46 protein-coding genes, 5 tRNA genes and 1 pseudogene (1 of these 52 running past the window's edge) are annotated in these 57,299 nt (G+C 57.8%); 23 read left to right on the plus strand and 29 right to left on the minus strand.

Annotated features, from left to right (window positions below):
• Positions 1-1,092: 1,092 nt before the first annotated feature.
• Positions 1,093-1,320, minus strand: coding sequence for a helix-turn-helix domain-containing protein (locus AB5Z02_RS05725; RefSeq protein WP_081043428.1), 228 nt, complete (start codon positions 1,318-1,320; stop codon positions 1,093-1,095).
• A 110-nt stretch (positions 1,321-1,430) separates the two neighbouring features.
• Here AB5Z02_RS05725 and AB5Z02_RS05730 point away from each other — a divergent pair, with 110 nt between their 5' ends.
• Positions 1,431-1,670 (plus strand): hypothetical protein, encoded by a 240-nt coding sequence (locus AB5Z02_RS05730; RefSeq protein WP_058055950.1) that lies wholly within the window; start codon positions 1,431-1,433, stop codon positions 1,668-1,670.
• Positions 1,671-1,802: 132 nt separating this feature from the next.
• On the opposite strand, the pseudogene AB5Z02_RS05735 reads toward AB5Z02_RS05730, so the two are convergent.
• Positions 1,803-2,088, minus strand: a pseudogene (locus tag AB5Z02_RS05735) (hypothetical protein); the annotation flags it as partial.
• Positions 2,089-2,462: 374 nt separating this feature from the next.
• Here AB5Z02_RS05735 and AB5Z02_RS05740 point away from each other — a divergent pair.
• Both AB5Z02_RS05740 and repC read left to right on the plus strand, forming a co-directional pair.
• Positions 2,463-3,353 (plus strand): AAA family ATPase, encoded by an 891-nt coding sequence (locus AB5Z02_RS05740; RefSeq protein ID WP_005303807.1) that lies wholly within the window; start codon positions 2,463-2,465, stop codon positions 3,351-3,353.
• Positions 3,340-4,269 carry a replication protein C, IncQ-type gene (gene repC / locus AB5Z02_RS05745; protein ID WP_081043429.1) on the plus strand — a complete coding sequence of 310 codons (930 nt, stop codon included), beginning with the start codon at positions 3,340-3,342 and terminating at the stop codon, positions 4,267-4,269. The genes AB5Z02_RS05740 and repC overlap by 14 nt, the downstream gene beginning before the upstream one ends.
• Positions 4,270-4,968: 699 nt before the next feature.
• Here repC and AB5Z02_RS05750 read toward each other — a convergent pair.
• Both AB5Z02_RS05750 and AB5Z02_RS05755 read right to left on the minus strand, forming a co-directional pair.
• On the minus strand, positions 4,969-6,204 hold the full coding sequence (locus tag AB5Z02_RS05750; RefSeq protein WP_058055688.1) for a site-specific integrase: 1,236 nt from the start codon (positions 6,202-6,204) through the stop codon (positions 4,969-4,971).
• A 355-nt stretch (positions 6,205-6,559) separates the two neighbouring features.
• Positions 6,560-7,297 carry an EAL domain-containing protein gene (locus tag AB5Z02_RS05755; protein ID WP_368215544.1) on the minus strand — a complete coding sequence of 246 codons (738 nt, stop codon included), beginning with the start codon at positions 7,295-7,297 and terminating at the stop codon, positions 6,560-6,562.
• A gap of 274 nt (positions 7,298-7,571) precedes the next feature.
• Between AB5Z02_RS05755 and AB5Z02_RS05760 the strand changes: the two genes are divergently transcribed.
• From AB5Z02_RS05760 to AB5Z02_RS05775, 4 genes are all read left to right on the plus strand, one after another.
• Positions 7,572-8,276, plus strand: coding sequence for a hypothetical protein (locus AB5Z02_RS05760; RefSeq protein WP_139493524.1), 705 nt, complete (start codon positions 7,572-7,574; stop codon positions 8,274-8,276).
• Between the two features lie 46 nt (positions 8,277-8,322).
• On the plus strand, positions 8,323-8,820 hold the full coding sequence (locus AB5Z02_RS05765; RefSeq protein ID WP_113739741.1) for a CS1 type fimbrial major subunit: 498 nt from the start codon (positions 8,323-8,325) through the stop codon (positions 8,818-8,820).
• A gap of 64 nt (positions 8,821-8,884) precedes the next feature.
• A complete protein-coding gene (locus AB5Z02_RS05770) occupies positions 8,885-11,302 on the plus strand; it encodes a TcfC E-set like domain-containing protein (protein WP_113739752.1) in 2,418 nt (805 codons plus the stop codon).
• A complete protein-coding gene (locus tag AB5Z02_RS05775; protein ID WP_368215546.1) occupies positions 11,289-12,494 on the plus strand; it encodes a hypothetical protein in 1,206 nt (401 codons plus the stop codon). Before AB5Z02_RS05770 ends, AB5Z02_RS05775 begins: the two co-directional genes overlap by 14 nt.
• Here the strand turns inward: AB5Z02_RS05775 and AB5Z02_RS05780 are convergent.
• Complete coding sequence (locus tag AB5Z02_RS05780) at positions 12,491-13,129, minus strand: response regulator (RefSeq protein ID WP_113739742.1); 639 nt, start codon at positions 13,127-13,129, stop codon at positions 12,491-12,493. The genes AB5Z02_RS05775 and AB5Z02_RS05780 overlap by 4 nt on opposite strands.
• Before the next feature lie 248 nt (positions 13,130-13,377).
• On the opposite strand from AB5Z02_RS05780, the gene AB5Z02_RS05785 reads away from it, so the two are divergent.
• A complete protein-coding gene (locus tag AB5Z02_RS05785) occupies positions 13,378-16,692 on the plus strand; it encodes a transporter substrate-binding domain-containing protein (protein ID WP_368215548.1) in 3,315 nt (1,104 codons plus the stop codon).
• Here AB5Z02_RS05785 and AB5Z02_RS05790 read toward each other — a convergent pair.
• From AB5Z02_RS05790 to astB, 5 genes are all read right to left on the minus strand, one after another.
• The gene (locus AB5Z02_RS05790; protein WP_005353834.1) at positions 16,666-16,956 is read right to left on the minus strand and encodes a hypothetical protein; all 291 of its coding nucleotides are present in this window, start codon (positions 16,954-16,956) and stop codon (positions 16,666-16,668) included. The two genes, AB5Z02_RS05785 and AB5Z02_RS05790, sit on opposite strands and share 27 nt — an antisense overlap.
• 142 nt (positions 16,957-17,098) lie before the next feature.
• A tRNA-Tyr gene (locus tag AB5Z02_RS05795) sits at positions 17,099-17,183 on the minus strand.
• Between the two features lie 44 nt (positions 17,184-17,227).
• Positions 17,228-17,312, minus strand: a tRNA-Tyr gene (locus AB5Z02_RS05800).
• Positions 17,313-17,351: 39 nt separating this feature from the next.
• Positions 17,352-17,436, minus strand: a tRNA-Tyr gene (locus AB5Z02_RS05805).
• Positions 17,437-17,676: 240 nt separating this feature from the next.
• Positions 17,677-19,014 (minus strand): N-succinylarginine dihydrolase, encoded by a 1,338-nt coding sequence (gene astB / locus AB5Z02_RS05810; RefSeq protein WP_368215549.1) that lies wholly within the window; start codon positions 19,012-19,014, stop codon positions 17,677-17,679.
• A gap of 355 nt (positions 19,015-19,369) precedes the next feature.
• Here astB and topA point away from each other — a divergent pair, with 355 nt between their 5' ends.
• Entirely contained in the window at positions 19,370-21,991 is a 2,622-nt protein-coding gene (gene topA, locus AB5Z02_RS05815) for a type I DNA topoisomerase (RefSeq protein ID WP_100653220.1), read from the plus strand.
• 108 nt (positions 21,992-22,099) lie between these two features.
• Positions 22,100-22,264, plus strand: coding sequence for a hypothetical protein (locus tag AB5Z02_RS05820; protein ID WP_005334891.1), 165 nt, complete (start codon positions 22,100-22,102; stop codon positions 22,262-22,264).
• Positions 22,265-22,280: 16 nt separating this feature from the next.
• Here AB5Z02_RS05820 and AB5Z02_RS05825 read toward each other — a convergent pair whose 3' ends face one another.
• From AB5Z02_RS05825 to AB5Z02_RS05875, 11 genes are all read right to left on the minus strand, one after another.
• Positions 22,281-22,637 (minus strand): MGMT family protein, encoded by a 357-nt coding sequence (locus tag AB5Z02_RS05825; protein WP_019446729.1) that lies wholly within the window; start codon positions 22,635-22,637, stop codon positions 22,281-22,283.
• Between the two features lie 66 nt (positions 22,638-22,703).
• Entirely contained in the window at positions 22,704-24,257 is a 1,554-nt protein-coding gene (locus tag AB5Z02_RS05830) for a methyl-accepting chemotaxis protein (protein ID WP_368215551.1), read from the minus strand.
• A 212-nt stretch (positions 24,258-24,469) separates the two neighbouring features.
• Entirely contained in the window at positions 24,470-26,335 is a 1,866-nt protein-coding gene (locus AB5Z02_RS05835) for a beta-N-acetylhexosaminidase (RefSeq protein WP_368215552.1), read from the minus strand.
• Positions 26,320-27,192: a BadF/BadG/BcrA/BcrD ATPase family protein gene (locus tag AB5Z02_RS05840; RefSeq protein WP_111900522.1), complete on the minus strand. Its 873-nt coding sequence runs from the start codon at positions 27,190-27,192 to the stop codon at positions 26,320-26,322. The genes AB5Z02_RS05835 and AB5Z02_RS05840 overlap by 16 nt, the downstream gene beginning before the upstream one ends.
• Complete coding sequence (locus AB5Z02_RS05845) at positions 27,185-28,918, minus strand: glycoside hydrolase family 9 protein (protein WP_111900521.1); 1,734 nt, start codon at positions 28,916-28,918, stop codon at positions 27,185-27,187. Before AB5Z02_RS05845 ends, AB5Z02_RS05840 begins: the two co-directional genes overlap by 8 nt.
• 114 nt (positions 28,919-29,032) lie before the next feature.
• On the minus strand, positions 29,033-30,025 hold the full coding sequence (locus tag AB5Z02_RS05850) for an ABC transporter ATP-binding protein (protein ID WP_005353824.1): 993 nt from the start codon (positions 30,023-30,025) through the stop codon (positions 29,033-29,035).
• 11 nt (positions 30,026-30,036) lie between these two features.
• On the minus strand, positions 30,037-31,056 hold the full coding sequence (locus AB5Z02_RS05855; RefSeq protein WP_005334876.1) for an ABC transporter ATP-binding protein: 1,020 nt from the start codon (positions 31,054-31,056) through the stop codon (positions 30,037-30,039).
• The gene (locus tag AB5Z02_RS05860) at positions 31,053-31,973 is read right to left on the minus strand and encodes an ABC transporter permease (protein WP_076491356.1); all 921 of its coding nucleotides are present in this window, start codon (positions 31,971-31,973) and stop codon (positions 31,053-31,055) included. The genes AB5Z02_RS05855 and AB5Z02_RS05860 overlap by 4 nt, the downstream gene beginning before the upstream one ends.
• 1 nt (position 31,974) lies before the next feature.
• Positions 31,975-32,958 carry an ABC transporter permease gene (locus tag AB5Z02_RS05865; protein ID WP_005334871.1) on the minus strand — a complete coding sequence of 328 codons (984 nt, stop codon included), beginning with the start codon at positions 32,956-32,958 and terminating at the stop codon, positions 31,975-31,977.
• 118 nt (positions 32,959-33,076) lie between these two features.
• A complete protein-coding gene (locus tag AB5Z02_RS05870; RefSeq protein ID WP_005353816.1) occupies positions 33,077-34,762 on the minus strand; it encodes an ABC transporter substrate-binding protein in 1,686 nt (561 codons plus the stop codon).
• 415 nt (positions 34,763-35,177) lie between these two features.
• The gene (locus AB5Z02_RS05875; RefSeq protein ID WP_162632537.1) at positions 35,178-38,615 is read right to left on the minus strand and encodes an ATP-binding protein; all 3,438 of its coding nucleotides are present in this window, start codon (positions 38,613-38,615) and stop codon (positions 35,178-35,180) included.
• Between the two features lie 249 nt (positions 38,616-38,864).
• Between AB5Z02_RS05875 and AB5Z02_RS05880 the strand changes: the two genes are divergently transcribed.
• Positions 38,865-38,940: transfer RNA gene (locus AB5Z02_RS05880), tRNA-Gly, on the plus strand.
• Between the two features lie 57 nt (positions 38,941-38,997).
• Positions 38,998-39,071, plus strand: a tRNA-Cys gene (locus tag AB5Z02_RS05885).
• A 48-nt stretch (positions 39,072-39,119) separates the two neighbouring features.
• Here the strand turns inward: AB5Z02_RS05885 and AB5Z02_RS05890 are convergent.
• On the minus strand, positions 39,120-39,413 hold the full coding sequence (locus AB5Z02_RS05890) for a hypothetical protein (RefSeq protein WP_111900519.1): 294 nt from the start codon (positions 39,411-39,413) through the stop codon (positions 39,120-39,122).
• A 212-nt stretch (positions 39,414-39,625) separates the two neighbouring features.
• On the opposite strand from AB5Z02_RS05890, the gene AB5Z02_RS05895 reads away from it, so the two are divergent.
• From AB5Z02_RS05895 to AB5Z02_RS05935, 9 genes are all read left to right on the plus strand, one after another.
• Complete coding sequence (locus AB5Z02_RS05895; protein WP_005334863.1) at positions 39,626-39,826, plus strand: YbfA family protein; 201 nt, start codon at positions 39,626-39,628, stop codon at positions 39,824-39,826.
• A gap of 434 nt (positions 39,827-40,260) precedes the next feature.
• Positions 40,261-40,524, plus strand: a complete 264-nt coding sequence (locus AB5Z02_RS05900) for a DUF2282 domain-containing protein (protein WP_005334862.1) — start codon at positions 40,261-40,263, stop codon at positions 40,522-40,524.
• 72 nt (positions 40,525-40,596) lie between these two features.
• Entirely contained in the window at positions 40,597-41,445 is an 849-nt protein-coding gene (locus tag AB5Z02_RS05905; RefSeq protein ID WP_368215554.1) for a DUF692 domain-containing protein, read from the plus strand.
• Positions 41,438-42,190 (plus strand): DNA-binding domain-containing protein, encoded by a 753-nt coding sequence (locus AB5Z02_RS05910; RefSeq protein WP_019446718.1) that lies wholly within the window; start codon positions 41,438-41,440, stop codon positions 42,188-42,190. The genes AB5Z02_RS05905 and AB5Z02_RS05910 overlap by 8 nt, the downstream gene beginning before the upstream one ends.
• On the plus strand, positions 42,187-42,630 hold the full coding sequence (locus tag AB5Z02_RS05915; RefSeq protein ID WP_005362129.1) for a DoxX family protein: 444 nt from the start codon (positions 42,187-42,189) through the stop codon (positions 42,628-42,630). Before AB5Z02_RS05910 ends, AB5Z02_RS05915 begins: the two co-directional genes overlap by 4 nt.
• 97 nt (positions 42,631-42,727) lie before the next feature.
• Positions 42,728-43,210: a GNAT family N-acetyltransferase gene (locus AB5Z02_RS05920; RefSeq protein ID WP_019446716.1), complete on the plus strand. Its 483-nt coding sequence runs from the start codon at positions 42,728-42,730 to the stop codon at positions 43,208-43,210.
• A 179-nt stretch (positions 43,211-43,389) separates the two neighbouring features.
• Positions 43,390-44,685, plus strand: a complete 1,296-nt coding sequence (locus tag AB5Z02_RS05925; protein ID WP_019446715.1) for a PAS domain-containing methyl-accepting chemotaxis protein — start codon at positions 43,390-43,392, stop codon at positions 44,683-44,685.
• Between the two features lie 161 nt (positions 44,686-44,846).
• Positions 44,847-45,401 carry a DUF3332 domain-containing protein gene (locus tag AB5Z02_RS05930; RefSeq protein WP_076491369.1) on the plus strand — a complete coding sequence of 185 codons (555 nt, stop codon included), beginning with the start codon at positions 44,847-44,849 and terminating at the stop codon, positions 45,399-45,401.
• A gap of 87 nt (positions 45,402-45,488) precedes the next feature.
• The gene (locus AB5Z02_RS05935; RefSeq protein ID WP_368215557.1) at positions 45,489-46,862 is read left to right on the plus strand and encodes an HD-GYP domain-containing protein; all 1,374 of its coding nucleotides are present in this window, start codon (positions 45,489-45,491) and stop codon (positions 46,860-46,862) included.
• 77 nt (positions 46,863-46,939) lie between these two features.
• Here AB5Z02_RS05935 and AB5Z02_RS05940 read toward each other — a convergent pair whose 3' ends face one another.
• From AB5Z02_RS05940 to AB5Z02_RS05965, 6 genes are all read right to left on the minus strand, one after another.
• Complete coding sequence (locus AB5Z02_RS05940; protein WP_005362124.1) at positions 46,940-47,998, minus strand: FUSC family protein; 1,059 nt, start codon at positions 47,996-47,998, stop codon at positions 46,940-46,942.
• A gap of 62 nt (positions 47,999-48,060) precedes the next feature.
• Positions 48,061-49,806 carry a bifunctional molybdopterin-guanine dinucleotide biosynthesis adaptor protein MobB/molybdopterin molybdotransferase MoeA gene (locus AB5Z02_RS05945; protein WP_368215559.1) on the minus strand — a complete coding sequence of 582 codons (1,746 nt, stop codon included), beginning with the start codon at positions 49,804-49,806 and terminating at the stop codon, positions 48,061-48,063.
• Positions 49,803-50,447 (minus strand): molybdenum cofactor guanylyltransferase MobA, encoded by a 645-nt coding sequence (mobA, locus tag AB5Z02_RS05950; protein WP_236396741.1) that lies wholly within the window; start codon positions 50,445-50,447, stop codon positions 49,803-49,805. The genes AB5Z02_RS05945 and mobA overlap by 4 nt, the downstream gene beginning before the upstream one ends.
• On the minus strand, positions 50,419-51,114 hold the full coding sequence (locus AB5Z02_RS05955; RefSeq protein ID WP_005334830.1) for an energy-coupling factor ABC transporter ATP-binding protein: 696 nt from the start codon (positions 51,112-51,114) through the stop codon (positions 50,419-50,421). Before AB5Z02_RS05955 ends, mobA begins: the two co-directional genes overlap by 29 nt.
• Before the next feature lie 34 nt (positions 51,115-51,148).
• Positions 51,149-51,850, minus strand: coding sequence for an ABC transporter permease (locus tag AB5Z02_RS05960; protein ID WP_005347674.1), 702 nt, complete (start codon positions 51,848-51,850; stop codon positions 51,149-51,151).
• A gap of 64 nt (positions 51,851-51,914) precedes the next feature.
• On the minus strand, positions 51,915-52,757 hold the full coding sequence (locus AB5Z02_RS05965) for a substrate-binding domain-containing protein (RefSeq protein WP_368215561.1): 843 nt from the start codon (positions 52,755-52,757) through the stop codon (positions 51,915-51,917).
• A 255-nt stretch (positions 52,758-53,012) separates the two neighbouring features.
• Here AB5Z02_RS05965 and AB5Z02_RS05970 point away from each other — a divergent pair, with 255 nt between their 5' ends.
• Together AB5Z02_RS05970 and AB5Z02_RS05975 are read left to right on the plus strand one after the other, a co-directional pair.
• Entirely contained in the window at positions 53,013-54,368 is a 1,356-nt protein-coding gene (locus AB5Z02_RS05970; protein WP_005353777.1) for a sigma-54 dependent transcriptional regulator, read from the plus strand.
• Positions 54,369-54,393: 25 nt separating this feature from the next.
• Complete coding sequence (locus tag AB5Z02_RS05975) at positions 54,394-56,496, plus strand: cache domain-containing protein (RefSeq protein ID WP_368215563.1); 2,103 nt, start codon at positions 54,394-54,396, stop codon at positions 56,494-56,496.
• An 80-nt stretch (positions 56,497-56,576) separates the two neighbouring features.
• On the opposite strand, the gene AB5Z02_RS05980 is transcribed toward AB5Z02_RS05975, so the two are convergent.
• Positions 56,577-57,299: the 3' portion of a helix-turn-helix transcriptional regulator gene (locus tag AB5Z02_RS05980; RefSeq protein ID WP_180349391.1), read on the minus strand. Its footprint extends 144 nt past the window's final position; only the last 723 of its 867 coding nucleotides appear in the window; its start codon lies beyond the right edge, outside the window — the gene reads right to left on this strand; the stop codon is at positions 56,577-56,579.

The raw sequence follows: 57,299 nt of genomic DNA on the forward strand, positions 1-57,299 counted from the left end.
GACAACGAGGTGATCTGCGCCTCAGTAGCCGCTGGAAACCGCATTATCGGTATCGAGAAATGGAAACCAAGCTGCTGGCTGGCAGCGATTGTCAGTTGACAACGAGGTGATCTGCGCCTCAGTAGCCGCTGGAAACCGCATTATCGGTATCGAGAAATGGAAACCAAGCTGCTGGCTGGCAGCGATTGTCAGCTGACAACGAGGTGATCTGCGCCTCAGTAGCCGCTGGAAACCGCATTATCGGTATCGAGAAATGGAAACCAAGCTGCTGGCTGGAAGCGATTGTCAGCTGACAACGAGGTGATCTGCACCTCAGTAGTCGCTGGAAACCGCATTATCGGTATCGAGAAATGGAAACCAAGCTGCTGGTTGGCAGCGATTGTCAGCTGACAACGAGGTGATCTGCACCTCAGTAGTCGCTGGCGACCCCATTATCGGTATCGTGAAATGAAATCCTGGCTGCTGGCCGATCTTCGGCTCGGTGCTTTCTGGCAGATGGATTATCGGTAGTGTGAGATGGAACTCGTCCTGTCCAGCGATGGCGATTGTCAGCTGACAACGGAGTGATCAGTACATCAATGCCCGCAGGCATTTGCATTATAAGTATCGTGAAATGCTTACAGTACATCAATCTCGGTATCAGCGATTTTTTCAGAATATCTCCCAGGCACAGGGTTGTTGTTTTCAACGGTTTTGTTGTAGTCACAACGAGAGGATTGAGATACCTGCTGGCTTCCTAATCGGCTGTCTGGGCGATGCGTTTGTGAGTTGTGACACCGACGATTTCCTAAATAAGGTCTCCTTTTCCTACAGGCCTCATGAGAGGACTGCCTAGTATCATCGCTACTCTGTGAGGGTCGACGGAGCACCGGATGTAGCGTTTGTGGGCAAACTTCTGGCCGAATGTGACGCATCTCCCTGATGCGTCTGATGACAACGAGTGTGGTTTCGTATGGATCCGCCTGGAGCTGAAACTGTACCAAACCAGCTCAGGGCGGTTTGTATGCAGTGATAAGGTGAGGTGTTTGACGTGTTCGAGTTTATTGCAAATCCAGGGCGGGCCATTGGGTAAGAGCAACAGCCATGCTATGGCTATGGCAGCAATGACGCAGGCGAGACCCCAAGGGCCTTTGCGATCAAATAAACTTTTTCAAGGGTTACCCTAGTCTCCCCACGTTCGATTTTTCCCATATGACCACGGTCTATACCAGCAATTAGCGCTAGTTTTTCCTGTTGCATACCTCGTGCAGACCGCAGTTCTCGTACATTTTTACCGAATGCAGTTGCGAGCATCGCCAGCTCAAACTCGTCAGAATCCATTTTATCTCCTCACTAGAGGATCTATGGTCTACGTTATACGGCGCACTGTACACGGCTGTGATTACACGCATATAATGACACTGCATATAAGCATCATTTCGAGGTGGAAAATGTCTAATCAGCAGATCGTTCTGAGCCAGAATCAAAAAAGTGGCACAGTGACACTAACCTTTCAAGATGCGGATTTCCTAGCCGCAGTAGGAGATTCCTTGAGAGTGGAGTCATTCCTACATGTTACTATCAATCAATCCGTATATGATGAATTTGTTAAGAGCTTGATGGCTTCGTTTGTTGCCGAATTTATGGATTTTAAGGAAAATTGGCCGATACCTCAGGAGCTAAGAAGGTGAACAAGTCTCTGACATAAAATGCTGGTGCTCATATGGAGTCGTTTCTCGGGGCCATTATTAGTTATGCTTGGTATTCCAGCCAGTCTACAGCCCTTGGGTGAATCACATAGGTCGACAGTGGCACAAGTTAGATAGACGGCTCTTATGTTCCGCGAGCGTCACTAGCACGCCCGAGCTTTTTTGCCGAGTACGGTATCTGCCTCCCAATTGCCAAACTGCTTCCGGCTATCGACGATGGCGGGACGTTCATCAACCGAGCGCTCGTCCTAGATGAAGGTGCGCTTGCTGATGCGCCAGATAGGCAGGTAACCCTCCTGGTGGGCATTACGACGTCGCTCTCGATAAAGGGTGGAGCGATGAACGACAATGGCTTGCGCAGTGGCGGACACTGGCACGCCTGCGCAAAGTACGCGGATATCTGGTATCGTTACCCCTCGGCCAACTGCTGATAACTCATGGTGATACTGCTTTTGCTTTTGCTTTTGCTTTTGCTTTTGCTTTTGCTTTTGCATTTGCTTTTGCTTTGGCGAGTTGAAGAGTACCACAGCGTCAGCTGTTGGTTACTTCCCACCGTTTAACCATGAGTGTCGCACTTTTTATCCGACTTCCCGGTGCTCGGTACTAGCACCCATTGAAAAGCTATTTTTGCTTGTTAGCTGCATAGCTAATGATACTATATTGAACGTTTTTTGGTTTCCGTAGCTGAGTTTCTGTTCAGCTAATTAAAATTGAAAAAAAATAATGTAAATATTATGTTGTTATATTTGATTGCTCTATTATAGTGGATTGAAAATGGAAACTATATCTCCCCAGAAAAGCCAATTTATTATGGAAAGGGGCGCAGGGTCGATAAACTTTGATTACGACCAATTTTTAGTTGAAGACCTTTTGGACGAAAATTCGTTAGCTGGATTTTACGGGCCCAGCGGTTCGAGAAAATCGTTCATTATAATAGATATTGCCTGTCGGATTGCATCAGGAAAGAAGTGGCAGGGTCGGGAGGTAAAACAGGGTGCTGTAATCTATATTGCTGCCGAGGGAAGCAATGGCATGAAAAAACGCATGCACGCCTGGATTAATAAATACAATAATGGGCAAGACCTGGACAATCTGTACCGTATATCACAACCAATATTTGTATCACAGCCACAGGTTGTTACCGATTTGATTTTGGCTACAGAGAATGTTAAAAATGAAACTAATATGCCTGTAAGATTGATCGTTATTGATACGCTTGCACGCAGTTTTATTGGTAATGAAAACTCTGCTGAGGATATGGGGAAATTCATCGCTGGTTGTGATGAAATAAAATACAAAACTGGTGCAACAATTCTCATTGTGCATCACACAGGGAAAGACCTAGGTCAGGGTGCAAGAGGTGCCTATTCATTCAAAGCTGCATTAGACAGTGAGTATTTTATAACTAAGATAGAAGGCAATGGTACTATAACTACTAAATTAGAATGCACTAAAAATAAGGAGGGGAGTGACGGATTAAAAATGGAAATAAATCTACAGATCGAGGCTATAGGGAAAACTACAAAAGGAAAAACCATTGATACCTTGGTTGTCATAGACCATGATAGTCGTTTGGTCGGAGCCCCAAGTACTATACAAGATAAGAACAACCAGCGACCCCGTAAAGATAAAAAAACTAAAGAAATAGTTGATGAAAATTTCTAAAAATAATGGCCACAATATAAAGAATTTCGCTCTGGCTGCTCCTTTTTTAGGGCGAGTACCTAGGTTGTTCATGCCTATGCCAAGTGGTAAGCGTCCAATAAATATTATACTAGATGCTGAAAGTGGTCATGAAAAACTGCGTGTTGAATTGGCGGAAGGGCTTGATAGTTCAGACCAAAGCGTGCTTCTCGTATTAATCGCCCTAGCAGGAATTGATAGTAAAATAATTTCGTCAGCCAATACAGGGCCGAAGTCGAGTCTGTTGTGGAATGATTTGAATGTAAGTTTTGATGCTGAAACTGAACAATGCGCTTTAGTAACTACTACACAGACCGACATTTTAAACATTCTAGGGTGGAATAGATCGGGTCATGAATACAATAGGTTGAAGAAATGCTTAAATAGATTGAAGAATGTAAGTTTACTTATATCTAAGGGGGAGAGACAGTGGCGATCTGGGCTGCTGAGTTATCTAATTAACAACACGTCGGCAATTGGTGGGGAAGATATCGTCTATGTTGTTTTGAACTCCAAAATTGCAAGGGCGCTCGATGGGGGACAGTACGCTAGGATATGTTTGGAGGAGCGTCGTTCGCTTAGCTCAAATATAGCCAAGTTGCTTCATACATGGCTTTCATTCAATATCAATCATGGCTACCACTTATCTCCTTATATAGATACCCTAGTACAGCGGATTTGGGGAGAGCCATGCAAGCCTCACCAATCTAAATCAAAAACAGAGTATGAAAAAAAAGAGATAAGGCGTAAACGTGCTGAGATTGTTACTGCATTGAAGCAGCTCAGCGAGTTGGACGGCTGGAGAGTTCGGTTTAATGACAAGGTTGGCTCTAATAGGCAGGTTGAGGTGAAGCGTTTAAGAGTCATCAATGGGGCTGTAGAAAAGAGTAACCCATGACGTTAAAGCGATGTACGCCGTCAGCGTTAAAGCATGGTACGTGGCTACGTTAATTCATGGTACGAAAATTGATTGTGAAATCTCTTGCAGCCCTTGCCTTACAAGGGCTTCAGCCATCTCGTGTTCCTGCTGTTTAAGAAGATCTTAAAGGAAGACTCCTCTTATTACGAAAAAAACTCAGTATCTCTATTGCTCAGTGTAAAACACTGAGCATCATGATGGCCAGTTCCTTTTCTGTTCGCTATGGTGTCAATCTATGCGTTTTAAGCTTAGTGGCTATACACAGAATCAATACCAGCCATGAAAATGGTATTATCACCCTCAGCCCTCATCTTGAGATAAGTGGGTTCATCATAATGATGTTCATAGATCATGGAAAAGTAGTGTGCCATCGAATTTCAATTTGGCTGGTAAACAATTAACGATTTCCATAACTAAAAATAGTAATGCCATCTGTTCATAAAAAAGTCCCGACCATATACAAGAATTTATGCGGGTGTCAATTTTTTGATAAAATGAGGGCGAAGCCCTAAAATTTTAAAGCGAAGCGCCTAATAATACAAATCGAATAACAACGAAGTGGCACGAGCGTGTGCGAAGCTAACACGCGGGTGTTTAAATTTCAATTGTGCTCAGATATCACTCACTCGCTATGGTAGTGATAGTATTTTTATTCAACGTTAGAAATCTATCTATTTATCATTTGTCTTTTTTATTTCTATCCAATTCAGCAGTTCGAATTCGTCTCATAGTTGCATGAGAGTAGTGCCGTTCGATCATTTTTACGCTGTTGCCGACCTGCGCAGCAATGTGTGCAAGCGGCTCTCCCCTAAGTATCTCATTAGTTATATAGGTATGCCTGAACCAATACAATGTTCCTTCAACTTCCATCTCATCAGCGAAAGATCGCCAAATCTCAGCAGGACGTTTTAGTTCGAATAGGCACTGGCTTGGAGCCTTAGCTTTGGCTTCAGAAATTTTTTCAAATCCCTGTATTTTAGCAAGCGGAGACATTACCTCAATTATAACCTTGCTCTCCTGCCCACTCCTTGAAATAATCATCTCACGGCCCTCTTTTATAGTGCCCTCCATTTTCCCCTTGCGTACTTTTAAGTAATAATCTTTTTCTGTTTTTAGATCATCCCATCTAACACCAAGTGCCTCATTCCCTGTTCTAATACCGGTTAAATAAAGAAACCTGCAATACAAGTTAAAAATTACTCTATCGGTATTTGTTGGGGATAATGATTGCCATTTAGTTAATTTATCAAAAATTGTTTTTATTTGATTAGGTTCCCAGCACTCTCCTTTTATAATATTTTTAGTTTCTACTTTATTGCTCATGTCAGGTATCGAGCTTATGAGGGCTTGTTCTTTTGCTTCAAGCAAGATCCTTCTCAATACAATATGGATTGAGTTGGCAAGTGATTTTCCTGGAGCATCATGAGTCTCACAGTATTTATTCCAAAACAGTCTAACTGATCTATCGTTGATGCTAGCAATCTCTTGCTCACCAAAATATGGAAGGAGGTGATTCTTGAGCAAGCTTATGTAGTATGTATCTATAGGCTTAGAGCGCTTCAAGTAGAATTGAACGATTTCATTCGCTATTGTTTTAAACGTAATACCCTTTTTAAGCGCAACACCACTCGATAATTTAATTTTTAACATCAGTGCTATTTGATGTGCTTCGGACGTTGCATCTCGTAAGTCGAGTTTCCGTGTGCTCTGACGATAGTCATGAATGCCATCTGCTGGTTGATGGACTCTACAGTGCCACCTGGCGCTGCCTTTTTGTTTGAATAGTGTTATGCCCCCGCCCAAATCATGACGATTTTTGAACGTGCTCTGACTGTCAGCCTCGATCCTCTCTGCCAGCATTCTAGCCAAGTCATGTACAGAAAATTTACTCAACACATCGATCAAATCGCTCATGAGAAGCCCCTAATACTCAACGCAGTCTCATACTAGCATTGTGTATAGTTCCATGGATATCAATTTTGAAATTGTTGTAAGTGGCTGAATTTATAGTGGTATGTTGTATTGCGTTCTGATTGCAAATCAGGACGATGCCACCTGATGGCATCGTAGTGGTTGAGCTGCGGTGCAAGATGCCCTCCGAGAGGAGGCTCAATGCAGCGCGACCCGATGACGGCATATCCGGGCCTATCTACAGAAGATGCGCCGGATATTCGGGGTGCGAGATTGTACTCGCCCCCACGTCATCATGCAATTTGGCAGGAAATTGTTGGCTGCGCGAGCCGACAGGATGCCGAAATGAAACAGCCGCTCAGGCCCAACGGGAGAGGGGGGCGGGCATGGCGTAGACGTAACCCTGTTGATAGTCACAGCCGAGCTGGTCGGCAATCTCGATATGGGTCTGGTTTTCCACCCCTTCGCACACCACCTTCATGCCGAGTCGCTGCAGGTACTCCACCAGTCCGGTCAGCATGCGTAGGGCGTGGGGCGTCTTGCTGGCTTGCAGCAGCAGGGATCGATCCAGTTTGATGATCTCATAGGGCAGCGCCAGCATGCGCTGGAAGTTGCACTCCATGGTGCCAAAGTCATCGCAGGCAATATGGGCACCGTGGCTGCGCAGTACCTCGATCAGCGCCCTGTGCTGTCGCTGCAGCGGGGCCTGTTCCAGCACTTCGAACCAGATCTCGATCCCCAGTTTGCGCGCTTGCATCAGCACCAGCAGCAACAGGTTCTGATAGGTCGGGCTGCACAAGGCCGGATTGAGGTTGATGGAGAGCAGAATGGGGCCGGCCTGTGCCAGGGTCGGCAGGTCCCGCATGATGGCCCTGAGCATGACGATATCCAGATGCAGAGATTGATCCTCACTGAGGGAGGCGAAGTCGATGCCCTGATAGCTCTGCTGGGCAGGCTCCCAGCGTCTGGCCAGCGCCTCAAAGCCTATGATCTGGCGATCCCGGGTAACGATGGGCTGATAAAATGGCACGGCAATGTCCGCTGTCGTCAGGGATGCCACGTCACCGACCGGAAACTCTTCTTTAAACGCAAACATGTCACTTCCCTGCTGACTGAGATGATTTCGGATCATAGGGGAGTATGTTGAAAGCTGGCTGTAGGAATTGTCTGATTGTTTGCAGAAAAAATACTTTGGCAGTATCAGATTATTCCGATTAAGCCCGCTGTGTGGATTATCTAGACTGGCCTCAATGACGAATCGCCGAGACAAATATCATCATTTGGCGATTTGCATATATGGAACTCATATATTTTCGGAGCCTGCAATGAAGGCACCACTCTCTATCGTTTTTACAGTGTGATTATTATTCATGAATAAGATTTTTACCGTGTTGTTGCTTATATTCAGCAGCAATGTCTTGGCATCTCCAGATATTAGCGTTGGCACCTTATATGACTATATGTCGGCAGAAAAAACTACGCTGCTCAAGCGGGTTAGAAATCTTGGTGATGAGACGGCATTTGTCAAAATAACCTTGGTCGAAATTATATATGGTGCCGATGGCGTGCCGAAGGAGCAGGAGTTACCGGAGGAGGGCGTTCGTCAGTTGGTGACAAGTCCATCACGGTTGATTATTCCCGCAGGTGGCATGCAGGCTACCCGTTTTATTTATATGGGGGAGCGGGAGCGGGAGCGTTATTTTCGAGTGCGTTTTGTACCGGTCAAACCACAGGACGATGAAATAACCGAATTACCACCACAGCAACAAATTAGCGCCGGGGTCAGCATTATGACCGGTTTTGGCACCATTCTGTTTGTGGCACCCAAAGAGACCCGTTATGACACCCGGATTGACCGCGAAAATGGCGCCCTCTATGTGGAGAACCGGGGCAATGCCACCGTTATTCTCGATTATCTGGAGTTGTGTGGCGAAAAAGAGAGGTCATGCAGTCAACCGGAGAAGATGCATCTGCTGCCCGGCGTTAAGAAGCGGGTCAGTGAAGAGGCAACCCGGACTGTTCGTTTTGAACTGATCGAAGGGAAAAAATCGGTATTCAAGGAGTTCAAGCTCTGAATCCCGATATATCACAAGAAAGGCAATCACACCTGAAGGAGTAGTTATGAAGAAGTTATCGATCATCCCGGCCTTGCTATTGGCGAGCAATACGCTGATGGCGGCAGAGCGAGTCGAGCATACGGTGACCGTAACGGCGCAGATCCCGACCGAAAACTTTTATGTGCAGCCCGTGGGAGACTGGATGAGTACCCCGCAGAAACTGGCATTCAACCCCTTTAGCCAGAAGCTGGATCCCTTGGCCAAGCAGCTGGAGATGAAGAGCACCATTGGCCCCATCAAGGGCTATCTGGTTTATCCCGCCACCATGGCCAGCGGTAAAGAGAGCATCGGTTTGACAGTCAAGGTGGCGGGCGTCGCGCTGACCACCACATCCGCCGACTTGCTGAACCAGGCGGATGCCAATACCGGCAAACAGGTCGGGCTGGAGATTATTCCGGCCGCGGCGCCAACCGGTGGCTATAAGCCCGGCAACTATCAGGGAATTGTCAGCATGATGTTTGAATCAGAGGCACCGCCGGTACCGCCTGCTCAAGGCAGCTGACATGAGTATGTGGGGGTCATCAGGCCCCCTTTCATTGAAATTCCAGGCATTCAGGCTGCACTTCATGGTTCGTTCTCTTCTTCTATTGCTCGGGTCGTTGCTCTCTGCCTCACTGGCGGCGGCAGACCCGGCACAGTTGCTGCAACAGGCGCGGCAGTTGCCAGAGGGGTTTGAAGAGCACTTTTTCGGCGTTCCCCTGATGGTCCGAGCCACTGTCGACGGTCGCCTACTAGGGGATGGGGAGGTACTGCTCGGGCGGGATAACTCGGTACAACTTCTCTCACTGGTGGATGTACAGGAGAGCGAGTTTGACGAGGGGGCACGTGAACGCTGGTTGAGCAAGTTGGGAAGCCATCTGCCGCTCGGCGAGTGTGGACGGGCCTGTCCTGAAGGCATCGTGGGGTTGCACTACAGCCTGGAGGAGTCCCAGCTCTCGGTACTGACCGGTCAGGTGGAGCAGGGAGCGCGGGATCAGCGTTTTATGGCGTTGCCCCAAGAGAGCAAGGGGTTGCTGGTCCAGAACCAGCTGAACCTGGTGCAGGGCACCCAGCACAATGGACACTACAACCTGCAGTTGGAGGGCAGCTGGGGGCAGTGGACCCCTTTTATGGAGGGGGATGCCACCTGGCAAGAGGGTGGGCCAACTGATCTGGGGATGGCTCAGATCTATGGAGAACGGCTCCATGAGGCCAATTTTTATCGTCTCGGCTTCTTCTTTCCCTCGGCGCAGGGGTTGGTGCGTCAGCCCAACTACTACAGTGGTGCGACGCCTACAGTGCTTGGTGTGATGTGGGGCAGCTCGGATCTGTTGCGCCGGGAACGCGGGGTACCCAGTCTGGCGCCGATCCAGGTGGCACCGGCACGGCCGGGCATGGTTGAGATCTATCGGGACGGCAACCTCATCCAGTCCCAGCCGGTCGTATCCGGTCTGCAGGCGCTCGATACCCGCTCGCTACCCGGTGGTATCTACGAGGTGGAGCTGCGGCTGCTTGAGGATGGTCAGGAGACCCGCCGTTGGCGCGAAATGATCTACAAACCCTCCAACTGGCAGACACCGGAGGAACCGTGGCGTTTCAACCTGTTTGCCGGGCGTCAGACCCGCTGGCTGGTGCGGCAGGGAGACAGCGATCTGGAAGGCGCCAGCGGTGGTGCTGCGGTGAACCACCTGCTGCTTCCCTCGCTGGTGGTGGGGGCGGGTAGCCAGTATGTGGACAGACGTGCCCAGCACTCCCTCTCACTCGACTGGGAGGCTACCAGTCAGCTCCACGGCTTTGCCTCCCTCAACCAGAGTGTCGGCATGGGATGGGGTTACGATCTGCAGGGGATCTACTGGCATGGCAATAGCAGTCTGGTGGCCAGCCATTCACGCAATCTGCGCAAGCAGGGGGAGGCAAGTTCGGTGTCCAGCCTGTCACTGCAGCAGTCGTTGGAAAAGTGGGGCTCCCTCGGTGTCTATGTTTCTCACCAGTCTGGTCGTGGCAATGGTGCTGATGTGGGGTGGCACTATAGCGATCGGTTGTGGGGGCGTTGGGTGACCTGGGGCGTGACCCTGTTCGATCGTCCCGGCAGCGAGAGCACGGCGCAGCAGCGGGATCGCGGTAGCACGCTGAGTCTCACTATCAACTTGGGGGGAGATGATCGCCAGTTGTCGCTGGGGCTGGGCAGCAATACCTCACGCTCGGGCGGTGCCCAGCGCAGCGCCTATCTCAACTACCAGCAGGAGGTGGATTGGGGCCCGCTGCGTCAGGTCAGCGTGGGCAGCACCCATGACAGCTATGGTACCGGTCTATCCGGCTATGGTCGTTTCGCGTCGTCCTGGTTGGGTGGCGACCTGTTTGCCCAGCACTCCTCCTATAACGCAGAGGTGACCGGCGGCGTCAACCTGGAGAGTGTGCTGGCGCTGGGGCATGAAGGGGATCTGGCGCTCGGTTCCCGCGATATGGGCGGTATGGGCAATGAGGCGGCGATGATCCTCGATATTGCGGCCGATGATGAGGCAGCGCGGATCCGGGTCAGCGACGATCTGGGCAGCGTACAGACCCTTGGGCCCGGTCGTCATCTGGTCTCAGTGCCAGCCTTGCAAAGTGGCGCCTTGCAACTGGAGATGGCCGACCACGAGGGGATGCCACTCACCATCAAGCCCACCGTGCTCCCCTACCACCTTAATCGCGGCGGGGTGGGTTATGGCCAGGTGAATGCTGTGAGCACCGTTACTGTGATTGGTCGCCTGCTGGACGAGCAAAGCCAGCCGCTGCGTGGTGCCATGGTCAGTAACCCTATAGGGCGGGCATTTACCGAAAATGATGGCTTCTTTGCGCTGGAAGCGAGCCGACGACAGCCGCAATTTAGCGTGGAACACAATGGTACCCTCCATTGCAACAACTCATCAGGAGTGCAGAGTCGTACGGAGGCATCGGAGATTATTATGTTGGGAGAGTTAATATGTTCACCTGGTGTGACTGTAAAAAATGAAAACTATTAAAATATTAGTTCTACTGATGTTTAGTCACTCTTCTTTGGCTGATGTGATTGATATTACTGCAGACTATAAACCTGAGAGCTATGAAGTGAGTGGTGGGCGTTTTATCAACACCACTCCGTGCGATGTCGGTCAACCGATTTCTTATTGTGACCCACAGAATCCGCTAGAGTCATCGGTTATAGTAAAACTCCCAGTGTCGATAGCAAAAACAATAAATTCGGCGAAGGGTAAACAGAACTACCTAAGTTACTATCGACTTTCTGGTCCTAAAAAAGTGACGTTGACGAACAGCAACAATGGAGAACGCCATGAATTGGCATTTATTCCAACCAATATAGGTGCCAAGGTAATAAAAATGGAGTATCCAATTGTCAATAATAATAGATGGCCCATGCATACTATTGGTGGTGATTGCTATCAAAGCTTTAGTACTTGGGGGGGGTCAGGGTCTGTAGTAACTGGGCAACTTTTTTTATACTCTATTAATGATTTAGCTCAAAATGGTGCGTCTGAGTGCTATCACAATAGCCAACTTGGTGATGGAACATCATACTCTGTCGATTGGCTGAATTATGGCTTTCGTATAAAAGCACCTAATCCATTGACTATGTCAAATGGAAAGTATACCGGTAGTTTAAAAATAATGGTGGGTCGTAATAAGGATATTGACCTAGGTGATGCAACCTATTCTGGGGGAACAGAGCATGAACTTAAATTTACACTGACAGTCCGTCATCAATTGAAAGTTGATTTTCCCAAAGGAGATAGCGATGGCCATAGCCAAGTAACCTTATTGCCACCAGGTGGGTGGAGTAATTGGATTCATAGTGGAAAGCGAGAGCCAAATTTCTTGCAGCAAGACCTTCCTTTTCGGATATGGTTTAGTGCCCCATTTACAGTCGCACTGCGTTGCCAATATCAATGGTCTACTAGTGGTGAGTGCGCATTAAAAGATAGCAAGGGACGAACAGTACCATTAAAAACATACTATGTGAACAGATTCAATGAAACGACTTTATTGACTACAAATAAATCCAAATTTGTACTTCCTGTACAGGGGATTCCTGTTATCAATTCAGCCAGAGCAATTCGATTTCAGATAGTGGGTGGGACGGTCGCCGAAATGATGAAATATCCTGGTTCCTCCTTTAAAGGCGATGTCACCTTGATATTTGATGCGGCTATCGATTAGCAGAGTCCGTTGCTTTTGGCATAGTCAAAGAGTGCGCTATCGCTGCTAATGCCCAGCCGAGTCATGGCACTCTTTTTCTGAGTGCTGATGGTTTTGACACTGCGATGAAGGTAGTTGGCAACTTGGGTGACCGACATGCCGCTGGCCAGCAGACGCACAACTTCACTCTCCTTGGGCGTAAGCAGGTTGTTGTTGCTTTGCCCGGAAATACCGGCACTGGCCAGCAGCATTTGTACTGCCGGGCCAATATAGCGATGGCCGAGCAATATCTGGCGAATGGCATCAGCCAATTCATTAATAACCGATTTCTTTAGTATCAGACCCTTTACTCCAACCTGAATAAGGGATTGCAAGATGGCACTATTCTGGATTTGGGTCAGCACAATAATGGGCAGATTGGGATAATCCCGGCGCAACTGCTGGATCATGACCATGCCATCACTACGGGTATCTCCGGGCATGCTGAAATCAGTGATCAACAGATCACAATCATGTTGCTGTAATAAATTCAGCAAGTCAGATACCTGATATGCCTCGGCGATCACTTCACAATGAGGGGTTATCTGGTCAATCAGGCTGCGGATCCCGGTCAGAATCAAGGGGTGGTCATCGGCAAGAATAATCTTGAAGGACATGGATGAGCCTCTTATAAAACGGTGAATAATATTCAGGCTATCAAAACTAACATTTCTATACTACCGTGCGCACCCTATTTTTTTAGGTGCATATATCTCTTTGGAAGTATATTTGAATCGTTATGTCTATATATTCTTCACTTATCTCATTGATCAAACGATTCATAATTATTGTCTTCGTTTTTTCGCTGACGCCTGCCGTATTTGCGGCAAAAGGGTCTTCTGTTCCAACGATTAAAGTGGGCATATTGGCCGGAGGGTGGGGACCCTTCCAGCAGTGGGACGGCAAGGTCGCGGCCGGATTCAGCGTCGAATTGATGGAGCAATTGGCCAAGAAGCTGGACTACCGGATCGCCTGGCAGGTCTACCCCGACTGGGAAGCCATGTATGCCGACGCCTGCAGTGGCAAGCTGGATATCCTGCTCGATGCCTTTAACTCTGAGGTGCGCCAGTGCATCACCTATAGCCTGCCTTACTACACCTCGCCGTCCGTGGTGGTGGTGCGCCAGGACAGCCCCCTGTTTCGGGATGTGAGTCGGTTGCAGTCCGCCAGCATTGCCATCGAAAAAGGTTTTCTGACCGAGAAGTTGGTCAAGCTGCACTATCCCAATGTCACATCGCGGCTTTTTGTCGATACACGCCGTGCATTGCAGGCGGTTGAACAAGGTCGGGCAGATGCCTATATCGGCAACCTTCATGTGGCCAATCTGTTTATCGAGCGTCACCCGGCGTTGGCGGTGGTTGCTCAGTCTCCCTTGTTGATGGAAACCCTGCATCTTGGCGTTGCCAGCCAGAAACACTCTCTTGCCATCCGGCTTGATACGGCGATTCAGGCTCTGACGGTCGAGGCGCGAAGTGAACTGGAGAAACGCTGGCTGAAGGAGAGCCTGGAGCCCAACTTTATGGGGCACAGTCATTTTTTACTGCGTCCTGATGAGCGAGCCTGGCTCTCGATGCTGCCACCGCTCAAGCTGGGGCTGATCCCCGGCTGGGTGCCCTTCTCCTATCACGCTGAGGATGGCAATTCGGTCGGCTTGATAGCGGATTATCTGAAGGTGTTGCAAGAGAAGCTGGGGCTGGCATACAGCAGCGTCCCTGTACAGAGCTGGCCCGAACTGCAACAACTGCTGCTGCATCATGATGTGGATCTGGCGGTACTGCCCGCTCGCATTATCGAGCGGCTGGTGGGTTGGCATGCCAGCGAACCCTTCGCATCATTCCCGATGGTGCTGGTGACGGCGCGCGGTAGTATTCCGATCGGGGATCTCTCTGATCTAGCTGGTAAAAAGCTGTTGCTGACCGACAGCATGCTGATCCCCCAGCTGAGGGCAATGGTGCCTGACCTTAAACTGATCACGACCAAGAGTGCCAGCGAGGGGCTCGCCCAGGTTGCAGCAGGTCAGGGAGATGCCTATATCGGCAATCTGGTGGTGGTTTCCCGTCTTATCACCGAACAGTTTGATGACCGACTTCATATTGCCGCACCCACCCCCTTCAAGGATGAGTTGGCCGTTGCGGTACGTGAGCCTTACATCCCCTTGCTGCCCTTGGTCAACCGGGTGCTTGCCAGCATGAGCGACAAGGAGCAGCGCCAGATACGCAACAGCTGGCTGGCGCTCAATTACAGCGAAGGTATCCCCAGAGCGAAACTGGTGCGAACCCTGCTGCCCGCCGGGGTGGCAATCACGCTCTTTATTCTGGTGCTATCGGTGGCTTACTGGCGGCTGCGTCAGGAGATAGTTCGTCGTCATCAGGTTGAGGCAGCACTCGCCAGAGCCAAGGCCAAGGCGGAGTCTGCCGCCACCCAGAAAGGGGAGTTTCTGGCCACCATGAGCCACGAAATTCGCACGCCTATGAATGGCATTATCGGTATGGCGGAACAGCTCACCTTTACCGAATTGACCCAGGATCAGCGCCAGATGGTGGAGGTTATCAACCGCGGTGCCCAGGGATTGCATGCGCTGATCGACAACGTGCTCGACTTCGCCAAGCTGGAGGCAGGCAAGATGCAGCTCGAAGAGGCTCCGTTTCTTGTCCGGGAGCTGCTTGACAGCGTGCTGACCATGACGGTGAGCGAAGTACATCGCAAGGGGTTGCGCGTTTATCTCTGGGCCGATGCCGGTGTGGCGGCTCGGGTAAGTGGTGATGCGCTGCGTCTGCGCCAGATCCTCTTCAACTTTGTCAGCAATGCCATCAAATTCACCGAGCGGGGCTTTATCGAGATCTCAGTGCAATTGCTGTCGCAGGGGGAGGGACAACAGCAACTGCGCTTCGGCGTGCACGACAGCGGCATCGGTATGAGCCCAGAGGCGCTTGGCCGGATCTTCAATGCCTTTGAACAGGCAGAGAGATCCACCACCCGCAGTTATGGTGGTACCGGCTTGGGCCTGAGTATTTGCCAGACCCTGGCCACCTTGATGGGTGGCGAGATCCGGCTGGAGAGTGCCCCTGGGCTAGGCACTTTTATCACCCTGACGGTTACGTTGCCAGAGCTGGCACAGCGAGAGCCGGATCTCCGTCTCAATGGCGTGCAAGCCCATATCGATCTCCATGACGAGAAGCTGTGCCACACCCTGCTGTTGCATCTTGATGCCTTGGGGGTAACACGAACGTTGGAGTCTGGTGATGCTCATTTGCGTTTCACAGACCATGAGTTGGCGGGCAACGGGCTCATCCGGGTGCTGCCGCTGGCAACCCCTCTCGGTTATCGTTGTGATGAGGAGGGTTACATCCTCAACAGCAATCCCATGACCTGGCATGCGGTGCGGGAAGTCTGCTATCGCCAGCTTGGCTTGAGCGATGGGACGGCAACGAAAGCGATGCGAAAGAGCGCACCCATGCAGACCTGTCGGGTATTGCTGGTGGAGGATAATCCCCTCAATCAGTCGCTGGTAATACGCCAGCTCAGGCAACTTGGGATGAACTGCGATGTGGCAGAGCATGGCCAGCGGGCTCTCGAGATGGTCGCGCAGCATCCCTATGAGCTGGTGCTCTGTGACTGTCAGATGCCGGTGATGGATGGTTATGAGTTCACCCGCAGGATACGGGCTGCAGAGAAAGGCGAGCGGCAGCTGATCATCGCCATGACGGCCAATGTGTTGCCAGAGCAGTCTGAAAGCTGTTTTGCCGCGGGCATGGATGATCTGTTGGGCAAACCGATACTGCTGGATACTCTGCGCCAGATGTTGCAGAAGTGGCAAATCTTACCCGCGCCAACCTTGATTGATATTGCAGCTATGGAGGCATTTTTTGGTCATGGTGACAAGTTGCAGCAGATGTTTCCGCTTTTTCGCCAGGAGCTTGAACAGTCGATGGTGCAGGAGTCACTTGATGACAATGCATTGGCCAATTGGGTGCATCGTCAGGCGGGGACCATCAGCATGATGATGGCACCGGAATTGGCTGAACAGGCATGGCGATTGGAAGAAAAAATCCGTCAGTTTGGATCGCCAGCTTGTACAGATGAGCTGACACGCTTTCGTGCCCAATTACAGCAAATCATCGATGAATTGACGTTATTGAGCGAGAAAGGGCACTCAGTTATCGAGGGAGAGCTGGAGTAAGGGGAACTGTTCACTCATAAAATTGCGGGGGCTGTGGCCATTGCCTGCGCTGGCCAGCCATTCCCAATCCAGCTTTGGCGAGCCCGCTTTGAAGCGTTGATAGGCAACGCCCTGATGAATGGTCAGAAAGAGGGTCGTGGGGAGTCCCAGCTTGTTGCTGTAGCGCACCATCAGATCGCCCTGATAGTCGTTGCTGATTCTGACTTTGAGCGCCTGTAGTGTCAGACCGGTGGCGTGACCATGCTCGTCCCAGACTTCAAACATGATGTGAACACTCTGATGTCGATGATGCCACGATGAGCAAGATGGGATGCAATTGCAACTGTCAGATCTGACAAGGTCGGAAAAGTGTGATGAGAATGGCAAAAAGCGAAAACCCGGCGCGAGGCCGGGTTTTCTTGAATGATGGTGGAGGGAGAAGGATTCGAACCTTCGAAGGCAGAGCCGTCAGATTTACAGTCTGATCCCTTTGGCCGCTCGGGAACCCCTCCACAGGGGCAAAGCAAATTGTATTCAGCCATTGCAACCAGGGAAATGGTGGAGGGAGAAGGATTCGAACCTTCGAAGGCAGAGCCGTCAGATTTACAGTCTGATCCCTTTGGCCGCTCGGGAACCCCTCCACGGGGTATTTCCTGATTGTCACTACTTTTGCACTTGAATGGTGGAGGGAGAAGGATTCGAACCTTCGAAGGCAGAGCCGTCAGATTTACAGTCTGATCCCTTTGGCCGCTCGGGAACCCCTCCCCAAGTGCGAGGCGCATACTATCAGATCCAGAGGCTTTGTGAACCCCTTGATGAGGCATCTGGCAGTAAAAAATGACTGTTCGTCGATTTTTGATACATCCAGCTCAAAATACAAGCTTATCAGCAAGTTGTGCGCTGCTTTTCTGCACAAAACAGCATCTGTGCAATTTGGCGATCGCGCTGAAGAGAAGGTAGATAGAAGAAGACCGCCAGTGTCGGCGGTCTTGCCGGGCATCACATCTAGCGCTGGAACGGGTAGACCGAACCCAGTTTCAGGATCTGGGTCAGCTCGTCCAGTGCGCTGCGGGACTCCTGCACCAGTGCCGGATCCCGCAGGTCATCGAGGGTCAGGCGGTCGCGGTAGTGGCGATCGACCCAGCCATCGAGGCGGGCAAACTGGCTGTCGTTGATAAGGCAGGCCGGATTGACCGCAGCGAGTTCCTGATCGTTCATGGCAACCCGCAGTCGCAGGCAGGCCGGGCCGCCGCCATTGCGCATGCTCTGTTTCACATCCATGTAGTGGACCGCCTTGATCGGCGTCTCCTGCGTCAGCAGCTTGCCAAGATAGGCCGACACCGCCGGATTGTCGCGGCACTCGGTGGGGGCGATGATGGCCATCTCGCCGCTCGGCAGGGTGAGGATCTGGGTGTTGAACAGGTAGGATTTCACCGCATCCAGCACGGATACCTCGGCGGTCGGCACTTCGATAAAGTGCAAATCCCCCTCGCCAAACTTGTCGCTGATCTCGGCCAGCACCCCTTCGGTGTTGAGGAACGCTTGCTGGTGGAAGAAGAGCACGTTCTGGTTGCCCACCGCGATCACGTCGTTATGGAATACCCCCTGATCGATCACCTCCGGGTTTTGCTGAATAAACACCACGCTCTCCTCGCCAAGGCCATGCAGGCGGGCGATGGCCTGGCTTGCCTCCAGGGTCTGGCGGGCAGGGTAGCGCTTCGGCGCCGGGCGGGAGTAGTCAAAGGCGCTGCGGCCATAGACGAACAGCTCGACCCCCGCCTCGCCATAGGCACGGCAGAGGCGGGTGTGGTTGGCCGCCCCCTCGTCGCCGAAGTGCTCATTCTCCGGCAGATGGAGGTGGTGGCTGAAGTGGCGATCATTGTTGAACACGGCTCGCAGGATACGGCCCGTGACGTCCGGCTCCAGGGAGCGGTGAAACTTGTTGGTCAGGTTGGCGGGGGTGAAGTGAATGCGGCCATCCTGGGTATCGGCACTGGGGGAGACGGTGGCGGCATTGGCGGTCCACATGCTGGAGGCTGAATAGCAGGCAGCCAGTACGGCGGGAGCCTGTTTGGCGGCCTGTTCCAGCACCCGGGCATCGTTGCCGGTGAAGCCGAGGCGGCGCAGGGTAGCGAGGTCGGGACGCTCTTGTGGCGCCAGTACCCCCTGGGTCATGCCAAGCTCGGTCAGCGCCTTCATCTTGCGCAGTCCCTGTTTGGCGGCCTCTTTCGGATTGGAAGCCTCCTGGGCATTGCTCTGGGAGGCAACATTGCCGTAGGAGAGGCCGGCATAGTTATGAGTCGGGCCGACCAGACCGTCGAAATTGACCTCGAAGTGCTTCATTGAGTACATCCTTTCGATTTTTATGATGGGTAGCGGTTCCTTCCGCGCACAATGCGTCGGGGTTGGGCCATTATAAAGAGATTTTATGTTTTTGTAACAAGCCGGTAACCAGCAGACGTTTTTATGTCGTTTCAGATATAAAAAGAGGGGCGGTATGGCAGAAAATTGAAAAAGCGGTTGCGTCCGGCCTGTTGCCTTCGCATTAATAAATAAAGAAGCAATAAAAGAAGCCGTGTGGTTCGGGCTGGTCAGGCAAATTTGCTCACAAGATTGCTTTTTCGCGCCAAATCTCTTATACAGCCCCACAAAACCGCACACCAACCCCGTCGGGTGCAATGAGGATAATAGTTACAGCATGGGCAAATCACTGGTCATAGTGGAGTCTCCGGCCAAGGCCAAGACGATCAACAAATATCTGGGCAAGGACTACGTGGTGAAATCCAGCGTTGGTCATGTTCGCGATCTGCCCACCAGCGGCAGCGCCAGCACCGAGCCCAAGAAACCTGTCATTCGCGGCATCAAGTTGAGCGAATCCGAGAAGGCTGCCAAGGATCGCAAGGCCCTGTTTGCCCGGATGGGTATCAATCCGACCGCTGGCTGGCAGGCCAACTACCAGATTTTGCCCGGCAAGGAGAAGGTGGTCAGCGAGTTGCAAAGTCTGGCCGAGAAAGCCGACACCATCTATCTCGCAACCGACTTGGATAGAGAAGGAGAAGCGATCGCCTGGCACCTGCGCGAGATCATCGGTGGCGATGACAGCCGCTACAAGCGCGTGGTGTTCAACGAGATCACCAAGAGCGCCATCAAAGAGGCGTTCGCCCAGCCGTCCGAACTCAATATTGACCGCGTTAATGCCCAGCAGGCTCGTCGTTTCCTCGACCGAGTGGTGGGTTACATGGTCTCCCCGCTGCTGTGGAAAAAGCTGGCCCGCGGTCTCTCCGCCGGTCGGGTGCAGTCTGTTGCGGTGCGTCTCATCGTCGATAAAGAGCGCGAAATCAAGGCGTTCGTTCCGGTCGAGTTCTGGGATCTCAATGCCGACCTGCTGACCGCCGACAAGAGCGATCTGCGGATGGAAGTGGTCAGCCGCAACGGGGCCGACTTCAAGCCGGTGACCCAGGCCGAGACCTTTGCCGCTGTCGCAGCCCTGGAAGGGGTCGACTACAAGGTGGTGAACCGGGAAGACAAGCCGACCGGCTCCAAGCCATCCGCGCCGTTTATCACCTCCACCCTGCAGCAGGCGGCCTCTACCCGTCTGAGCTTCGGGGTCAAGAAGACCATGATGATGGCCCAGCGTCTCTATGAAGCGGGTTACATCACCTATATGCGTACCGACTCCACCAACCTCAGCAAAGAGGCGGTTGAAGCGGTGCGTGAATATATCGGCGAGCAGTATGGCGCGGCCTATCTGCCAGCCGAGCCGAATCTGTATGGCGCCAAGGCCAATGCTCAGGAAGCGCACGAGGCGATCCGTCCCTCCAACGTACAGGTGACAGCCGAGATGCTGGAAGGGATGGAGCCGGATGCCATGCGTCTTTACGATCTCATCTGGCGTCAGTTTGTTGCTTGCCAGATGACCCCGGCTCAGTACGACTCCTCCACCCTGACTGTCAAGGCGGGCGAGTTCGAGCTCAAGGCCCGTGGTCGTACCCTGCGCTTCGCCGGTTGGACCAAGGCCCTGCCGCCGATGGGTCGCAAGGGCGAAGATAGTCAGCTGCCGGCGGTGACCGTGGGCGAGGTGCTGAAGCTGATCAAGCTGGATCCGCGCCAGCACTTCACCAAGCCGCCTGCCCGTTTCACTGAAGCTGCGCTGGTGCGCGAGCTGGAAAAACGCGGCATCGGCCGTCCGTCAACCTACGCCTCCATCATTTCCACCATCGTTGATCGCGGTTATGTGCGGGTCGAGAGCCGCCGTTTCTTTGCCGAGAAGATGGGCGAGATTGTCACCGATCGTCTGGTGGAGAACTTCGTTGAGCTGATGAACTACGAGTTCACCGCCAAGATGGAAGACAAGCTCGATGGCATCGCCGAAGGGAGCCTGGAGTGGAAGAAGGTGCTGGATGCCTTCTACGCTGAGTTTACCCAGGAGCTGGAGAAGGCCGACAAGGCGCCCGAAGAGGGCGGCATGCGTGCCAACCAGATGGTGATGACCGACATCGACTGCCCGGATTGCGGCCGCAAGATGGGTATTCGTACCGCCACCACCGGCGTGTTCCTTGGTTGCTCCGGCTATGCTTTGCCGCCGAAAGAGCGCTGCAAGAAGACCATCAACCTGGTCTCTGCCGACGAGTTTGTCTCCGCCACTGACGGTGAAGAGGCGGAAACCGAAGCGCTGCGCGCCAAGCACCGCTGCGGTGTCTGTGGCACTGCGATGGATGCCTACATCATCGATGACAGCCGCAAGCTGCACGTCTGTGGTCGCAACCCGGACTGCGATGGCTACGAGATCGAGAAGGGCCAGTTCAAGCTCAAGGGCTACGAAGGGCCGAGCATCGAGTGCGACCGTTGCGGAGCCGAGATGCAGCTCAAGAACGGCCGTTTCGGCAAGTACATGGGCTGCACCAACGAGACCTGTAAGAACACCCGCAAGATCCTGAAAAACGGCGACATCGCGCCGCCGAAGGAGGATCCGGTGCCGCTGCCGGAGCTCAAGTGCACCCAGTCCGATGCCCACTTCGTGCTGCGTGACGGTGCTGCCGGTCTGTTCCTGGCGGCCAGCAACTTCCCCAAATCCCGCGAGACCCGCGCGCCGCTGGTGGAAGAGCTCAAGCGCTTCAAGGATCGCATCTCTGCCAAGCACAAATATCTGGCCGGTGCCCCGCTCACCGATCCGGACGGCAACCCCGCCATCGTACGTTTCAGTCGCAAGACCAAGGAGCAGTACGTGATGAGCGAGGTCAACGGTAAGGCGACCGGTTGGACCGCTCACTACGACAACGGTACCTGGCAAGAGAGTTTGCCAAAGGCTAAAAAAGCCTGATGAAAAGAGGCCCCGACAAGGGGCCTCTTTGCTTATGGATAGCGGTATACTGAGACAGCTGCAAGGAGTGCAGCTGTCGTCAATCGCGAAGTAGACAAGGAGGTTGAGATGGAGATTAACGAGATCCGGCCAGGCATGAGCTGCATGACTCGGGAAGGGGCGGCCTATGTGCTGGAGGTGGACCGACAGAGCTTGCTGGTGCTGCTGCAGCGCGCGGATGAGACCATACCGGTGCAGGTGCGCAGCGACGAGATCCTGGCGCCGCTGGAGTGATCCGGCTGTGACCCCCTCAAAACGGCAGTAGAAAAAGCAGCTCGGCCAGATCGGGCTGCCATTGCCACTCCTTCATTCTGACCCGCCCACCGATCACCACGACCCCCTCCTGCTGCAGGCGTCCCGTCTGTTCGGCAAAGCCTGGCGATCCTTTCGGTAACGAGATGGTGCCCGCTGCGCCCAGCACCCGATGCCACGGCAGGACCTTGTCGGTTTCCCGCAGCACCTTGCCTACCAGTCTTGCCCGTCCGGGCAGCCCCGCCAGATCGGCCACCTGACCATAGCTGACCACCCGGCCTGCCGGGATCAGGGCGATGATCGCTTCGATACGGGCCGTTTTGTTCAATGGGGATGGACTTGGTTCAATGCTCATAGACCCGATTCGTCAAAAACAACAGAAGCGCCATTGTGGCGCTTCTGTCATGGGGCTGGCAATGATTCAGCCGAAGGTCTGGCTAAGCCCCTTCAGTTGCTTGGCCCGTTCCAGCAGAGCCTGACTGGAGTGATCGACATCCAGCATCTTCTGACTGTTGGCATGGGAGTACTCGGAGATCTGGTGGATACTGCGGCTGATCTCCTCCACTACAGCTTGTTGTTGCTCTGCAACGGTGGCGATCTGGGTGGAGTGTTCGGTGACCAGCTCTATCTCTGCCAGCACGGTATGGAGGCTGCTGGCGCCCTGGCGGGTCATCTCGGCACATGCGCGGGTCTGTTGCAGGTTCTCCTGCATCATCCCCTTCCAGCGTCCCAGCGTATGCTGGATCTGCTTGATGCTGCCCTGGATCTGCTCGGTCGCCTTGTGGGTGCGGGTCGACAGGGTACGCACCTCGTCGGCCACCACCGCAAAACCACGGCCCTGCTCCCCGGCTCGAGCCGCTTCGATGGCCGCGTTGAGGGCCAGCAGGTTAGTTTGCTCGGCGATGCCCTGGATCTCGCCCATGACACTGCCAATCCGTTCGGATTCGCTGGCGAGCTCTACCGCCGAGTTGAACGCCAGCTCTGCCTGTTTGGCGAGCTGTTCGATCTGTTGCTCGGTCTGGTTCAACTGCTGGTTGGTTTGTTCACAACGATTGCGAGCTTCGTTGACCTGACCGTTGGAGTCCTGAATGTTGCGGGCGATCTCGTGAGCTGTGTTGGCCATCTGAGTCATAGCCGTAGCCATCTGCTGGGTCTGGGCATCTTGCTCGTTGATATCGAGACAGGCCTGATGAGAGGCCTGCTTCAAATTGATGGCTAGGGTTTGCAGAGGTGCCGTGGCATCGTTGATCCGCCCCAACACGGTTCGGATGCGGGCCTGCAGCATCTTGATATGAAAATCGGCAATGGCGCCGGGGTTGTCACCGGAGTAGACCAGTCGGGTCAGACTGTCGTATTCACGGCCCAGTTGCTGCAGATAGTGGGGCAGGGCAAAGAGCTCGCGCCAGTAGGCTCCGCCAATAAGCAACAGGGGCAGCAGCATCAGCAGGACGGTCATAGCCCCTTGGCTGGCGAAGGTCCAGCCCATCATGCCGAGCAGCAGCAGGGTAATGGCCGGGGTGCGTACTTTGGCAAGAGAGGGGAGGTTGCTGCTGTTGCCGCGCTCGGCCTTGAGCAGGGCTTGGTAGGTCTGAGCGGCGATGCGTTTGAATTGGGGCTCGGGCTTGCAGCGTACCGACTGGTAGCCGCTGATCCTGTTGCCTTCATAGATGGGGGTCACATAGGCATCTACCCAGTAGTAACGGCCATCCTTGCAGCGGTTTTTTACCATACCGCGCCAGGGTTTGCCCTCCTTGAGGCGGGCCCAGAGATCGGCGAAGGCGGCCTTGGGCATGTCGGGGTGGCGTACCAGATTGTGATTGTGTCCCACCAGTTCATCGACCGGGTAGCCTGCGATGTCGCAGAAGGCCGGGTTGGCGTAGGTGATCACCCCGCGCAGGTCAGTGGTGGAGACCAGTTGTACGTCGGCAGGAAACTCCACTTCGCTGTCCAGGGTATGGACGTCTCTGCGGGTCATAGGAATACGCTCCGATGTTCTTGTTGATAATGTTGTCGTTGTTATTGTGGCAGATCTGGAGGTGGCCGCAGGCTCGCGCCAGCAGGAGGCAGACCAGCTTCATTGGGGGCTGGATTTTGCCAATAATGGCGGATGAATGGTAGGGGGAAGTTGATGTTTTGTTGGCTAATCGTAAAAAAGGCGGCCGATTGGCCGCCAAAGTAGAGACAACATTACCTCTGTGGCATCCGGTAGCGCACCTGCAACTGATCGAGGATCTGCAGCTGACCCGGCAGGCGGGCGGCGAAGTGCTCCCAGCCCTTGTGGGCGGGATCGCTCCAGGCCACCTCGGCCGTGGCCAGCATACGCGGGAACAACATGTAGTCGAGACGATCACGGCTGGTGATCAATTCTGACCACAAGGGGCTCAGCACCCCGAGGATGTTATCGTTGGCATGGAAATCGGCTGGGGCAGGGTCACACGAGTAGATCTGCTCCAGATTGAGGGTACCCGCCCAGTAGAGGCCGGGTTCATGAATATCGGCGCTCCAGGCGAGATCGAGATAGAGGAACTGGGCGGGCGCCATCACCACCGGATAACCGGCCGTGGCCGCATCCAGCCCCGCCTGAAAGCTGGTCCAGGCGCAGATGGCCGCTTTGCGGCTCACCTTGTCCCCATGGAGGATCTCCTCCCAGCCGATCATCTGTTTGCCTCTGGCGGCCAGATAGCGCTGGCAGTGGCGCAACAGATGGCCCTGCAGTTCGCGGCAGTCGGCGTAACCCTGCTCGGTCATCAGCTGCTGGCAGGCGGGACTGTCGGTCCAGACGCCGCTTGGAACTTCATCTCCCCCCATGTGGATCTGGGAGCCGGGGAAGAGCTCGCACACCTCGTCCAGCACCGCCTCCAGAAAACGGTAGGTGCCGGGGAGGGCGGGGTTGAGCACATTGTCGTCAAAGTGCTGCACCGAGCGGTAGCGGGAGCGATCAGCATCCTCCACCAGCAGCTTTGGCAGCGCCTTGATGGCGGCGTGGCAGTGACCCGGAATGTCGATCTCGGGGATGATGGTAATGCCAAGCCCTTCGGCATAGGCCACCAGCTCGCGCACCTCGCTCTGGGTGTAGTAGCCACCGTAGGGGTTGGGGCCGCCGCTCAGCTGCGGATCTATGGCCAGATCATGGCCGCGCCAGGCACCCACGGTGGTGAGCTCGGGGAAGGCGTTGATCTCGAGGCGCCACCCCTCGTCATCGGTCAGATGCCAGTGGAAGCGGTTGAACTTGTATAGGCTCATCAGCTTGAGTAGTCGCTTGATGGTTGCCGTGCTGTGAAAGTGGCGGGCGCAGTCGAGAAAAATGCCGCGAAAACCAAAGCGCGGGCTGTCCTCCAGCGTCAGGCAGGGCAGGCTCTCGCCGTGCTGCAGATACCACTGGGCCAGCGTGACCAGCCCATGACGCCAGCCCGCTTCGTCGGCGGCGGCAATCACCACCTTCTGCGGCGTGATGGTGAGTTGATAGGCTTCGGGGGCCAGTTTGGCCTCGGTCAGCCGGATTTCAGCGTCGTGATCCTGCTCCAGCGCCAGCGACGTCAGCTCGTTAAAGTGGGCCAGCAATTTCGGTACATCGCGGGGAGCGCTGACATGAGCCCGCTCGGCCAGCCGGAAGTTCCCCTCCAGCAGTACCAGATGGGCCGGTTGCGGCACTATGCCGGGCAGAGGCTCGACATCCGGCAGATCGGGGCGGGTTACCGGCGGGTTTTCCAGTCCGAGATCCTGAGCTGCCAGCGTCACCGGCAGCAGCTGGGCACCCGTAGTCGCCTCCGGCAAGCTGAGGAAAAAGCCCTGCGGCATGTCGGAGAGCTTCTTGATAGGGGTCTGGCGGCAGCAAAAGCGCAGCTCGCAGCTGCCAGCGTTCGGGACAATCACCTTGTAGCTGCCGCTCTGGCGCTCCAGCTCGCCCCCTTGCAAGGAATCGGGGTCGATATGGCGAGCCAGACAGAAGTGCAGCTTCCACCGGGTATCCGGCATGTGGGAGAGGGTGAAAGTGAACCAGACATCCTCGCCGTCACGTCGGGCTACCTGGGTGTGGATCAGGGGTGTAGACATGGAAAATCCTCTGATTGGGCAAACAGGATGGCGCCATCGAGCGCATCTGCCTGGGGGGGGATCAGGTTGAGCTGGCCGAGACGGGGAGCGAGGCGGGTGCCAATCCCCCCCAGCAGGGCGATCTGGCTGGCACCGAGCTGGGTCATCCCCTCCAGCAGGATCCGCAGCTGTTCGTGGGTTTCGTCCAGCAGCTGGTTGGCGAGCTCGTCGCCATCGCTGGCGGCATCGAATACCCAGGGGGCAAAGTGGCCATAGTCGGCCGGAATGGCTCGAGCGGCCCAGCGCACTACTTCCGCCTGATCCCGCTTGAAGCGATCCATCAAGCGGATGGCGAGGGTGCTGGGAGGCAGAATGCCGTCGTGGCAGAGCAGGGATTGCTGGATGGCGCGCAGCCCCAGCCAGGCGCCACTGCCTATGTCTGAAATGGGGAAGCCGCGGCCGGAGCAGGTGCGGATCTGCCCCTCCTGATAGACCAGCCCCACCGACCCGGTACCTGCGATCAGAATGGCCCCCTCACGGCCGCCAAAGGCGCCGAGGCAGGCACCGAAGGCATCGGAGGTAAGCCTGACGCTGGCAAAGGGGAAGGGCATCTCGAGCAGGGCGTGATAGCAGTCGGCCAGCTCGGCGGAGGCGAGCGCCAGCCCGACCCCCATCTGCTGTTCGCTCTCGATGCCGAGCCCTGCGGCAAGGCGAGCGCTGGCGATGGCGGCCAGCACATTGGCGTGGGCATGGGGGATGCCCAGCTCCAGATTGGAGCCGGCCGCGCGCCCCTCTCCGAGCAGCTTGCCCGCCCGATCCCGAATGCGGGCGCGGGTGTGGGTGCCCCCGCCATCGACGCCGACCCAGTACTCAATCATGGCGACCTCCCTGCTCATGTCGATCACTCTGGGCATTTTGCCAGCTGATGGCCAGGGCAAACCAGGCGGCGTGAGGGATCCACTGCTCACCCCAGCGCCAGTTCTGATCCAGCCGATCCTTGTACTCCTCCGGAATAAAGGCCACCTCATTTTCGTCATCGAATCCGGCGGTAATGCCGTTGCAGATGCCCCCCTGCGCATTGGGATACCCGGCGGTATAGGCGGGGTTGTTGATGCCGTGGCCCGCCAGCATGCAGGCGTTGAAGGGGTTCTGCCCGAGGATCCAGTCGAGTTGGCGCTGGCCATAGGTGAGCAGCGGCTGGCTCTGGCGGGGGAAGTGACGGGCGCCAGCAAAGGCCATAGCCGCCAACGATGCGAGGCGGGCATTCTCCCCCTGCCACCAGTAACCGGATTCGTTGTTGTGGGGCATAAAGAAGCTGACGCGCGGCGCTTCATCCACCCCTTTGACATATTGGCGGGCGAGGGAGAAGGGGTTGCCCGCGCGGGCGCAGAGCGCCAGCTCGGCGGCCAGCGCCTGCTCCACCACGGTTTGTACCCTAGCCTTGTATTCCTGATCCGGCTCTACCCCCAGATATTCCAGCAGCGCCAGCACCGGCAGGCCTGCCTCGGCGGCGTGGTAGTAAGGGCGCGAGCCATCCTCGTTGGCCGACCAGTAGTGACCCAGCTCAGGATGAGGGCGCTGGCGGGCGCAAAGCTTGCTGGCACGGACTCTCGCCTCATTGAGCCACTCGGAGCCGAAGGTGCGGGTCAGCTCTACCGCTGCCAGCAGGGCGCAGTAGTCGTCGATGATGTTTTCGACCCCGTCATCCAGATAGGAGAGGTTGTGTTCACGCAGATGCAGGTAGCCGCGTTTGGCCGCCTCAGCGTAGCGGCTGGCATCGAAGTCGCCACTGACGCTCTCGCGGGCAGCGCGGGCCAGCGCGGCGATGGCCATGCCGCCCCCTTGGCGAAAACCCGCCTGCCAGTTGGCGGACTTGAGCCCCTGCTGAGTGGCATAGGCGCACAGCTCGCGCTGGGCGGGATCCTTGCTCCACTTGTCGAACAGGGTCATGTAGAAGAAGCCCGACTCATCCTGCATCCGGCAGAGGAAATCGGCGCCGTGCAGCGCCTCGTCATTGAGCCGCTTGCAGAGGTTCACCCCGTCGATATCGCGGCGCGGGGCCAGCAGTTCCCGGCACTTGAGCAGGGCCCACACCACCATGGGGGTCTGCTGGGGGTTGAGGTAGTTGGCGTAGGAGAGGTGGCTCAGGTACTTGCTCATGTCGCCGCTGGCATCGAACCAACCGCCGTGCACATCTTTGTGCTGGTCGGTGCCAAACAGGCGGGCGCTGCGGTCGGCCCGATCGAAGGTGCCGCTGGCGCGCTGCCCCTTGAAGTAGTGAATGACGTCCGAGAGGCAGCGGCTGGCCAGCAGATCCTGGCCGATGGCAAAGCGGGTCGAGCGGGCTATGCCTTGGGCAGTGATCGCCTCCAGCCGATAGTGGCCGGGCTCCTTGAAGGCGGAGAAGTCGGCACGCCAGTAAGCGCGGCCTTGCCAGCCGGGGACGCTGCCCGCCGGTTGCAGCGGGGTTTCAAACAGGATCTGGCCATCGTCGAGGCGTTGCAGCCTGACATAGCCGCCGAGATCAGGGGCGGGGGAGGTTTGCAACAGGGCGACCTTGTGTCCGTCGCACTCGTAGCCCACCTGATTGATCAAGAGTTCCATCAAGGTATTACTCCTGTGGTTCACCGCCGGGCGGTGAGGCACATCACGGGGCTGTGGCCGCCCCGTATCGAGGCATGGCCGGACAGGGTTGTCCGGCCGGTCTAAGGCTCACCCTCACTCGTAGAGGTAGCAGCGCACGAAGTGGTTGTCGGCAAGCTTGGTGATGGGGGGCAGCGCCTCCTTGCAGCGGGGCATCGCCTGATTGCAGCGCCCGGCAAAGGGGCAACCACAGGATTCCGGCGTCCAGAGCGGGATCTCCCCCTTGCGGCCGCCCTCCAGCTCGGCGTGGATGCTCTTCTCCGGATCGGGCACCGCCGAGATGAGCAGCTGGGTGTAGGGGTGCTGCGGGTGGTGCAGGATCTCGTCCACCTCGCCCCACTCCACCATGTGCCCTACATACATCACAGCCAGATCTTCCGCCACATAGCGGGCGGTGGCGATGTCGTGGGTGATGTAGAGCATGGAGACACCGAGCTCATTCTTCATCTGCTCCATCAGGTTGAGGATGCCGATGCGAATGGAGACGTCGAGCATGGAAGTCGGCTCGTCCGCCAGCACAACCTCCGCCTCCACTGCCAGATTGCGGGCGATGTTGACCCGCTGGCGCTGGCCGCCGGAGAGCTGGTGCGGATACTTGGCCGCCGTCGCCTTGGCGGGGGTGAGCCCCACCTTCTCCAGCAGGGCGTAGACCATGTCGGGCAGCTCTTTTTTGTCGATCACCTTGCTGTGCAGCAGCAGGGGGCGGGCGATGTGGTGATAGATGGTGTGGGTCGGGTTGAGCGAACCGAATGGATCTTGCCACACCATCTGCACGCTCTGGCGATAGTCCAGCAGGGCAGTGCCCTTGTTGAACTCCTCCAGATCGTGGCCGCGATAGAGAATGCGCCCGGCACTGAGCTTGTACATCTTGGCGATGATCTTGGCGATGGTGCTCTTGCCGGAGCCCGACTCCCCGACCACCGCCAGGGCGCGACCCCGGTGCAGGTTGAAGGTGATGTCGGAGAGCGCCCGCATCTTGCCACTCTTGATGGCATTGGAGTTGATGGGGAAGTCCTTGTAGAGGTGCTGGACTTCGATGATGGGTGCATCGGTTTTGGCGATTTGCATGACAGACATCCTTAACAGCCAGCGGCCTTGTCCAGATAGATCACGGAATCTTGTTGCAGTCCCTGCTCCTCATAGAGGTGGCAGGCGGTCTGTTGCCCGGGGCGGATCTCGGCCAATCTGGTGTACTCCTGACGGCAGCGATCGTGCACCTTGCCGCAGCGGGCCTGAAAGCGGCAGCCGACCGGCACCTCCAGCAGGTTGAGCGGGGTGCCCGGGATCCCCTCCAGCACCTTCTTCGGCCCGTGCAGGGGCGGGAAGGAGTTGCCCAGCCCTCTGGTATAGGGGTGCAGCGGTGCGGTCAGGATCGCCTTGGAGGGGGCGACCTCCACCAGTTCACCGGCATACATGATGCCGATGCGATCGCAGAACTCCACCATCAGGGAGAGGTCGTGGGTGATGAACAGAATGGAGAAGTTGAACTTCTCTTTCAGGGCATAGACCTTCTGCAGGATCTCCCGCTGTACCACCACATCGAGCGCCGTGGTCGGCTCATCCATGATGAGCAGCTCGGGGTTGAGCGCCATGGCGATGGCGATCACCAGCCGCTGGCGCATGCCGCCGGAGAACTGGTGCGGGTAATCCTTGAGCCGGCTCGGGTGGATATCGACGATGGTGAGCAGCTCCTGGGCGCGCTTGATCGCCTCGTAACGGGTCATGCCGGGGTTGTGGGCCAGCAGCACGTCGCAGAACTGCTCCTCCATCCGCAACACAGGGTTCAGGGCGTTCATGGCGGACTGGAACACTACCGACACCTGTTGCCAGCGATAGGAACGCAGCCGCTCGTCGTTGTAATGGAGGATGTTCTCCCCCTTGAACAGGATCTCGCCACCACTGATGTAGGCGGGCGGCTTGTGCAGCCGGGCCACCGAGAAGGCGACGGTGGACTTGCCGCAGCCCGACTCACCGGCGAGACCGAAGATCTCGCCCTGTCTGATATCGAAGCTCACCGAGTTGACGGCGCGCACGTCGCCATTTTCGGTGATGTAGTCGACGCAAAGATTGCGTACTGACAGCAGGGGATGCTTGTTCATGCTGTCTTCTCCTGTGCGGCAGAGAGTGGTGTTGCGACCGGGGTGGCAAGTTTCTTCCAGCGGTTGAGCCCTTTGTGGGAGCGCAGCTGCGGGTTGGCAATCTCGTCGATGGCGAAGTTGAGCAGGGCCAGACCGGCACCCAGGGTGGCGATGGCGAAGCAGGGGGCCAGGATCTCCCACCAGGCGCCGACCAGAATGGCGCTGGAGGTCTGGGCGTTGTAGAGCATGATGCCCCAGCTCACCACAGTCGGGTCGCCAAGCCCCAGGAACTCCAGGGTCGCTTCGGTGACGATGGCGTAGATGATGGAGCCGATAAAGCTCACCCCGATGATGGAGATGAGGTTGGGCAGGATCTCCACCAGAATGATGCGCCAGGCCGGCTCGCCCAACACTTCTGCGGCGATGACGAACTCCTTCTCGCGCAGGGCCAGGGTCTGGGCACGGATGACCCGCGCGCCATAGGCCCACGAGGTCAACCCTATTATCACGGCAATCACCGCCGGCGACGCCTCCCCGATAAAGCTCGCCAGCACCAGTAGCAAGGGGAGGTTGGGGATCACCAGCACCACGTTCATCAGGAAGGTGAGGCATTCATCTACCAGACCGCCGAAGTAACCGGCGGTGATGCCGATGGCGACGGCCAGGGTGCAGACCAGCAGGCCTGCGCTGAAGCCTACCAGCAGCGAGATACGGGCACCGTTGGTGAACTGGGCCCAGATATCGTGGCCCATGCGGGTTGAACCCATCACGAACTCGGCACTGGGCGGCTGGTGCGGGCGAGCCACCCGTTTGGTCGGCTCGTTGCTGGCCAGAATGGGGGCAAAGAGGGCCATCAGTACGAAGGCAACCACGATGGCGAGGCCACAGGCAGCCTTCTTGTTGCCCAGCAGGATTTTGAGAATGGTCGGCATACGCATCTTATTTGCCTCCTGTACGCAGACGGGGATCCAGGAAGACGTAGAGCACGTCGGCCAGGAAGTTGAAGCTGAGCATGGTGATGGTCATGATGAGCAGCTGCCCCTGAATGAGCGGGTAGTCGCGGGCCAGAATGCCCTGATAGAGGGTCAGGCCCAGGCCGGGATAGTTGAAGATCACCTCGGTGATGAGGGAGCCACCGATAACGAAACCGAGCGCCATGGAGAGGGCGGTGACGCTGGGCAGAATGGCGTTGCGGGCGCCGTAGTTGAAGATCACCCGGTTGCTGGAGAGCCCCTTGGCCTTGGCCATGGTGATGTAATCCTCGCCCAGCAGGTTGATCATGTTGTTGCGCATGGTGATAAGAAAGCCCCCCACCTGCACCACGGCCAGAGTCAGCACCGGCATGATGGCGTGGGTCATGATGCTCTTAATGTGCTCCCAGCCCCAGTCAGCCTTGATCTCCGGGCTGTAGGCGTAGCCGATTGGCAGCCACTCGAGGCTGACCCCGAACAGGAACAGGGCGAGCAGGGAGACCACCACCGGCGGAATAGCCTGCATCACCAGGGTGAGCGGGGAGAGAATGCTGTCCATCCGGCCGCCGCGATACCAGGCGGCGAAGATGCCGACGATGGAACCGAGGGAGAAGCTCAGGATGGTGGAGGTGCCGACCAGAAACAGGGTCCAGCCGATGGCACGGCCCAGCACGTCAGAGACCTGCTGCGGGTAGAAGCGCACCGAGGTGCCGAGATCCCAGGTGAAGACACTCTTCACATAGGTGAGAAACTGGGTGCCGATGGGGCCGTCGACGAAGCCGAAGGTGGCTTTGAGGGCTTCCAGGGCGGCGGGTTCCATCATGGCGCCAGCGCGGGCAAACATCACGGAGACAGGATCCCCTGGCATGGCACGGGGTAACAGGAAGTTGATGGTGGCGGCTACCAGAAAGGCAACCAGATAGAAGGAAAAGCGTCTCAGTATGAATCCCATGATAGTACCTTTTACTGCAAGTCTGCCCCGCGTCGGGTATAGCTACCCCAACCCCGGCAAAGTCGGGCAAGAAGGGGATTAACGGGGAAGATGGCCCCCCGCAGGGGGCCGGGATTGTTTAGCTGTTTGGCTTGAGGGACAACACGTGCAGCAGACGCTCAGGGGTGTCCGGGTGGAGCTGAGGTTTGGCTACCGGGTTATCAGCACTGAACCAGCCGTTGAAGCGCTTGGTGCTGTACTCGTACCAGGTCGGGTTGTTGAAGACCGGAATGATGGTCTGGTTGGCACCAACACGATCCTGGATGGCGAACATGATCTCCTTCTGCTTGGCCGCATCGGCTGTCTGGGTGAAGTCATCGATCAGCTTGTCGAGCTCGGGATCCTTGTAACGGGGCGCGGCGAAGCGGTTGCCACGGTCACCCATGTTGCGGGAGTGGAACGCGGTCTCGAAGTACTTGTGCGGGTTGGCACCGGCAAAGTAACCCTGCAGGGCGACATCGAAGTCACCGGTGATCAGGTTCTCGGTCCAGACGGTGGCTTCCGGGGTGGCGGTCTTTGCGTTCAGGCCCAGCGCCTGCAGCCCTTCTACACCGATCTGTACTGTGTTGACCCAGTCGGTCCAGCCGTTCGGCACCAGTACCTTGAACTCGATCTTTTTGCAGCTCGGGGTGTCGAGGAACTTGTCGCCGTCACAATCCTTGTAGCCTGCCTCTTTCAGCAGGGCCTTGGCCCCTTCCAGATCGAACTTGTTGTACTTGCCGTACTTCTTGTCCACTTCCGGGTTGTTCCAGGAGTCAAAGGCTTTGCCCAGACCTGACGGGTACTCGTTGACGGTGGGGTAGCCGTAGCCCGCGATATCCACCATGGACTGGCGGTCCATCGCCATGGAGAAGGCGCGGCGGAAGTTGATGTCGTTGAAGGCTTCGTTATTGCCCGGGTTCTTGGTCTGGAAGTTGACGTTGAACGCCACGGTACCGGAGGCCGGGAACCAGTATTTGTTGTTCTTCGGATCGTTGCCGACGTAGAGGCGCTCGATATCCGGCACGAAGGAGCCGAACCAGTCGATGTCACCCTTCATGACAGCAGCCAGCACCTGGTCGTTGGTGGCCATCTGCGGCATGCGGATACAGTCGATGGCGAGGTTGGCGTTATCCCAGTAGTGCGGGTTGCGGCACTGGGTATAGAGCTGGGCGGAGAAGTTGTCCACTTCGGTGAAGGGGCCAGTACCAACCGGCTTGTCGTTGGTGAAGGCAACCGGATCTTTCACCGATTTCCACTGATGCTCCGGCACGATAGGTACCAGCACCAGGTCGTTCACCACGTTGGTGTTGACCTCGGTCAGGTCGAATTTGACCTTGTTGGGGGCCAGCTTCTCGACGCTCTTGATCTGGGTCCAGATTGAGCGCTCATCCAGCGCCTTGTTGGCCTTGACCAGATTGAAGGAGAAGATGATGTCATCGGCATCAAAGGCTTCGCCGTCAGACCACTTCACGCCATCACGCAGATCGAAGGTGACGGATTTCAGGTCATCGCTGAACGCATAGTTGGTGGCCAGACGATAGACGGGTTTGCCCCCTTGCATATCGTTGAAGATCACCAGCGGTTCATAGATGAAGTGACGGGTGGTGTGCAGCAAGCCCGCTTGCAGGAAGGGGTTGAAGTTCTTGACCCAGGCGGTTTCCTGCTGTGCGACCATGGTCAGCACGGTTTTGTTTTCTGCGGCCATGGCGTTACCGGCGGCACCGGCAAGCATCATGGTTCCCAGCATTACAGCGGTAGAGATTTTGGATACTTTGGCAAGCATATGTTTTCCTTTCTTATTTTTTGGCATTCCCGAGGGTTCGCCTTGTTTTGTGTGAGCACCGGTTTCGCATGCTGATGAAATCGGCCCTCTGTGTTGGTCAGGTGTCTAACCTTTGTCGTTCTGTTTTCCAACGCCCTAAGCAAACCAGAATTAACAGGAAAACAACAACTATTGATTTCGTTGTTTTCGTAAAAATTGACGGTGTTACGTCAATCTCGTCAAAATCGATTTTTATCTTTTTAAAATCATAACTTTGCGTTATTTGCTTTCGCGTAAAAAGTGGCTGTGAAAATGGCGTATATGACAAATTTGTGAATTGGATCTGCTCTCGGTTTCGGGGTTGTGCGGGGCTTTGTTTTGCATAAAAAGAAACCAGATTGCCAATTGTGATCCGGCGCCCGTTTAGGGCGCCGTGTCACGGCTTGCGGTTGGCGAGTTGACGCAGGGTCTGGGCGCTGTGCTGCAACTGCTGGCGCTGGTGGTCATTGAGCGGGCAGTGGCCCAGCACATACTCGGTGGTGGCCACTACCGTCTTCCAGCGTGGTGACTTGGGCAGGGTGTCCAGACTCAGGTATTTGTCGAGGGTGCGGGTCTGCGGGCTGGATCTGTCCATATAGACCCGCCACAGCTTGCTCTTCTCTGCCAGCACAATTTTGCCCTTGCCGGTCCCCTGCTGCCATGCATCCAGGGTGAGCTGCATGGTCTCTACCAGCGCCCGGCGCAGCGGCTCGTCATCCTGCTGGCGAATGAGGTCGTCGGCCAGCGAACGGAACTCGCCACCCAGGCGGCTCAGCTCGCCCAGCAGCTGTTCATCTTCGATGATGGCTTGCCGCGAGAGGTTCTTGAGTGCGTTCTCCAGCGCCATTACCCGGTTCTCATCCTGACGCAGCTCGGTACTCAGAGTGAGGGCGAAAGCGGCCTGTCCTCCGAGCGCGATGGGCAGGGCACGGGCGTTGAGCACATCTTTTTGCCCGGCCACCAAAAATTCCAGATTGTGTTCCCGTTCGCTGGCAAGGTCGGGCCACTGCTGTTGCAGCGGGGTGGCGAGCCACTCATTGAGGGGCTGCCCCTCCATGGCTTCCGGCTCCTGTCCCAGCAGGCGCGCCAGTACCCGGGAGGCAAACAGCACTGTGCCCTGCTCGTCGATAAAGATCATGGGGTCGGCCCCTTCGCCGAGCAGGGCCAGCAGCCGCTGCTGATCCTGATGCAGTCGCTCCTGCAGGGTGAGGCGATGTTCGATCTCCTGCTTCAATAGCCGGTTCTCTACCAGCGAGGCGCGTCCGGCCTTGGCTTCCAGCAGTGCCTTGACCCGGGCAAACAGCTCCTCCTTGCAGAAGGGTTTGACCAGATAGTCGTTGGCACCGGCCCCGAAGCCCTCCTCGATATCCTTGGGCTGGTTGAGGGCGGTGAGCAGCAGCACCGGCAGCATATCTTTCGGGTGTTGCTGGCGCAGGCGACGGCAGACGTCAAAACCGGAGAGGGTCGGCATCATCACATCGAGCAGGATGAGGTCCACCGGCTCCTCGGCCAGCTTGGCCAGCGCATCGTGGCCGTCACTGCTGGGCAGGATGCGGTAGCCGCAGGGCTGCAGCAGATGGCGCAGGATGTGCAGGTTGATGGGCTCGTCATCCACCACCAGAATGAGCGGAGCATCCTCGGGGGGAGGGGGCAGATCGTCGCTCTCCCAGTCCGGCAGGATCAGAGGTTGCTGGCGCACCAGCTGATGCTCGATCTGGCGGCTGTCGAGTGTCAGATTGGCCGCTTTGCCGGTGGCAAGGGGCAGGGTAAAGGCGAATGTAGAGCCGACGCTCGGCTCACTCTCGACGAACAGCTCGCCCCCCATCAGGTGCACCAGCTGGCGGGTGATGGAGAGGCCAAGGCCGGCCCCCTGCTTGCTTACCTCCGGGCTCATCTGCACCAGCGGCTCGAAGATATGTTCCAGATGGTCGGGGGCGATGCCGATGCCGGTGTCGGTGACCTTGATGCGCAGGAAGTTGTTCTCGACGATGGCACTGAGCACCACCTTGCCCTGCGGCGTGTACTTGATGGCGTTACCCACCAGGTTGTAGAGCACCTGTTCGAGCCGCTGCTCGTCGGCCAGCACCGGCGGCAGTTCGGCTGGGCTGATATCCACCAGAGTGAGGGGTTTGGCCTGCACCAGATGCTGGCAGAGATCCAGCACCAGCCGGATCACCCCTTTTGATGAGACGGGCTGGGAGTGGATCTCCAGCTGGCCGTAGCGCATCTGATGGTAGTCCAGCAGATCGTCCACCAGACGGGCTAGGCCATCGGCGCTCTTGATGATGAGGCCGAGCTGCTTTTGCTGCCCTTCGGTCAAATCCTGCTGGCTGGCGAGCATCGACTCGGCCATCCCCTTGATACCGTGAATAGGGGTACGCAGCTCGTGGGAGGTGTTGGCCAGCAGTTCATCCTTGAGCTTGTCCGCCTGCTGCAGGCTGAGGTTCTGCTTGTGAGTCAGCTTGACCTGCTGTTGCAGCTCCTGGGTCTGCTGCTCGATCAGTTCGATCTTGTCCTTCACAGAGCGCTGCATATGGCGAAACGCCTCGGCCAGCCGGTCGATATCATCGCCGGTGCGCTCGATGGCGATGGGGTGATCCAGCGCGCCGTCGGCCACCTGCTCGGCTGCTTCGGTCAGCGATCGCAGCGGCGCCGTGATGGAGTGAGAGAGCCAGCGGGAGAAGAGGATCAGCAGCAGTACCGAGCCCGCGCCCAGCACAATTACCAGAGTTTCCAGCTGGCGGATCGGGGCATAGGCTTCCCGGGTGGAGATCTCGGCGATAAAGGCCCACTCGGTATCGAACACCTTCACCTGGGTGTAGGCGGCCAGCACCTCGTCATCCTGATAGGAGTGGAACAGCCCGACACCCTGCTCGCCGGAGAGCGTCTTGGTGATGAGTGGCGTTTGCAGCGGCCGGAAGTTGGGGCTGAAGCTGTTCTCGACGCTGAACTCCGGCGCCAGCCAGGCATCGGCGCGCATCCGCTTGTCCGGGCCGATCAGGATGGTCTCGCCGGTTTCGCCCAGCCCCTCCCGCTCCGCCATGATCTGGTTGAGCTTGTCCGGCAGCAGCTCGAAAATCACCACACCGCGCACATAGTCGTACTGCATCACGGGCGCCGCCATGTAGGCGACCACCTGCCCGGTCAGCTCGTTGCGGCCAAAATCGGTGAATTCGAAGATCTGCTGCGGCTTCTGGCCGCCATCAAGACGGCGTTTGATCTTGGCGAAGGTCTGGCCCAAGCCACTGCCCTGGTAGGGGCCGGAGAGCAGATTGGTGGCAAAGTTAGGGTGCTTGGTGACCGAATAGACCACATCACCGTTGAGGTCCACCAGAAAGATGTCGCTGTAGTTGGACTTGCGCACCATGTCGGCATAGCCGCGATGAAAGCGCTGATGCACCCGGCCATACATCTCGTCGGCGAGGATCAGCGCGGTGATGGAGGGTTCGATCTCTACTTGGCTGTCCGGTTTGCGCAGTTGATCCCAGGAGCCGGGCAGATAGCGGGCCTGGGCGCGGCTACGGGCCTCCTGCGGTGTTGTGCCCAACTTCTCGAAGGCGCCGGTAAAGCCATAGAAACGGCCGATACTGTTGCCGGCAAAATCCTGCTGGGAGAAGTTGATGATCTGCTCTTTGAGGTTGTTGAAGTAATCCTCGAGCTGACTCTTCTTGATATTACGGACGGAGACCAGATGGTTGGAGGTCTGGGTGGTGAGATCCTTGCCGTGGCTGTATAGGAAGAAGAGGGTGATGACCAAAAAGGGCACCATGCCCAACATGAAAAAAGCCAGCATTAACTGCGGCCTGAGCCCACGAAGCGTGAAGATCCATTTCATCTTGTGATTTTCAATTGAGAATCCGGTTATTAAGCCGCTCAAGTCTCGAACGAAAGCGTAATCATTTCAACGACTTTATCCCAAATTCGCTTGGTGGGTCACAGCTGGCTGGAGAAAAATGCAGCAAGGCGTTTAAACCCTGAGCAAACAGTCTGCATCAGGGCTTAAATTGCGAAAAAGGGGTTGTGCTGGCGCTCGTGGTACGTATAATGCGCCTCGTTGTCAGGCAACTGGCACGAAAGCAGTAACGCGGGAATAGCTCAGTTGGTAGAGCACGACCTTGCCAAGGTCGGGGTCGCGAGTTCGAGTCTCGTTTCCCGCTCCAATTTTCCATCGCACCAACGATGGAACTCACTTTCAAGACAATCAGTCTTGTCAGCATGGCGCGTTAGCAAAGCGGTTATGCAGCGGATTGCAAATCCGTTTAGTCCGGTTCGACTCCGGAACGTGCCTCCATCTTTCCTCTGTTTATCTCAATCATCACTTTTCGAGTCTGAGCTTTGGTCAGTATCCTTGCTGTACCAGTAACTGTTCGCAGCCAGCCTGTTTCCACTCGCGCTCGAGATAGTGGCTCACATCCGCCATGTTTTGCCCCCGATATTGAAACTGCACCTCGGCACTGTGCTGGTTGAAATCCGCAATCCGTTGCTTCAGTGTGCCGCATTGCCACAGGCTGACGGTGGGCACGCCCCGTTCGGCCAGCACGATGGCATCTTCCCGATTCAGTTGCCACTCCTCCAGTTGTGCCCGTGTCAGGGCAACCATCAGCACCAGCAGTGCCACTTCCGGCAGTTTCATGCGTGTCTCCCTACTGCATGTTTTTCCCCTGATAACTGTGGCAAAGCGCACGATTTTCGCAAGTTTGTTAACTGTTGGTTAATGACGTAACCCGTTTTCAGTATTTCCCGTTTTTCACCATTTTTTTATAAAAAAATGCGTTGGTGATGTAGTAATCCTACATGGAGTGGGGTAATCTTTGCTCAGTGGTCTTACCAGTAAGGAGTTACATCATGTTTCATCCCTTTTCCCTGACTCAGATTATTCTTCGTCGCATTTATGTATTGCTGGTGGGCATTCTGGCTTTCCCCGTGATGCTGTTTCGCAGCGATCGTGCCCGCTTCTACAGCTATCTGCACCGGATCTGGAATAAAACCAGCACCAAACCGGTGTGGCTCAAAATGAGCGAGCGTGGCGAGCGGATCTTCTACTAAACCCCATTCGCACCATGTGCAAAAAGAGACAGCCAAAGCTGTCTCTTTTTTTATCTGTTTGCCGCAACTCCTGGCTCCCAATACCACTCAGATTGTTTATTTCTTGTTTCTTTAAAGTTGCATCCAGCCCTGCCTGTTGGCGGGGCTTTTTTATGTCTGACGCATCTCTTTTGATGGAAGCAGTGAAGAAGATTAACGGGGTTAAAGCACCATATGGCACTTTTTTCGTTCATTAATGGGTGGTCGTCGAGAAATTTTCAATGATGAAATAGCTGTTTAAAATCAATTGGTTGAGTGTTTTCCTTTGGGTTTTTTAACTCTTTTTGTGTTTTTTTTGAAAGGGAATATCCCGTTTGCCGGTTCTATTGCAGGTACCCGGTTGCGACAAATCGGGGATATCAGCAACATCCAACGACATCAAAAGGAACATGAACATGAATGTTAAAAAAAGCACTGCTATCGCCTCCGCCATGACCGGTCTGCTGGCGCTGGGCGCCCAATTTATCGCGGCACCAGCAATGGCTGCCGATGAAAAGGAGAAGTGCTACGGCGTGGTCAAGGCCAGCAAGAATGACTGTGCGACCAAGAGCAGCTCCTGCGCCGGTACTGCCAAGGAAGATGCTCAGGGTGATGCCTTTGTGGTGATGCCCAAAGGGCTGTGCGAGAAGCTGGTCGGCGGTTCGCTGCAACCCAAGTAAGAGACATCGGGCAGGGGATGGCCAATGAGTTGCCCCCTGCATCTTCTCTGATTGGCGAAAGCGAGTCTTGCGATGAACCCTTTGATTGGTATCGGATTACGCACTCCCCATTACGATGAGATCCGGCAAACCCTGCCGGCAGTCGGTTGGCTGGAGGTGCATAGTGAAAATTACTTCGAACGGCACAGCCTGGGTTTTCAGGTGCTCGCCGAACTGGCGCAGCACTACCCCGTCAGTCTTCACGGCGTTGGCATGTCCCTTGGTTCTGCCGACCCGCTCGATCCGCACCATCTGCAGCAGTTGTCGACACTGGCCGCGGCGATCAAACCGGTACGGATCTCCGAACATCTCAGTTGGGGCAGCATTGGTGGGCGTTACTTCAACGACCTGCTGCCGGTGCCCTATACCCGCGCCTCCCTGCGCAACATGAGCGACAAGATCCAGCAGGTACAACAGATCCTGGGTTGCCGCATGCTGATAGAAAATCCCTCCTCCTATCTGCAACTGGCCGGGGAAATGAGCGAGTGGGAATTTCTGGCCGAGCTGCAGCAGCGCAGCGGGTGCGGCATCCTGCTCGACCTCAACAATCTCTATGTCAGTGCCTTCAATCACGGTTTCTCTTGCGATGAGTATCTGGCGGCGATCGATCTCGCCACCGTCGGGGAGATCCATCTGGCCGGTTATACCGAGAAACAGCTGCCGGAAGGCTCCCTCTATATCGATACCCACAGCGTCCCTGTGGTGGAGCCGGTCTGGGAACTCTATCGCCAGATCTGCCGCAAGCAGGCCATTCCCACCCTGATTGAGTGGGACCTCGAGATCCCGCCGCTGCCGGTCTTGCTGGCAGAGGCGGCGCAGGCTGGCGCCATTCTGGATGAGGCGCTTGCCATGAGTGCACCACGGGAGGTGGCCCATGGCTGAACTGGCACAGTTGCAACAGCACTTTGCCGAGGGTCTGCTGGGGGCGCCTGACGCCATTTCCCCTCACATCAGCTCCCGGCTCTTTTCTGCCGAGTCTGTGCTGCAGGTCTATCGCAACCACTTCATCCTGAGCCTTGGCGAGGTGCTGGCGATCAGTTATCCCGCCGTCAAGGCTATGGTCGGGGATGACTTTTTTGCAGCGGCGGCCCGTGGCTTCGTATTGGCCGAGCCGCTCAGGGAAGGGAGCGTCATGCACTATGGCGTCGGATTTGGCCAATGGCTGGCCCGCTTGCCAACTACAACCGGACTGCCCTGGCTGGAGGCGCTGGCTCAGTTCGAATGGCAGCTTGAGCGTGCCAGTCTGCTGCCGCTGGAATCACGCTGCTGGCCAGCCGAGCGTCTGGCCGCATTATCGCCGCAACAATGGGAGCGGCTGCGACTCTTGCCAGCCACTGATCTGCTGCTGGTTGCCAGCGATTATCCGGTGCTGGCCCTGTGGCAGATGGCGCTGCACGGTGGAGAAGCGGTGGAGGTGCTTGATGCCCCCGTCTGGTTGGCATTGAAGAAACAGCCGGATTGCCGGGTTGCCCCCTTGCCCCTGACGGCTGGTGAGTGGGCGCTGCTACAGGGATGTCTCGCTGGTACGGCGCTGGTCGATCTGCTTGCGGCCGACCCTGCGGCCAGTGAACATCTCACTCGCCTGATAACCCTTGGTCTGCTGGTGGATATGGAGATAATGCCATGATGGCAAACAAATGGCTGGCGCTGGCCAGCTCAAGTGGTGATTTGCCGCGCTGGAGCAGCGCTGGTGTGCTGTTGCTGGCGCGGCTGTGGGTCGCCTCGGTTTTTATCACTTCAGGCTGGCTCAAGCTGACGGCGTGGGATTCCACCCTCTATCTGTTTGAATCCGAGTATCAGGTGCCCCTGCTGCCCTGGTTGTGGGCTGCTTATCTGGGTACGGCGACCGAGCTGCTGTTGCCGCTCTTCCTGCTGGCGGGGCTTTTTACTCGCCCGGCCGCCTTGCTGCTGTTTGGCTTCAATATCATGGCGGTGATCTCCTACCCGACCCTCTGGGCGGGCGGCTTTTACGATCACCAGCTGTGGGGCTGGATGCTGCTGACCCTGACCATCTGGGGCGGCGGTGTGCTGAGCCTGGATCACTGGCTGACACGTCGCAGCCATTGATTTATCAGTGATTTTCCCAATGACAAAGAGCGCCACAAGGCGCTCTTTGTCATAATGACGGCCGGCGAAATTTCCCATGAGAGAAAAGGAGCAGCCAATGATCATTCGTCAGGCAAGGGCCGCAGATATTCCCGCACTGGTGGCGCTGCGCATGGAGCTGTTTTGTGAGGTCGGTGAGCTGGTGACGCCGCAGGCAGACCCGGCCTTGTGGCAGGCCACCCTTGACTATTTCACCCGGGCGATGAATGAAGAGAGTGCTTTATCATGGCTGGCTGAGGCCGATACGCAGGAGGGCTGCAAACAGATCGTGGCAGCAGGGACGCTGGCATTGTTTGAACGGCCACCCTATCCCGGCAATCTGGCGGGGATGGAGGGGTATCTGCTCAATATGTATACGCGGTCACAATGGCGCCAGCAGGGGATCGCCACGGCGCTGCTCGATGCCATTACAGCCTTCGCCAGCGCGCGTCAGCTGGGCAAGGTGTGGCTCCATGCCAGCGAGCAGGGGCGCCCTCTCTATGAGCGGATCGGCTTTGTCGCCAATCCGGCCTATCTGGAGTGGCAACCGGCGGTGGAATAAGGGTTGCAGCTCTGTATGAGTGGCGCTTGGTCGGTTAATTTGATGTACAGCAATAAATATGGCGTCAGATGGGATCGCGGCAAAGCTGCCAACTATGCTGATGGAGCACGCCACCATTATCTTATTGATCCACTGCGTGGTTTGGCCATGGTGGGTGCCAGTCTGGAGGATACGTTTCGATGTTCAATAGCAAACTGAAAGCCGAGTTGCAGCAGTGCCAGGATCAACTTCTGGAGCAGCAGGGATTTTTCGACGCAGTGCACGGCAGCGTGGCGACCATCACCTTTACGCCGGATGGCACTGTGCTGGCCGCCAATGATCTCTTTCTCAACGTGGTGGGCTTCAGTGCGCCCGAGGTTATCGGTCAGCATCACCGTATCTTCTGCGACAAGCTGTATGCTCAAAGCAGCGACTATCAGCAGTTTTGGGCGGATCTGAAGCAGGGGCGCTCCCGTACCGGGGTGTTCCAGCGCTTCAACAAACGGGGTGAGGCGATCTGGCTGGAAGCGACCTATTTTCCGGTCAAGTTGCGGGGCGTGGTGACCAAGGTGATCAAGATCGCGGCCGATATTACCGAGCACCACCTGCAACTGCTCAGCCAGCAGGCGGTGGTGACGGCGCTGGATCGGTCGCTGGCGGTCATCGAGTTCACCCCCGGCGGGGAGGTGATTGCTGCGAATGGCAATTTCCTCCATACCATGGGCTATACCCTGGCGCAGGTGCAGGGCAAGCACCACCGCATCTTCTGCGATGACCACTTCTATCAGGAAAATCCCCACTTCTGGGAAGAGCTTGGGCGCGGCCAGTTCAAATCTGGCCTCTTCTGCCGTCAGAACAGTCACGGTAGCAAGGTGTGGCTGGAGGCAACCTACAACCCGATCCTTGATGAGCATCGCAAGGTGGTGAAGGTGATCAAGTTCGCCAGCGACATCACCGAGCGGATCAACAAGAGCGATGCGGTGCGGGAAGCGGCCATGTTGGCCCACGATGCGGCCCGGGAGACCCTGAACTGCGCCGAACGCGGCGCGGGTCTGCTCTCCTCGGTGGTCGATACCTCCAGCCTGATTGCCAGCCAGTTGACTCATAGTATCGGTCTTATCAACCAGCTCAACGAGCAGTCGCGCAGCATAGAGGCGATCGTCTCCACCATCAGCAGCATCGCCGATCAGACCAACCTGCTAGCCCTTAACGCAGCGATTGAGGCGGCACGGGCGGGGGATCAGGGGCGTGGTTTTGCGGTGGTGGCCGACGAGGTTCGCCAGCTGGCGGCCCGCACGTCTCTCTCTACCGACGAGATCGCCAAGGTGGTACAGAACAACCGGGAGCTGACCGCCAAGGTCACCTCCGAGATGTCCGACGTCGCCAGCAGCGCCGAGCTGGGCAAGCAGCAGGTGGGCGAGGTGAATGAGGTGATGAGCGACATCCGCCGGGAGGCGAACAACGTCTCCAGCACCGTCTCTGATCTGGCCATCTGAACCCCCTGACTTCCTGTCATGCCGGGGCATTGACTCATATTTGAGCAGTCAGTGCCCCAATCTGAACCCCTCCTGTATCGTCCCGCCATTGTGAATTGTCCTCTTCTGGCCCCTTGATTAGGCTTGCCGCCTCATTTATTTCAGAGCAGGAACAGAACACGATGGCATTACAACAGAAGGGGCGGGCAATGGCCCTGCTGGTTATGGTCGCGAGCATGGGTCTGGGCGGCTGTATGGGGCAGATGGGGCTTTCCGGCATGGTCACCAAGGGCAACCTGAGCGTGGTGGATAATCGCTACGCTCGTGCCGGGGTCTTTATGCTGCTCTCCCCTGTCTACGGTCTGGCCGCGACCGCTGACCTGTTTGTGTTCAATACCATCGAGTTCTGGTCTGGCAAAAACCCCATCACCGGCAAATCTCCAGCTGTGGTGGACATGAAAGCCGATCCGGTAATCAAGGTGAACCAGCATCTGGATCCGGCCCTCAAGAAGGTGCCGTTGGCCATGCTGCCACAAGGGGTGCGTGAGGTGGAGATCAGCTACCCGGACGAGCATACTGCCCAGATGGAAGTGCACTATCTGGATGGCCGCCGCAGCATGATGCGTGGCGAGAAGCGTGGCGAGCTGATGGATATCTACTTCGATGGCCGCTTTGTCTCTACCCTGAGCCGCGCAGAGCTGGAAGAGCGGGCGAATCAGGGCAAGGCTGCTGCCTAAATTCAACTGAATCCAGATCGATCCAGCTTCAGATGGGGTATACCTAATCTGCTGGCAAAATCGCCATGATGTCTAAGGGAGTAGACTATGACGGTGAATGGATTGCGATTGGCGGAGTTGATTGGTTCCCTCAGTCATGCGCTCGATATGACCGAGGGGCAACCAAGAGGACACTGCATTCGCTGCTGCTGGATAGGTTCCCGTCTGGGGGAGCGGCTGGGACTGGATGCCCGGCTGCGCCATGATCTCTACTACACACTCCTGCTTAAGGATCTTGGGTGCAGCAGCAATGCCGCCCGCATCTGCGAGCTCTATCTCACCGACGATCTTCACTTCAAACGCGATTTCAAACTGGTGGATGGCTCCCTCTCCGAGGTAGTCAACTTTGTGCTGGGCCACACCGGCTTGCAGGCGGATCTGCTGGGACGTTTTCGCAGCCTGTTTCATATCTTTCGCAACGGTGACCAGATTGCCAACGAACTGATCCAGACCCGCTGTCATCGGGGGGCGGATATCGCTCGCCAGCTGCGTTTCAGTGACGAGGTGGCTGATGGCATTCTCTCCCTCGATGAACACTGGAATGGCAAAGGTCGGCCCCTGCAACTGGCTGGTGAGGCGATCCCGCTCTTCTCGCGCATTGCCCTGCTCTGTCAGGTGGTGGATGTATTTCACGCGGCCGCAGGTCCGGATGCGGCGCTCAAGGAGCTGCGCGAGCGCAGCGGCAGCTGGTTTGATCCGGCACTGGTTCGCGAATTTGAAGCGCTGGCCAACGAGCAGTTCTGGCAAGGGCTGGCCGATCCCCGACTGACCGAGTGGGTGTTGGTCCACCCGGCCGGGCAAGGGGAGGTAGCGCTGGATGAGGATTATCTGGACGAAATCGCGGCGGCCTTCGGGCAGGTGGTGGACTCCAAAAGTCCCTACACCGCGGGTCACAGCGGCAGGGTTGCGCTCTATACCGACATTCTTGCCACCCAGATGGGCTTGTCCGAGCCGCGTCGACGCTGGCTCAAGCGGGGTGCCCTGCTCCATGATGTAGGCAAGCTCGGGGTGAGCAACGCCATTCTCGACAAGCCGGGCAAGCTCGATGCGCAGGAGTGGGCGGCGGTGCAGATGCATGCCGCCTACACCGAGGAGATCCTGAGCCGCATCGGCGCCTTCGAGGAGCTGGCACAAGTGGCGGGCGCCCACCATGAGCGGCTCGATGGCAAGGGCTACCCCAAGGGGCTGAAGGGGAACGAGATTACCCTTGAGACGCGCATCATCACCACAGCTGACATCTTCGATGCCATCACTGCCAAGCGCCCCTATCGCGGCGCTATCCCTGTGCCGCAGGCGTTGGAGATGATGGCGGAGAATCTGGGCACCGCCATCGACCCCGACTGTTTTGCCGCCCTGCAGGCGGGTATTCAGGATTTCTCCCTCTACCTCACCACCGAGCAGCCGCTGGCCAATGCCAGTTAAGATTTGCTGCCTTCATGGCCCAAACGGCCAGTCAGACAGCAAAACGCCCCGCCACTGCGGGGCGTTTTGCATTGGGTCTAGTCGGGCTGCTTGCGATGGGGCGGGGTGAGGATCAGTCCCAGCAGGCGGCGCAGGTGGGTGAGCTGTTCGGTCAGCTGGACGTTGAGCCAGAGGTAGCCATTGATGGCTGCCTCTGCGTTGGGCGGCAGCGATACCTGGGTCGCCACCTCGTGCAGGCGGGCGATGGCGGCATCTGCGCCGCGACCATCGCCGGTTTGCATCATCAGGGCAAGCTGGTTGATCGCCTCCTCGGTGGCCATATGGCAGGCTTGCAGCGCAGCCGTGCTCTGCATCAGGAAGTGGCTCTCCCGATCGTTCCAGTAGGTGTTGGCTAGCATCTCAAGAGTGCAGAGGGTATTGCGCATGGTGACCTGCACCGCATCAAACAGGGCGACGCTGTGGCGTGTCTCCTTGGCCGCAGGGGCCAGCAGGGCCCGCAGTTTGCCGGTCTGGGCCAGCAGTTGGGAGAGATTGTGCTTGAGGCGCGGGCGCTCCAGCACATTGGGGGAGAGGTGAGTGTGATAGAGCCGCCCCGACTGCTGCAGGATTTGGTGCAGTTGCAGCCGCCAGTGGCTGTAGGCCCGCTGGGGATAGATGCTGCAAAAGAGCAGCGCCAGCAGGGAGCCCAGTATCACGTCGGCACTGCGCCACAGAGCTGTCTCTATGTCCCCCGGCATGGCCCCCATGGTGACTCCCAGGGTGATGCCGATCAGCAGCCCCACATAGGGGCGCTTGCCGAGGGCCAGATAGCCGCAGAGGAACATGATGCATCCGCACCAGATCAGGGTGAGTGGCAGGGAGTAGATCTCGAGATAAAGCGCCACCACCCCGCAACTGGCGCCGAAGATGGTGCCCACCACCCGCTGCAGGGCGCGGGAGAGCACATTGCCCCAGAACGAGATGGGGCCCATCACCACCACGAGTGTGATCAGCGGCCAAGTGCTCTCCGGCAGTTTCAGCTCGCGGGTCAGCAGAAAGGTGAGCATAAAGGCGAGCGCAATGCGCAGGCCATGGACGATCCGGTAGCGGCCATAGACCAGCAGATCGAGTCGGGAGAGGGGGGCATCAAGACGCACGGTCTGCCTCCTGTCAGGTGGGGGACGGGGCGCCGTGCATCCGGCCGACGCCCCGTCGGGATTTAGGCCAGTCGTCCCTGCAGGGGGTGGATCCAGACCCGCTCGCCAACGGCGATCCCGGGTTGATCCGGTACGATTTCGATCAGGCAGTTGGCATCGGCCATGGAGCTGAGAATGCCGGAGCCCTGTGGCCCTGTGGTGCGCACCCTCAGCTGGCCGTTACGGTCCTGATGGAAGATGCCGCGAAGAAATTCGGTGCGTCCCGGACGGCTCTTCATCTTCTCGTCCGCCAGTGCCGAGAGGCGCAGCGGCTGCCACCGCTTGCCTTGCAAGCGGGCGATGGCGGGCTCGACAAATTGCAACACGCAGATCATCGCCGCCACCGGATTGCCCGGCAGCCCGAAGAAGGGGGTCTGCCCCAGCTTGCCAAAGGCGAGCGGGCGGCCCGGCCGCATCTGGATGCGCCAGAAATCGATCTGGCCCAGCTCCGCCAGCACCAGCTTGATAAAGTCGGCATTGCCCACCGAGACCCCACCCGAACTCAGCACCAGGTCGGCACTGGCGGCGGCCTGCTCCAGCTGCTGGCGCAGAATGGTCTTGTCATCGGGAATGATGCCAAGGTCCATCACCTCGCAACCGGCGGCGCGGATAAGGGCCATCAGGGTGAAGCGGTTGCTGTCGAAGATATGGCCGGGGGCGAGCTGCTCGCCCGGCGCTTGCACTTCGTCACCGGTACTGAACAGCGCCACTTTCAGCGGGGTGCGCACGCAGAGCGATGCCTGACCGAGTGATGCCGCCAGCCCCAGCTGGGGGGCACCCAGCCAGGTACCGGCCGGGATGGCGACCGCGCCCTTGGCGAGGTCTTCGCCGGCGAGGCGCACATTCTGCCCAGCGCGGATTGGGGCGGTGACCGTGACCCACTCACCTTCAATCAGCGTCTCTTCACGCATCACCACAGTATCTACCCCGGGGGGCAGCGGGGCACCGGTCATGATCTGCACCGCCTGACCGGCCAGCACAGGCTCGTGGCGCTGCTGGCCCGCTAGCACTTCCCCCACCAGTTGCCAGCGACCGGCGGCGAGATCGTCGCTGCGAAGGCCAGTGCCGTCCATCGCCGAGTTGGCGTGGGGTGGCACATTGATGGGGCTTATCAGATCGCTTGCCAGCACGGCGCCGTGGCACTGGGCCAGCGGTTTGTCGCTGCAGGCAGTGCTCGGGGTGAGGGCCGCCAGAATGGCGTTGCGGGCCGCCTCGACCGAGAGAAAGCCCTTGCCCGCCTCTGGCTCCTTGCTCTGGCAGCCGTCAAGCCAGCGGCAGACGAAGTCGGCGATAGCCGCCAGATCGTTGATATCGAGTTGCGGCAGGGTGGTCTCTGCGGGCTGATCGCTGGCTAGCGCGATGATGTCGCTGTCTTCGGGGAAGAGCAGCGGCTTGCCAATCTCGGCGCGGTGCAGCTCGATTTTCGGGAAGTGCTCGTGCTTGAACCCCTCGACCAAGAGCAGGTCGAGCTCTGTCTGATCGAAGCTGGCCAGCAGCTGGCGAAAATCGGCTTCGGCCAGCTCGGTTTCAATGATGCGAGCATGACGGCGGCGGGAAGCCACCATCATCTGCTGGGCACCCGCCTTGCGCAGGCGATAGCTGTCCTTGCCCGGCTGGTCGATATCAAAGTCGTGGTGGGCGTGCTTGAGCACCCCAATGCGCAGGCCGCGATCCACCAGCAGGGGGATCAACTGCTCCAGCAAGGTGGTCTTGCCGGTGCCGCTCCAGGCGGCGAAGCCGAGCAGGGGAAGAGTGGGGGCCGGGGTCATGAGGTGACTCCTTGTTGGGGGTCGATAGCCGAGGCAAGCAGACGGGCCTCGTAGGCGGCCAGCTCGTCCGGGCTATTGAGATTGATAAAGGCATCCGGCTGATCGGCAAAGCTCACCACCACCATGTTGTGGCGGGCAAACCAGATATCGATTTTGCGCTCTCCCTCTGCCAGTGCGGCGGTGAGGGAGGGGAGCAGGGATTTGTGCAGCAGGGCGACCACGGGTTGCAACCAGTCGCCGTCGTGGGCCACTACCAGCTCGGTCTGTGGGGTCAGGGCGGCGCGAAAGCGGCTCATCAGATCCAGCGGCAGGGCGGGGCCGTCGCAGGGGACAAACAGCACCCAGTCATGACGGGCGGCGGCAAGACCTGCCTGCATGCCCGCCAGCGGGCCGAGATAGTCGTTGTTGTCATCGCTGATGACCGGGGCCAGCGCCTGATAGCGGGCCTGACTGCGGTTGGCGTTGATCAGCACCTCATCCACCTGGGGGCGCAGGCGCGCCAAAACATGGTCGATAAGAGGGCGTCCCGCCAGTGCTACCCATCCCTTGTCTTCGCCCCCCATCCGGGTGGCGCGGCCTCCTGCCAGGATCACTGCTGATACGGCAACGGGATCAGAGTGGCTGTCGCTTTTTGAAGTCATGTCGCTCGATGATTTTTAAAGGGGTCGTCTCTTGCAGCTGGCCACGGGCGAGGGTCCATTGCCGCTCGCACAGGTCGGTCAATGCGTTGCTCTGGTGGCTGATGACGACCAGGCCGCTGCCATGTTCCCGCAGATCTTGCGCCAATGCGGCCATCAGGGCAACCGAATGTGTATCGAGATTAGCGGTGGGCTCATCCATCAACAGAAAGGCCGGTTGCAGCGCCCAGGCGCGCGCCATCGCCAGCCGTTGCCGTTCGCCACCGGACAAAATGCTGATGTGCTCCCGTGCCAGCCCCTCCAGCTCGACCCGGCGCAGCGCCTCGAACACCCGGATCTCGCTGCCGAGCTGTTTATCGAGCGCCCAGGCCACGTTGTCGTGCACGGTGCGATCGAACAGATAGGGGGTCTGGTGCAGATAGGTGACCCGGCCCGGCCCCAGATCCCGCTTGAGCAGCCGGTTGAGCCGCTGTTGCCAGCGCCCCGGCAGATTGGTGTGACCGCGGGTGGGGGTCAGCAGCCCCGCCAGGATTTTGAGCAAGGTGGTCTTGCCCACCCCGTTGGCTCCATGCAGCCAGATGGCATCCCCCGGTGCGATGGCGAGCCGGTCAATCTCGAACAGCTGGCGCTCGCCAAAGCGCATCGTTAGCTGGTGGGCGGTCAGGGCCATGGGGTACTCCTGTTGATACGCAGTGGGGGCATGGTCAGTTCTTCAGATAGCTGTGGCCACGGCACGCCGTCAGCAGCAGGTTGAGCAAGAGGGCGAGGGTGAGCAGCACTATGCCGAGCGCCACCCCCTGGGTGAAGGCCCCTTTCTGGGTCTCCAGCGCGATGGCGGTGGGGATATTGCGGGTGAAATGCAGGATATTGCCCCCCACCATCATGGAGCAGCCCACCTCTGTGACGATGCGGCTGAAGGCGCCGATGATGGCGGCCAGCAGGCCAAAGCGGCACTCGTGCATCAGGCCGATCAGCGCCTTGGGCCAGGAGACCCCCAGGGTCAGGGCGGTTTCCCAGGCGCGCCGATCGCTCTGAACAAACGCCGCGTGAGCCATGGTGGCGATCACCGGGAAGGCGATCAGCATCTGCCCCACCACCATGGCCTGCTGGGTAAAGAGCAGCTTCCAGTCGCCAAAGGGGCCGGCCCGCGACAGCAGCATGTAGAGCAAGAGGCCAATCACCACGGTCGGCACCGATTGCAGGGTATTGATGCAGGAGAGCCAGAGCCAGCGGCCGGGCAGCGGCAGATAGGCCAGGGCAAACCCCAGCAGCAAGGCGGGCAGCAACACCAGCAGCAGGGCGATGCAGGAGACGGAGAAGGAGACCCCCACCACCTGCCACAGTTCGGTGTCACCACTGAACAGCAGGGCAAGGGCCGCTAATGTCGTGTCGAGCAGGGTAGGCATCAGGCGCCTCCCTCAGCGAACCGGGGGAGGGCCAGCAAGGTCATCGCAGGGGTCAGGGTTGCCATTATTTCCCGTTGGCATCCGCCACAAACAACGCCTGACCGGCTACCTTGAAGTCGCCGATCAGCTTCTGGCCATGCTCGGAGACCAGCCAGTTTTTCAGGGTGCGGGCCCCTTCGGTGTTGAGATCCGGGTAGCGCTTGGGGTTGACCAGGATCACCTGATAGGGGTTGAACAGGCGCTTGTCACCCTCCAGCAGGACGGCGAGATCCAGCTTGCTCTGGTAGGCGAGCCAGGTGCCGCGGTCGGTCAGGGTGTAGGCACCCAGCTCCGAGGCCATGGTCAGGGTGGGGCCCATCCCCTGGCCGATGGATTTGTAACCGGCAAACTCGGGTTTGACGTCAGCGGCTTGCCACAGGGTCTTCTCCTTGATGTGGGTACCGGACTCGTCACCGCGGGAGATAAAGGTCTGGCCCTTATCCTTGATGGCTTGCAGCCCCTTGGCCGCGTCGTGCAGCTTGGCCAGACCCGCCGGATCTTTGGCCGGGCCGACGATAACGAAGTCGTTGTACATCAGGTGTACCGGCTCGATGCCAAAGCCCGCATCGACGAACTTCTTCTCGGCAGAGGGGGCGTGGGTCATCACCAGATCCGCGTCGCCATTCTCGCCCATCTTCAGGCTCTGGCCGGTACCGGCCGCCATCACTTGCACCGGATAACCGGTCTCCTTGGTGAACTGGGGCAGTAGCCAGCCCAGCAGACCGGACTGCTCGGTGCTGGTGGTGGTGGCGAGGCGGATCGGCGCTTTTGTGGCATTAGTATCCGCTTCGGCGTGGGCCGCACCGGCGATCAGCAGGCTGGTGGCGAGGGAGAGGGCAAAACGTTTGAGGCTGGTTTTTATCGTCATCGTGATGCAACTTTTTTCAGGGTGGCTGAGGAGAGGGCAAGAGTAAGCAAGCAGGGTGCCAAACTGTTCCTTTGCTGCTGCATTCACGGTTTGCCGTTTAAAAACAGAAGCTTATTAGAATCAATTAGGTGAGCTTGTTATCGCTTTTAATAATTGGTGTTGGTGCTTTTGATACGGTAAGGACAAAATGTCCCACTAAGGTTCCGGTTATCGGGACATTCACCGACCGTACGTGCATCCGAGGTACTTTTTTCCATGACACTCCCTCCCAGCCGCTGGTCTGCCCTCTCCCTGCTTATCGTTGACGATGAGCCCGGCATGCGCAGCTTTCTGGCCAAGGCGCTGGCCAAGCGTTTTGCCCAGATTGAGACTGCCGCCAGCGTGGAGGAGGCGGAAGCTCTGCGCTGCCGCCTTCACTTCGACCTTATCATCGCCGACATCCGGCTACCTGGGCGCTCCGGCATCGAGTGGCACGAGGCCATAGACCCGGCCACCCGCCGCAGCGACATTATCTTCATGACCGGTTTTGGCGATATGGAGACCGCCCTCAAGGCGCTGCGCCTTGGCGCCAGCGACTTTATCCTCAAGCCCTTCAACCTCGATCAGATGGTGCAGGCGGTGGACAGAGTCATCGAGCGCCGCCAGATGGAGCGGGAGAATCTGCTGCTGCGCCGGGAGGTGAGCAAGCTGTTCCCGCCCACCCTGATCGGCGACAGTGCCAAGACCCGCGAACTCAAGACGCTCATCGCCAGAGTGGCCCCCTCCAATGCCGCCGTGCTGGTGGAGGGGGAGTCCGGCACAGGTAAGGAGTTGGTGGCTCGCGCCCTGCATCAACTCTCCGGCCGTATGGGGGCCTTTGTGCCCCTCAACTGTGCCTCCATCGCGCCGGAGCTGCTGGAAAGCGAGCTGTTTGGCCACGTGCAGGGGGCCTTTACCGGCGCCCGCAAGGGGCGCGACGGCCTGTTCCGGGTCGCCCACCAGGGCACCCTGTTTCTGGACGAGATCGGCGAGATGCCGCTCGCCATGCAGGCCTCCCTGCTGCGGGCACTGGAGCAGAAGGCCATCCGCCCGGTGGGGGCCGAGCGCGAATTGGCGGTGGATGTGCGCATCGTCGCCGCCACCAACCGCAACCTCAAGGCCGAGGTGGAGGCGGGCCGCTTTCGCGAAGATCTCTTCTATCGCCTCAACGTGGTGGCGCTGCCGGTTGCCCCGCTGCGGGAGCGGATCGACGACATCCCCGCGCTGGTACACCACTTTACCCGCCAGCTCACCGCCGAGATGGGAATGGGTTCCTTGAGCTGGACCCACGAGGATGTGGTGGCGATGCAGGCTTACCCCTGGCCCGGCAACGTGCGGGAGCTGCGCAACCTTATCGAGCGCTGCCTGCTGCTGGGCAAACCTCCGGCGGATTACTGGCAGAGCAGCAAGCTTGCCGAACAGGGGGCGAGCGAGGAGGGCTATCCGCTGGCGTGGCCGCTGGCGGAGGTGGAAAAAGCCCACATCCTGCAAGTAGTGGCGAGCCATGATGGCAACAAGTCGGCCGCCTCCCGGGTGCTCGGGGTGGCGCGCAAGACGCTGGATCGCAAATTCAAGGAGTGGGCCATCGAATGAGGAAGGCTGACTGGATGGGGTGGCGATGAAACTGACCCTGCTCTCCCGCTGCATGCGCGCCCTGTTGCCCCGTTGCGTCCGCACCAAGGTGCGCTGGCGCCTGCTGCTGCTCACCTCGGTACCCATCATGCTCACCCTGGTGGGCATGATCGCGCTCACCCTCTACTGGACCCTCACCTACAGCTGGCAGAACCTGCTCACCACGGTGCGCAGCGATCTCGGGGTGGCCCACCACGCCATCACGGTGCAGCAGCAGCGTCAGACCGAGCATCTGGAGCATTTGCGCGATGCCTGGGCCTTTCAGCTGCGGCTGCGGGAATCGCCGGATCAGCTGCATGACTGGGTGATGCCGCTGGCGGCCAACTATGGTCTCGATTTTCTGCGCTTGCGCCGTGGCCCCGAGCTGGAGCAGCTGACGGCGCAGGAGCGCGCCGCCCTCACGGCCGGTCGCAGCGTCAGCCACTTCGTGGTCTGGTCGCAGCAGGAGATGCTCGCCCTCTCCCCGCAACTGGCCAAACGGGCCGTGCTGTGGCAGCGGGATGGCACCAGGGTGGTGGAGGACAGGGGACTGATAAGCCTGTCACTAACCCCTGTGATGGGCCGCGACGGCTCCCTTTGGGCGGTGCTGGAGGGGGGCGAGCTTGTCAACGGCAGCACTCGGCTGGTGGATGAGCTCAAGGGTCAGGTGTTTGCCAAAAATACCCTGCCGGATGGCAGCGTCGGCACCGTCACCCTGTTTCTCGACGATCTGCGGGTGAGCACCAACGTACCGGTCAGCAGTAGCCGTCAGGTGGGTCGGGCGGTGGGTACCCGGGTCTCGCCGCCAGTACGCGAGCAGGTGCTGGGGCGGGGGGAGATGTGGGTTGACCGCGCCTTCGTCCACGATGCCTGGTATGTCTCTGGCTACGAGCCGCTGCTGGGAGCCAGGGGCGAGCGGATCGGCATGCTCTATGTGGGCTTTCTCGAGTGGCCCATTATCCGCACCTACCTCACCAATCTGGTGGAGCTGGGTTCCGGCGTAGTGCTGCTGTTGCTGCTCTCCGGCCTGCTGGTCTATCGCGGCGCGCGGGATCTCTTCTCCCCCATCGAGCGGATGCACAAGGTGGTGCGGCAGGTGCAGGCCGGGGAGTCCGCTCGAATCGGTCCGCTGGCCCTAGACCCCGACCACGAGCTGGCCCAGCTCGGTCGCCAGTTTGACGCCATGCTGGACCGGCAAGAAGCGCATCAGCAGCAGATGGCCCGCAGCGCCGACGAGCTGGAGCAGAAGGTGGCCGAACGCACCCAAAGTCTCGAGCTCAAGACCGCGGAGCTGGAAGATCATATCCATATGCTGACCGAGGCGCGCCAGCAGCTGCTGATCAGCGAGAAGCTGGCGGCCCTTGGCGAGCTTTCGGCCGGGGTGGCCCATGAGATCAACAACCCCCTGGCGGTGATCCTCGGCAATGTGGAGCTGATGAAGCTGGAGCTGGGGGAGGCGGCCGAGCCGGTCAGCGAGGAGCTGGCGCTGGTGCTGGCCCAGATCGAGCGCATTCGTGCCATCACCCGCAGCCTGCTGCAATATTCGCGCCCCGGCGATTACGAGACGGCGCCTGTGTGGCAGCACCTCAACCCCATCATCGAGGAGAGCCTGACTCTGGTGCGCTCCGCCCTGCGCCAGCAACAGGTGGAGCTGGTGGCCGATCTCAGGGCCCAGCAGCCTATCGAGGCGGATCGCCAGCAGCTGCTGCAGGTGCTGATCAACCTCTTGGTCAACGCCAGCCACGCGCTGGGAGAGCAGGGGGAGATCCGGGTCGAGAGCCGCGACTGGGTCGATGAACTGGGTCAGCTGCGCGGGGCCGAGGTGCGGGTCATCGACAACGGCAGCGGCATCGAGGCGGCGATTATCGACAAGATCTTCGACCCCTTCTTCACCACCCGCGCCACCGGCACCGGGCTGGGGCTGGCCCTGAGCCACCGCATCATCAGCCGCTGGGGTGGGGAGCTGTTGGTGGACTCCACCCCGGGGCAGGGGAGCTGCTTTACCGTGCGGCTGCGCAGCCACGCCCTGCTGCCCAGCGGCAGCGAGCCCGCGAAACTGGAAGGGTGGCGCATCGCCCTCAATGCCGAGGGGCGTGAGACAAGCGATTGATGCTGTTATAAAAAGGCCCGTTATAAAAACAGCCCGTCAACATGGTTGGCGGGCTGTTTTGTCTGTGGGTGAGTGGTTATTTACTGCGGACTCCACACCAGCTTGCCGCTCTGGGTCAGGTCATAGCCGCCGAGGCGGGCCGCCAGCTCGCGTCCCTCGGGGGATTGCAGCCAGCCGATCAGCTGTTGCAGCAGGGTGCGAAAGAAGACCCCCTGCGGCATCACCAGATCGAAGCACTCCTGCGACAAGGGCATAAAGCCGAGGCCAAACTCGGTGGCTGTGCTCTGGGCGCCGGGCCCGACATCCGCATCGCCGCGGCTGATGGCGGCAGCCAGCTCCCGCTCGCTGTTGACCTCGAGGGTGCGCTCCAGCCGGGTCAGCGATTCCCCTTGTGTTTGCAGCCACTCCTGCAGGGCGCGCTGGCTGCCAGCCCCCTCCTGACGCATGGCCCAGCGCCAGTCGAGCGCCTCTTTCGCCTCCTTGGGTTGCAGCCCCTGGCGCAGCACTAGACCCTGCACCCGCCTGAATCCATGAACGATCACCCATTGCCGGTGGCCCTGATACTGCTGCACCAGCGCCGGGTGGCGCAGGTGCGCCTCCTCGGCCTGCCCCCAGTGGATGGCGCAGAGATCCACATGGCCGCGCGCCAGCATCGCCAGCCCCTGACGGGTGCCGCACGGGGTGTAGCCCACCAGTGCCTGGGTGCCGAGCTGCCGCGCAAGCTTGCTGCAACCATAGTGCAGCAGCACGTCGTCCGAGCCTGCCAGCAGCAGCCGGTCGTTCATCACCCCCTCGTGGCAACT

The organism is Aeromonas sp. R2-3 (assembly GCF_040908375.1).
Lineage (GTDB): Bacteria > Pseudomonadota > Gammaproteobacteria > Enterobacterales > Aeromonadaceae > Aeromonas > Aeromonas veronii.

Bases quoted from the DNA above. Each gene is read 5' to 3' on its own strand.
- AB5Z02_RS05960 (WP_005347674.1), bottom strand. From the start codon at position 51,850: ATGCCTACCCTGCTCGACACGACATTAGCGGCCCTTGCCCTGCTGTTC.
- AB5Z02_RS05900 (WP_005334862.1), top strand. From the start codon at position 40,261: ATGAATGTTAAAAAAAGCACTGCTATCGCCTCCGCCATGACCGGTCTG.
- AB5Z02_RS05855 (WP_005334876.1), bottom strand. From the start codon at position 31,056: ATGAACAAGCATCCCCTGCTGTCAGTACGCAATCTTTGCGTCGACTAC.
- AB5Z02_RS05935 (WP_368215557.1), top strand. From the start codon at position 45,489: ATGACGGTGAATGGATTGCGATTGGCGGAGTTGATTGGTTCCCTCAGT.
- AB5Z02_RS05755 (WP_368215544.1), bottom strand. From the start codon at position 7,297: ATGTTTGCGTTTAAAGAAGAGTTTCCGGTCGGTGACGTGGCATCCCTG.
- AB5Z02_RS05760 (WP_139493524.1), top strand. From the start codon at position 7,572: ATGAATAAGATTTTTACCGTGTTGTTGCTTATATTCAGCAGCAATGTC.
- AB5Z02_RS05725 (WP_081043428.1), bottom strand. From the start codon at position 1,320: ATGGATTCTGACGAGTTTGAGCTGGCGATGCTCGCAACTGCATTCGGT.
- AB5Z02_RS05955 (WP_005334830.1), bottom strand. From the start codon at position 51,114: ATGGCCCTGACCGCCCACCAGCTAACGATGCGCTTTGGCGAGCGCCAG.
- AB5Z02_RS05875 (WP_162632537.1), bottom strand. From the start codon at position 38,615: ATGAAATGGATCTTCACGCTTCGTGGGCTCAGGCCGCAGTTAATGCTG.
- AB5Z02_RS05775 (WP_368215546.1), top strand. From the start codon at position 11,289: ATGAAAACTATTAAAATATTAGTTCTACTGATGTTTAGTCACTCTTCT.
- AB5Z02_RS05840 (WP_111900522.1), bottom strand. From the start codon at position 27,192: ATGATTGAGTACTGGGTCGGCGTCGATGGCGGGGGCACCCACACCCGC.
- AB5Z02_RS05860 (WP_076491356.1), bottom strand. From the start codon at position 31,973: ATGCGTATGCCGACCATTCTCAAAATCCTGCTGGGCAACAAGAAGGCT.
- AB5Z02_RS05730 (WP_058055950.1), top strand. From the start codon at position 1,431: ATGTCTAATCAGCAGATCGTTCTGAGCCAGAATCAAAAAAGTGGCACA.
- AB5Z02_RS05780 (WP_113739742.1), bottom strand. From the start codon at position 13,129: ATGTCCTTCAAGATTATTCTTGCCGATGACCACCCCTTGATTCTGACC.
- topA (WP_100653220.1), top strand. From the start codon at position 19,370: ATGGGCAAATCACTGGTCATAGTGGAGTCTCCGGCCAAGGCCAAGACG.
- AB5Z02_RS05830 (WP_368215551.1), bottom strand. From the start codon at position 24,257: ATGACCCGCAGAGACGTCCATACCCTGGACAGCGAAGTGGAGTTTCCT.
- AB5Z02_RS05835 (WP_368215552.1), bottom strand. From the start codon at position 26,335: ATGTCTACACCCCTGATCCACACCCAGGTAGCCCGACGTGACGGCGAG.
- AB5Z02_RS05890 (WP_111900519.1), bottom strand. From the start codon at position 39,413: ATGAAACTGCCGGAAGTGGCACTGCTGGTGCTGATGGTTGCCCTGACA.
- AB5Z02_RS05820 (WP_005334891.1), top strand. From the start codon at position 22,100: ATGGAGATTAACGAGATCCGGCCAGGCATGAGCTGCATGACTCGGGAA.
- AB5Z02_RS05770 (WP_113739752.1), top strand. From the start codon at position 8,885: ATGGTTCGTTCTCTTCTTCTATTGCTCGGGTCGTTGCTCTCTGCCTCA.
- AB5Z02_RS05925 (WP_019446715.1), top strand. From the start codon at position 43,390: ATGTTCAATAGCAAACTGAAAGCCGAGTTGCAGCAGTGCCAGGATCAA.
- astB (WP_368215549.1), bottom strand. From the start codon at position 19,014: ATGAAGCACTTCGAGGTCAATTTCGACGGTCTGGTCGGCCCGACTCAT.
- AB5Z02_RS05910 (WP_019446718.1), top strand. From the start codon at position 41,438: ATGGCTGAACTGGCACAGTTGCAACAGCACTTTGCCGAGGGTCTGCTG.
- AB5Z02_RS05740 (WP_005303807.1), top strand. From the start codon at position 2,463: ATGGAAACTATATCTCCCCAGAAAAGCCAATTTATTATGGAAAGGGGC.
- AB5Z02_RS05945 (WP_368215559.1), bottom strand. From the start codon at position 49,806: ATGACCCCGGCCCCCACTCTTCCCCTGCTCGGCTTCGCCGCCTGGAGC.
- AB5Z02_RS05825 (WP_019446729.1), bottom strand. From the start codon at position 22,637: ATGAGCATTGAACCAAGTCCATCCCCATTGAACAAAACGGCCCGTATC.
- AB5Z02_RS05845 (WP_111900521.1), bottom strand. From the start codon at position 28,918: ATGGAACTCTTGATCAATCAGGTGGGCTACGAGTGCGACGGACACAAG.
- AB5Z02_RS05790 (WP_005353834.1), bottom strand. From the start codon at position 16,956: ATGTTTGAAGTCTGGGACGAGCATGGTCACGCCACCGGTCTGACACTA.
- AB5Z02_RS05870 (WP_005353816.1), bottom strand. From the start codon at position 34,762: ATGCTTGCCAAAGTATCCAAAATCTCTACCGCTGTAATGCTGGGAACC.
- AB5Z02_RS05865 (WP_005334871.1), bottom strand. From the start codon at position 32,958: ATGGGATTCATACTGAGACGCTTTTCCTTCTATCTGGTTGCCTTTCTG.
- AB5Z02_RS05930 (WP_076491369.1), top strand. From the start codon at position 44,847: ATGGCATTACAACAGAAGGGGCGGGCAATGGCCCTGCTGGTTATGGTC.
- AB5Z02_RS05895 (WP_005334863.1), top strand. From the start codon at position 39,626: ATGTTTCATCCCTTTTCCCTGACTCAGATTATTCTTCGTCGCATTTAT.
- AB5Z02_RS05750 (WP_058055688.1), bottom strand. From the start codon at position 6,204: ATGAGCGATTTGATCGATGTGTTGAGTAAATTTTCTGTACATGACTTG.
- AB5Z02_RS05850 (WP_005353824.1), bottom strand. From the start codon at position 30,025: ATGCAAATCGCCAAAACCGATGCACCCATCATCGAAGTCCAGCACCTC.
- AB5Z02_RS05975 (WP_368215563.1), top strand. From the start codon at position 54,394: ATGAAACTGACCCTGCTCTCCCGCTGCATGCGCGCCCTGTTGCCCCGT.
- AB5Z02_RS05905 (WP_368215554.1), top strand. From the start codon at position 40,597: ATGAACCCTTTGATTGGTATCGGATTACGCACTCCCCATTACGATGAG.
- AB5Z02_RS05970 (WP_005353777.1), top strand. From the start codon at position 53,013: ATGACACTCCCTCCCAGCCGCTGGTCTGCCCTCTCCCTGCTTATCGTT.
- AB5Z02_RS05965 (WP_368215561.1), bottom strand. From the start codon at position 52,757: ATGACGATAAAAACCAGCCTCAAACGTTTTGCCCTCTCCCTCGCCACC.
- AB5Z02_RS05765 (WP_113739741.1), top strand. From the start codon at position 8,323: ATGAAGAAGTTATCGATCATCCCGGCCTTGCTATTGGCGAGCAATACG.
- repC (WP_081043429.1), top strand. From the start codon at position 3,340: ATGAAAATTTCTAAAAATAATGGCCACAATATAAAGAATTTCGCTCTG.
- mobA (WP_236396741.1), bottom strand. From the start codon at position 50,447: ATGACTTCAAAAAGCGACAGCCACTCTGATCCCGTTGCCGTATCAGCA.
- AB5Z02_RS05915 (WP_005362129.1), top strand. From the start codon at position 42,187: ATGATGGCAAACAAATGGCTGGCGCTGGCCAGCTCAAGTGGTGATTTG.
- AB5Z02_RS05920 (WP_019446716.1), top strand. From the start codon at position 42,728: ATGATCATTCGTCAGGCAAGGGCCGCAGATATTCCCGCACTGGTGGCG.